Source organism: Dyadobacter sp. CY261 (assembly GCF_021440085.1).
Lineage (GTDB): Bacteria > Bacteroidota > Bacteroidia > Cytophagales > Spirosomataceae > Dyadobacter.
The window spans coordinates 519,045-576,715 of the sequence record NZ_JAKCPW010000004.1 but is presented as its reverse complement, the minus strand read 5'-3'; the positions used below and the strand labels follow the sequence as shown (position 1 = coordinate 576,715).

Annotated in this window: 51 protein-coding genes and 1 tRNA gene (2 of these 52 cut by a window edge); 24 read left to right on the top strand and 28 right to left on the bottom strand. The window is 48.0% G+C overall.

Annotated features, from left to right (window positions below):
- On the bottom strand, window positions 1-477 hold the beginning of the coding sequence (gene dacB, locus LZD49_RS15085; protein WP_234668396.1) for a D-alanyl-D-alanine carboxypeptidase/D-alanyl-D-alanine-endopeptidase. It extends 798 nt beyond the left edge of the window; the window shows 477 of its 1,275 coding nt (coding positions 1-477); it begins with the start codon at window positions 475-477; its stop codon lies off the left edge, out of view.
- A gap of 344 nt (window positions 478-821) precedes the next feature.
- On the opposite strand from dacB, the gene LZD49_RS15080 reads away from it, so the two are divergent.
- The 3 genes from LZD49_RS15080 to LZD49_RS15070 are packed head-to-tail and all read left to right on the top strand — an operon-like array spanning window position 822 to window position 6,527.
- A complete protein-coding gene (locus tag LZD49_RS15080) occupies window positions 822-2,753 on the top strand; it encodes an ATP-dependent DNA helicase RecQ (RefSeq protein ID WP_234668395.1) in 1,932 nt (643 codons plus the stop codon).
- Window positions 2,750-4,195 (top strand): DUF5723 family protein, encoded by a 1,446-nt coding sequence (locus LZD49_RS15075; RefSeq protein WP_234668394.1) that lies wholly within the window; start codon window positions 2,750-2,752, stop codon window positions 4,193-4,195. Before LZD49_RS15080 ends, LZD49_RS15075 begins: the two co-directional genes overlap by 4 nt.
- 1 nt (window position 4,196) lies before the next feature.
- Window positions 4,197-6,527, top strand: a complete 2,331-nt coding sequence (locus LZD49_RS15070; RefSeq protein ID WP_234668393.1) for a CehA/McbA family metallohydrolase — start codon at window positions 4,197-4,199, stop codon at window positions 6,525-6,527.
- Between the two features lies 1 nt (window position 6,528).
- Here the strand turns inward: LZD49_RS15070 and LZD49_RS15065 are convergent, their stop codons facing one another.
- The 8 genes from LZD49_RS15065 to LZD49_RS15030 all read right to left on the bottom strand — a co-directional run bounded on the left by LZD49_RS15065 (window position 6,529) and on the right by LZD49_RS15030 (window position 16,560).
- On the bottom strand, window positions 6,529-6,852 hold the full coding sequence (locus LZD49_RS15065) for a DUF6787 family protein (RefSeq protein WP_234668392.1): 324 nt from the start codon (window positions 6,850-6,852) through the stop codon (window positions 6,529-6,531).
- Window positions 6,853-6,857: 5 nt separating this feature from the next.
- Window positions 6,858-7,589, bottom strand: a complete 732-nt coding sequence (locus LZD49_RS15060; RefSeq protein WP_234668391.1) for an RluA family pseudouridine synthase — start codon at window positions 7,587-7,589, stop codon at window positions 6,858-6,860.
- A gap of 27 nt (window positions 7,590-7,616) precedes the next feature.
- On the bottom strand, window positions 7,617-8,435 hold the full coding sequence (gene panB / locus LZD49_RS15055) for a 3-methyl-2-oxobutanoate hydroxymethyltransferase (protein WP_234668390.1): 819 nt from the start codon (window positions 8,433-8,435) through the stop codon (window positions 7,617-7,619).
- Between the two features lie 123 nt (window positions 8,436-8,558).
- Window positions 8,559-9,899, bottom strand: coding sequence for a murein hydrolase activator EnvC (locus LZD49_RS15050; protein WP_234668389.1), 1,341 nt, complete (start codon window positions 9,897-9,899; stop codon window positions 8,559-8,561).
- Window positions 9,900-9,964: 65 nt separating this feature from the next.
- Window positions 9,965-10,810 (bottom strand): DUF4292 domain-containing protein, encoded by an 846-nt coding sequence (locus tag LZD49_RS15045; protein ID WP_234668388.1) that lies wholly within the window; start codon window positions 10,808-10,810, stop codon window positions 9,965-9,967.
- On the bottom strand, window positions 10,800-12,548 hold the full coding sequence (locus LZD49_RS15040; RefSeq protein WP_234668387.1) for a lipopolysaccharide assembly protein LapB: 1,749 nt from the start codon (window positions 12,546-12,548) through the stop codon (window positions 10,800-10,802). The genes LZD49_RS15045 and LZD49_RS15040 overlap by 11 nt, the downstream gene beginning before the upstream one ends.
- A gap of 181 nt (window positions 12,549-12,729) precedes the next feature.
- Window positions 12,730-15,165, bottom strand: coding sequence for a TonB-dependent receptor plug domain-containing protein (locus LZD49_RS15035; protein ID WP_234668386.1), 2,436 nt, complete (start codon window positions 15,163-15,165; stop codon window positions 12,730-12,732).
- 60 nt (window positions 15,166-15,225) lie between these two features.
- A complete protein-coding gene (locus LZD49_RS15030; RefSeq protein WP_234668385.1) occupies window positions 15,226-16,560 on the bottom strand; it encodes an APC family permease in 1,335 nt (444 codons plus the stop codon).
- Between the two features lie 102 nt (window positions 16,561-16,662).
- On the opposite strand from LZD49_RS15030, the gene LZD49_RS15025 reads away from it, so the two are divergent.
- From LZD49_RS15025 to LZD49_RS15010, 4 genes are all read left to right on the top strand, one after another.
- Window positions 16,663-17,784, top strand: coding sequence for a sensor histidine kinase (locus LZD49_RS15025; protein ID WP_234668384.1), 1,122 nt, complete (start codon window positions 16,663-16,665; stop codon window positions 17,782-17,784).
- The gene (locus LZD49_RS15020) at window positions 17,781-18,479 is read left to right on the top strand and encodes a LytTR family DNA-binding domain-containing protein (RefSeq protein ID WP_234668383.1); all 699 of its coding nucleotides are present in this window, start codon (window positions 17,781-17,783) and stop codon (window positions 18,477-18,479) included. The genes LZD49_RS15025 and LZD49_RS15020 overlap by 4 nt, the downstream gene beginning before the upstream one ends.
- A gap of 116 nt (window positions 18,480-18,595) precedes the next feature.
- Window positions 18,596-19,333, top strand: a complete 738-nt coding sequence (locus LZD49_RS15015) for an intradiol ring-cleavage dioxygenase (protein ID WP_234668382.1) — start codon at window positions 18,596-18,598, stop codon at window positions 19,331-19,333.
- A 79-nt stretch (window positions 19,334-19,412) separates the two neighbouring features.
- The gene (locus LZD49_RS15010; RefSeq protein WP_234668381.1) at window positions 19,413-20,168 is read left to right on the top strand and encodes a hypothetical protein; all 756 of its coding nucleotides are present in this window, start codon (window positions 19,413-19,415) and stop codon (window positions 20,166-20,168) included.
- 2 nt (window positions 20,169-20,170) lie between these two features.
- On the opposite strand, the gene LZD49_RS15005 is transcribed toward LZD49_RS15010, so the two are convergent.
- The 3 genes from LZD49_RS15005 to atpD all read right to left on the bottom strand — a co-directional run bounded on the left by LZD49_RS15005 (window position 20,171) and on the right by atpD (window position 22,722).
- A complete protein-coding gene (locus LZD49_RS15005) occupies window positions 20,171-20,542 on the bottom strand; it encodes a PIN domain-containing protein (RefSeq protein ID WP_234668380.1) in 372 nt (123 codons plus the stop codon).
- A gap of 334 nt (window positions 20,543-20,876) precedes the next feature.
- Window positions 20,877-21,119 (bottom strand): ATP synthase F1 subunit epsilon, encoded by a 243-nt coding sequence (gene atpC / locus LZD49_RS15000; protein ID WP_234668379.1) that lies wholly within the window; start codon window positions 21,117-21,119, stop codon window positions 20,877-20,879.
- A gap of 88 nt (window positions 21,120-21,207) precedes the next feature.
- Window positions 21,208-22,722, bottom strand: a complete 1,515-nt coding sequence (gene atpD / locus LZD49_RS14995; RefSeq protein WP_234668378.1) for a F0F1 ATP synthase subunit beta — start codon at window positions 22,720-22,722, stop codon at window positions 21,208-21,210.
- Window positions 22,723-22,989: 267 nt separating this feature from the next.
- On the opposite strand from atpD, the gene LZD49_RS14990 reads away from it, so the two are divergent.
- The 7 genes from LZD49_RS14990 (at window position 22,990) to LZD49_RS14960 (ending at window position 29,909) form a co-directional block, all read left to right on the top strand.
- Complete coding sequence (locus tag LZD49_RS14990) at window positions 22,990-23,223, top strand: DUF433 domain-containing protein (protein WP_310590487.1); 234 nt, start codon at window positions 22,990-22,992, stop codon at window positions 23,221-23,223.
- A gap of 267 nt (window positions 23,224-23,490) precedes the next feature.
- Window positions 23,491-26,151, top strand: a complete 2,661-nt coding sequence (locus tag LZD49_RS14985; RefSeq protein ID WP_234668376.1) for a hypothetical protein — start codon at window positions 23,491-23,493, stop codon at window positions 26,149-26,151.
- A 40-nt stretch (window positions 26,152-26,191) separates the two neighbouring features.
- A complete protein-coding gene (locus LZD49_RS14980; protein WP_234668375.1) occupies window positions 26,192-26,647 on the top strand; it encodes a hypothetical protein in 456 nt (151 codons plus the stop codon).
- A gap of 32 nt (window positions 26,648-26,679) precedes the next feature.
- Entirely contained in the window at window positions 26,680-27,390 is a 711-nt protein-coding gene (locus LZD49_RS14975) for an ABC transporter ATP-binding protein (protein ID WP_234668374.1), read from the top strand.
- 130 nt (window positions 27,391-27,520) lie between these two features.
- Window positions 27,521-28,243: an RluA family pseudouridine synthase gene (locus LZD49_RS14970; RefSeq protein WP_234668373.1), complete on the top strand. Its 723-nt coding sequence runs from the start codon at window positions 27,521-27,523 to the stop codon at window positions 28,241-28,243.
- A 151-nt stretch (window positions 28,244-28,394) separates the two neighbouring features.
- The gene (locus LZD49_RS14965) at window positions 28,395-29,054 is read left to right on the top strand and encodes a hypothetical protein (protein WP_234668372.1); all 660 of its coding nucleotides are present in this window, start codon (window positions 28,395-28,397) and stop codon (window positions 29,052-29,054) included.
- Between the two features lie 57 nt (window positions 29,055-29,111).
- Entirely contained in the window at window positions 29,112-29,909 is a 798-nt protein-coding gene (locus LZD49_RS14960) for a hypothetical protein (protein WP_234668371.1), read from the top strand.
- 69 nt (window positions 29,910-29,978) lie between these two features.
- Here the strand turns inward: LZD49_RS14960 and LZD49_RS14955 are convergent, their stop codons facing one another.
- Together LZD49_RS14955 and msrA are read right to left on the bottom strand one after the other, a co-directional pair.
- A complete protein-coding gene (locus LZD49_RS14955) occupies window positions 29,979-30,509 on the bottom strand; it encodes a hypothetical protein (protein ID WP_234668370.1) in 531 nt (176 codons plus the stop codon).
- Window positions 30,510-30,650: 141 nt separating this feature from the next.
- The gene (gene msrA / locus LZD49_RS14950; protein ID WP_234668369.1) at window positions 30,651-31,244 is read right to left on the bottom strand and encodes a peptide-methionine (S)-S-oxide reductase MsrA; all 594 of its coding nucleotides are present in this window, start codon (window positions 31,242-31,244) and stop codon (window positions 30,651-30,653) included.
- Between the two features lie 238 nt (window positions 31,245-31,482).
- Here msrA and LZD49_RS14945 point away from each other — a divergent pair, with 238 nt between their 5' ends.
- Window positions 31,483-32,028, top strand: a complete 546-nt coding sequence (locus tag LZD49_RS14945) for a CopD family protein (RefSeq protein WP_234668368.1) — start codon at window positions 31,483-31,485, stop codon at window positions 32,026-32,028.
- A 57-nt stretch (window positions 32,029-32,085) separates the two neighbouring features.
- Here the strand turns inward: LZD49_RS14945 and LZD49_RS14940 are convergent, their stop codons facing one another.
- The gene (locus tag LZD49_RS14940) at window positions 32,086-32,613 is read right to left on the bottom strand and encodes a hypothetical protein (RefSeq protein ID WP_234668367.1); all 528 of its coding nucleotides are present in this window, start codon (window positions 32,611-32,613) and stop codon (window positions 32,086-32,088) included.
- Window positions 32,610-33,131 (bottom strand): hypothetical protein, encoded by a 522-nt coding sequence (locus LZD49_RS14935; protein ID WP_234668366.1) that lies wholly within the window; start codon window positions 33,129-33,131, stop codon window positions 32,610-32,612. Before LZD49_RS14935 ends, LZD49_RS14940 begins: the two co-directional genes overlap by 4 nt.
- A 130-nt stretch (window positions 33,132-33,261) precedes the next feature.
- On the opposite strand from LZD49_RS14935, the gene LZD49_RS14930 reads away from it, so the two are divergent.
- Entirely contained in the window at window positions 33,262-33,588 is a 327-nt protein-coding gene (locus tag LZD49_RS14930) for a hypothetical protein (protein WP_234668365.1), read from the top strand.
- The gene (locus LZD49_RS14925) at window positions 33,585-34,244 is read left to right on the top strand and encodes an ATP-binding cassette domain-containing protein (protein ID WP_234668364.1); all 660 of its coding nucleotides are present in this window, start codon (window positions 33,585-33,587) and stop codon (window positions 34,242-34,244) included. Before LZD49_RS14930 ends, LZD49_RS14925 begins: the two co-directional genes overlap by 4 nt.
- A gap of 51 nt (window positions 34,245-34,295) precedes the next feature.
- Here LZD49_RS14925 and LZD49_RS14920 read toward each other — a convergent pair whose 3' ends face one another.
- Entirely contained in the window at window positions 34,296-34,901 is a 606-nt protein-coding gene (locus LZD49_RS14920) for a Crp/Fnr family transcriptional regulator (RefSeq protein ID WP_234668363.1), read from the bottom strand.
- A 147-nt stretch (window positions 34,902-35,048) separates the two neighbouring features.
- Between LZD49_RS14920 and LZD49_RS14915 the strand changes: the two genes are divergently transcribed.
- Window positions 35,049-35,630, top strand: coding sequence for a hypothetical protein (locus LZD49_RS14915; protein WP_234668362.1), 582 nt, complete (start codon window positions 35,049-35,051; stop codon window positions 35,628-35,630).
- A 24-nt stretch (window positions 35,631-35,654) separates the two neighbouring features.
- Here LZD49_RS14915 and LZD49_RS14910 read toward each other — a convergent pair whose 3' ends face one another.
- Complete coding sequence (locus tag LZD49_RS14910) at window positions 35,655-36,032, bottom strand: pentapeptide repeat-containing protein (RefSeq protein WP_234668361.1); 378 nt, start codon at window positions 36,030-36,032, stop codon at window positions 35,655-35,657.
- 97 nt (window positions 36,033-36,129) lie between these two features.
- A complete protein-coding gene (locus LZD49_RS14905) occupies window positions 36,130-37,050 on the bottom strand; it encodes a hypothetical protein (RefSeq protein WP_234668360.1) in 921 nt (306 codons plus the stop codon).
- Between the two features lie 744 nt (window positions 37,051-37,794).
- On the opposite strand from LZD49_RS14905, the gene LZD49_RS14900 reads away from it, so the two are divergent.
- The gene (locus LZD49_RS14900) at window positions 37,795-38,253 is read left to right on the top strand and encodes a hypothetical protein (protein ID WP_234668359.1); all 459 of its coding nucleotides are present in this window, start codon (window positions 37,795-37,797) and stop codon (window positions 38,251-38,253) included.
- Window positions 38,254-38,524: 271 nt separating this feature from the next.
- Window positions 38,525-40,429, top strand: coding sequence for a trypsin-like peptidase domain-containing protein (locus LZD49_RS14895; RefSeq protein WP_234668358.1), 1,905 nt, complete (start codon window positions 38,525-38,527; stop codon window positions 40,427-40,429).
- A 103-nt stretch (window positions 40,430-40,532) separates the two neighbouring features.
- Here the strand turns inward: LZD49_RS14895 and LZD49_RS14890 are convergent.
- The 3 genes from LZD49_RS14890 to hpt all read right to left on the bottom strand — a co-directional run bounded on the left by LZD49_RS14890 (window position 40,533) and on the right by hpt (window position 42,666).
- Window positions 40,533-40,616 (bottom strand) — tRNA-Leu (locus tag LZD49_RS14890).
- A gap of 85 nt (window positions 40,617-40,701) precedes the next feature.
- On the bottom strand, window positions 40,702-42,102 hold the full coding sequence (locus LZD49_RS14885; protein ID WP_234668357.1) for an MBL fold metallo-hydrolase RNA specificity domain-containing protein: 1,401 nt from the start codon (window positions 42,100-42,102) through the stop codon (window positions 40,702-40,704).
- Window positions 42,103-42,138: 36 nt separating this feature from the next.
- On the bottom strand, window positions 42,139-42,666 hold the full coding sequence (gene hpt, locus LZD49_RS14880; RefSeq protein WP_234668356.1) for a hypoxanthine phosphoribosyltransferase: 528 nt from the start codon (window positions 42,664-42,666) through the stop codon (window positions 42,139-42,141).
- Window positions 42,667-42,836: 170 nt separating this feature from the next.
- On the opposite strand from hpt, the gene LZD49_RS14875 reads away from it, so the two are divergent.
- Window positions 42,837-44,063: a lipopolysaccharide assembly protein LapB gene (locus LZD49_RS14875; protein ID WP_234668355.1), complete on the top strand. Its 1,227-nt coding sequence runs from the start codon at window positions 42,837-42,839 to the stop codon at window positions 44,061-44,063.
- Between the two features lie 172 nt (window positions 44,064-44,235).
- On the opposite strand, the gene LZD49_RS14870 is transcribed toward LZD49_RS14875, so the two are convergent.
- The 4 genes from LZD49_RS14870 to prmA form a co-directional block, all read right to left on the bottom strand.
- The gene (locus tag LZD49_RS14870) at window positions 44,236-45,606 is read right to left on the bottom strand and encodes a dipeptidase (RefSeq protein ID WP_310590490.1); all 1,371 of its coding nucleotides are present in this window, start codon (window positions 45,604-45,606) and stop codon (window positions 44,236-44,238) included.
- 94 nt (window positions 45,607-45,700) lie between these two features.
- Window positions 45,701-46,351: a glycerol-3-phosphate 1-O-acyltransferase PlsY gene (gene plsY, locus LZD49_RS14865; protein ID WP_234668353.1), complete on the bottom strand. Its 651-nt coding sequence runs from the start codon at window positions 46,349-46,351 to the stop codon at window positions 45,701-45,703.
- A 154-nt stretch (window positions 46,352-46,505) separates the two neighbouring features.
- Window positions 46,506-51,182, bottom strand: a complete 4,677-nt coding sequence (locus LZD49_RS14860) for a hypothetical protein (protein WP_234668352.1) — start codon at window positions 51,180-51,182, stop codon at window positions 46,506-46,508.
- A 36-nt stretch (window positions 51,183-51,218) separates the two neighbouring features.
- Window positions 51,219-52,055: a 50S ribosomal protein L11 methyltransferase gene (gene prmA / locus LZD49_RS14855; protein WP_234668351.1), complete on the bottom strand. Its 837-nt coding sequence runs from the start codon at window positions 52,053-52,055 to the stop codon at window positions 51,219-51,221.
- Between the two features lie 320 nt (window positions 52,056-52,375).
- Between prmA and LZD49_RS36070 the strand changes: the two genes are divergently transcribed.
- Window positions 52,376-52,627, top strand: coding sequence for a PIN domain-containing protein (locus LZD49_RS36070; RefSeq protein ID WP_409021323.1), 252 nt, complete (start codon window positions 52,376-52,378; stop codon window positions 52,625-52,627).
- Here LZD49_RS36070 and LZD49_RS14850 read toward each other — a convergent pair.
- A complete protein-coding gene (locus LZD49_RS14850) occupies window positions 52,582-54,396 on the bottom strand; it encodes a glycosyltransferase (RefSeq protein WP_234668350.1) in 1,815 nt (604 codons plus the stop codon). The genes LZD49_RS36070 and LZD49_RS14850 overlap by 46 nt on opposite strands.
- A 329-nt stretch (window positions 54,397-54,725) precedes the next feature.
- Between LZD49_RS14850 and LZD49_RS14845 the strand changes: the two genes are divergently transcribed.
- Window positions 54,726-56,294, top strand: coding sequence for a family 10 glycosylhydrolase (locus LZD49_RS14845; protein ID WP_234668349.1), 1,569 nt, complete (start codon window positions 54,726-54,728; stop codon window positions 56,292-56,294).
- A gap of 2 nt (window positions 56,295-56,296) precedes the next feature.
- Window positions 56,297-57,514, top strand: a complete 1,218-nt coding sequence (locus LZD49_RS14840) for an NADH-quinone oxidoreductase subunit D (protein WP_234668348.1) — start codon at window positions 56,297-56,299, stop codon at window positions 57,512-57,514.
- Between the two features lie 90 nt (window positions 57,515-57,604).
- Here the strand turns inward: LZD49_RS14840 and LZD49_RS14835 are convergent, their stop codons facing one another.
- A protein-coding gene (locus tag LZD49_RS14835; protein WP_234668347.1) for an aspartate-semialdehyde dehydrogenase crosses the window boundary here: on the bottom strand, window positions 57,605-57,671 show its 3' end. It continues 944 nt past the right edge of the window; the window shows 67 of its 1,011 coding nt (coding positions 945-1,011); its start codon lies beyond the right edge, outside the window; the stop codon is at window positions 57,605-57,607.

Here is a 57,671-nt window from a genome sequence, read left to right as displayed (position 1 = left end):
GTAAACAGGCATGGCAGTCACCTCGGGTTGATAATAGTCATTGTAATCGCTCCAAGCCCATCCGGGGCCGAAACGTTTGTTTTCAAAATGGTAGGGTGTGTAAAAAATTGGTTCTTTACGGCCTTTCAGAAAGTCTAGAACCCTGCTATTTGGGAGATCGGGATGAAGCAGCGAAGGATCGCCGGTACCGCGGATAATCAGTAATTCGCCCCATTCGAGATATTCAAGACCGGGAATGGAATCACCTAAAGCGGATAAACCTGCATAAAAGCTGAACAATTTGGTATTAGATGCCGGCACAAAGTATTTATCGTCCTGATAGGAAGCCAGTGAACTCTTCTCGTGCACGCGGGCAATGGAAACCCCGGTATGCTGCTGGCTGAGAACCGTCGAGCGGTCGATCTCACTTTTCAGATAATGGGAGGCCGAACAGCCCGACAATGTAATGATACTGGCAAGGAAAAACAGCGTGCGCATGGAAAGAGGTTGAAATTGAACTTCAAACAAAGATAATGTTTTCACTGTATCAATAAAGTTGAGGTAAAGGTTACCGTCGGGTAATTTACTTCGAATGCTGTTGAGCCCCAATGCCACGACACTCGCCAATGGGGCCGGGGGTGCCATATCGTGGTAATCAGAACGATATAGCCAATGAGCACGAGCAAATTGTAAATGTTTTCAACCGCCGTTGCATCGCTCATTGGGCTGGGCGAACAATTGTTGGCATTTCTTTTTATCAAACGAGTAACTCCGGCTTTCGATAACGGCGCTAATGCAATTACTTTGTAAATCTGATTTACCACACCGCAAAGCACGATCTGATGACTGATATCCGGTCTGTCCTGAAACAATACTGGGGTTACGACACATTCAGGCCATTTCAGGAAGACGCCATCAAGGCGGTCCTGAATGGCATGGACACGCTTGTGTTGCTTCCCACCGGCGGAGGAAAATCCATCTGTTTCCAGGTGCCGGTTATGGCTTCGGAAGGCGTTTGCATCGTGGTGACGCCGCTTATTGCGTTGATGAAAGACCAGGTGGAGCAACTGAAACGCAGGCAAATTTCCGCAGCGGCCATTCATTCGGGCATGAGTAAAACGGAGATTGATATTACCCTGGATAATTGCATTCACGGTAATACAAAATTTCTCTACGTTTCACCGGAGCGCCTGCGAACAGATATTATGATCGTGCGCGCAAAGCAAATGAACGTGTGCCTGCTCGCCATCGACGAGGCGCATTGCATTTCCGCATGGGGTTACGACTTCCGCCCCTCCTACCTGTTAATTGCAGAATTCAGAAAGCTTTTGCCCAAAGTACCTGTGATGGCGCTGACTGCCACGGCCACGGAAGAAGTACGCGCGGATATCCTTGACAAGCTAGAAATGCGGAATGCGAGGGTTTTTAAACAATCTTTCGCCAGGGCAAACCTCTCCTATTCCGCTTTCCCCGAAGAGAACAAAGAGCGAAAACTTTTACAGATTTTACGTAATGTCCAGGGAACGGCCATTGTATACGTTCGCACCAGAAAGCGTACAAAAGACCTTTCCGATTGGCTGAACAGACAGGGTATTCCGGCTACGAGCTACCATGCGGGCCTGCTTTTCAAAGATCGCTCGGAACGTCAGTCGGCATGGATTCAGAATCGTGTGCGCACGGTTGTTGCGACCAATGCATTCGGAATGGGCATCGACAAGCCGGATGTACGTGCGGTGATTCATTTTGATCTGCCGGATAACCTGGAAGCCTATTATCAGGAAGCGGGGCGCGCCGGACGTGACGAGAAAAAGGCGTATGCGGTGGCGCTTTTTAATAAAATAGATCTGGACGAACTGATCGATAGCATTGAGCGAAAATATCCGCCGGTGGAAATGCTGAGGCGGGTTTACCAGGCTTTGGCAAACTATTACAAAATTGCGGTTGGTGCGGGCGAGTTGTCCGGCTTTGGGTTTGATATACAGGAATTTGCAGGCGTTTTCGGGTTGCCTGTGAACGAGACGCATTACGCATTGAAACTGTTGGAAGAGGAAGGCTTTGTGCAGTTGAGCGAAAATTTCGGCGACGCTTCCAAGATCCATTTCCTGGTTGATAACCGGGAATTGTACGACTTTCAGATACGCTACCAGGAGTTGGATTCGTTTATCAAACTGATCCTGCGAATGTATGGAGGCGAGTTGTTTACAGAATATGTGCGCATTTCCGAGACTGAACTTGCACAAATCCATTTTGCAACCGTCCCTGAAATTCTGAGAAAGCTGAAATTCCTTGCCGAGCGAGACGTTATCGATTACGAACCCAGGAAAGACAAGCCGCAGCTCACATTCCTCACACCGCGCTATGATTCTTCTCTACTCCCGCTAAACGTTTTTGAAATACAAAAGAAAAAAGACCGCGACCTGCAAAAGGCACAGGCGGTGATCCGCTATGCGACACATACTAAACGGTGCCGGACTTTGCTCTTATTGGAATACTTTCACGAATTCGATGCGGAGGAATGCGGTGTATGCGACATCTGCATTAGGAACCGGAAAAATGAAGCGATTAGTGACTCCGTCGTGGACGCCAAATTCGCAGAGCAGATTATCGATTTTTTAAGTCGTGAAGGCCCGATGTTGCCTTTGGAACTCGGCCGTGCATTCGACAGTATGCCCGGCGACGATTTCCTGAAAACATTGCAAGCATTAATCCAGGAGGAGGCGATCCATTACGACGAACAGGGAATGCTGTCCTCAACTAACAAAACTCAACTTTGAAAACCTCATTACTTACCACATCACTATTACTTCTGACGACCCTTCAATGCGTTGTCGCTCAACAGATTCCTGGCCTGCAATTCAGCAATTACGGGGGATTGTACCGTGCCACCTATAATCCGTCAGTGCTTGGGGGACCACGTCAAAAGTTTCAGGTCAATATTCTGACGCTCGGTGGTAGCATCAAATACCGCTATTTCCGGTTTATCGGTGAAAATTCATTTCTATACCCTATCCTTTCGGCGCATTCAACCAAAGAATTATATGGCCGCTCGCGCACAATGGGCTCGCTTACGTACAAAGACCCCATTTTTCTGACTGGGGAAATCCGCTGGCCATCGGCGTCTTTTGCGTTGGGTAAATACCATGCTGTGGCCATTCAGTTGCGGACGAGAGGATTTGTGCAAGGACGGAATATTCCCGAAGCGATCGATAACCTGTACATGAAGCGGCTCGATACGGGCAGTACGCCGCCGCTTTCGAACGAGGCCTGGGGTGATTTCAGTCTGGTACAGCAAAGCTTTTCGGATATCAGTTTTTCGTGGGGCGGGCAATTGTTGGACATCGAAGGCCATAAGGTCCGCGTCGGTGCGACGGTAAAACGCGTTTTCGGTGCGCGAGTGGCTTATTTGAAAGGCAATGCCGATCGTTACAGCATTAACACGGCAGGCAGCGATCCGGATATTAGTCAGTTGGAGATCGATAACCTTACCTATGAAAGCGGATACAGCACCCCAAACCGTAAAATGGGCATTGGAAATCTGTTTGGTTCCGGGAAGTATGGCTCAGGTTGGGCATATGATTTGGGCTTTACTTATGAGCTGGGCTCTGTCTGGAAGGATCGCAAAGAGGAATACAACTATAGCCCGGATTACCTGGTGCGTCTTGCGGGTTCTTTGACGGATATCGGTTCTGTGAAATACAAGACAACGGATTCGAAAGTAGTCAGAGGGTCTCATAGTGATGTAGTAATTGGCCAAACGCAGCTTGAAACGATCAGTGACCGGGGTCCCGAGGGTTTTATGAGTCTTTTCCCGGGAGATACCAGCACCGCATTTTCGCAGACCGTGAAACTGCCACAGGCTATCCATCTCGAAGCGGATGTCCAGGTCTTCCACGGATTCTTTTTGAATTTGGCCCAGACAAGCCGTTTCAAAAGCCGTACCGGGCAGTCCGGCCGGGGGCAGTCATTAGATATGTACGTGCCGAATACTTTTATGGTTACGCCACGCTTTGAAGACGAGGATTCGGGCCTTTCTCTGCCGATTTCTTTCATTCAGGGTAATAACCGACCGTCCATAGGGCTTGCAGGGCATTTCGGGCCTGTTTTTCTAGGATTCAGTAATGTCAACGGCCTCATGAAAAGCGGCGGCGCACGCGGTAGCATGATGTATATCGGTTTTACCGCATGGAAAGCATATCGGAAAAAGGACAAGAATTGATATGAGAACAACGTCTGCCCTACTTATTTTTGCAGTATTCCTACCGTTGATGCTGCTTGGGCAGCACGATCAACACGCGGGTCACACCATCGCGACCGACGTGGAACCGCAACCATTGCTGGCACAGGCCATGCGCTTGCAGGAAGCATTGTCATTTTCTGGCAATGCCTTGCAGCCTGCAGATGCTGAGAAGCTGAAAGCGCTGGGTCGAGGGCCTTTGTCAGCGGAAACAGTGAAGGGCATTCAGGCGATATTTGATCCGTATTGTTTAAATATAGTCCATATTAATCCCGAAGGAAGGGTAAAAGTGGATCGTGGGGCAGCGAAGGCCGCATTAATACAAAGCGGCTGGACGGCATTTCTGGTCAAGATTTACAATGAGGCGGGTGTTACGGCCAAATTCGAAGCCACCAGCCCTAACGCATTGAAGCCCTACCATTCCCCTTCATCCGACCATAAAGTCAAAAAGGAGCACGAACTGACGCAGGGACAAGTCGCTAATCGTTTTCTGGACATCCAGATTTATGCCGGAAGACCATTGCAGGCCAATTTATCAGGTTTGAAGCTGGAATATGCGGTGGTTCAGATTTATTCCAAAGACGCCGGGAAACGGGAGGCGGAAATTGCGTATAATGTTGGTCAAGGCTCGCAGGACATTGGGTTCCGAAACTCCACAAACATTCTGTTCGATATAAAACAGGCGGTTAAGGTACAACTGGAAGTGAAGGACGATGATGGATCGCCCGCTATGGCTTCCTTTCTCATTACCGACAGCCAGGAACACGCATCGGGCAAGTTCAAAGGTATTTACCCATTGCCATCAAGGCGAGTGGCCGCCTCCGACGAATATCCAGATTTATTCTTTCAACCTCAGATTTACCGCAAGACCGGGGAACATGTTCTGCTTCCGCCTGGTAAATACAAGGTCGCATTTACACGCGGACCGGAATATATCCCTCAAATGAAGGAGATAACGGTTCCCGAAGGCGAGAGCTCGGTTGGGGTCTCGTTCCAACTGAAACGATGGATACAGCTGGCCAAGCTGGGCTGGTTTAGCGCCGACCATCACATTCATGCTGCCGGTTGCAGCCATTATGATAGCCCTACGGAGGGCGTCGATCCCAAGGACATGTTCAGACAGGTGTTGGGAGAAGACCTCAATATGGCGGCGAACCTGGCCTGGGGGCCAAGTTGGTACCATCAAAAGACTTTTTTTACAGGAAAAGACCATCCGTTGTCTGGCAATAAAAACGTAATGCGTAACGATGTGGAGGTTTCCGGCTTTCCTTCTTCGCATGCAGGGCATATTGTTTTACTACGAATTAAAGAAGACGATTATCCCGGCACCACGACCATCGAACAATGGCCTACCTGGACAGCGCCGGTGCTATCCTGGGCCAAGTCACAGGGTGGCGTCGTAGGTTACGCGCATTCCGGCTGGGGCCTGGAACCCATGGAACCTACAACAAAGATCCCGAATTATGCAACACCGAAAATGGATGGTATCGGTGCCAATGAATATGTGGTGACAGTGACCGACGGTTTGATCGACTTTTTTAGCGCGGGCGATACGCCCGCACCCTGGGAGCTTAATATGTATTACCACACGCTGAACTGCGGTTTTAAAACACGACTAAGCGGCGAAACCGATTTTCCCTGCATTACCGATGCACGCGTAGGACAGGCGCGTAGCTATTTCAAACCCAAAAATGCGATGGATTATGACGGCTACGTCGAGGCTATCAGATTGGGCAGAAGTTATGTTTCCGACGGGAAATCGCATATTATGGATTTCAAGGTAGAGGGAACCGAGGCGGGAGCCGGTGAAAGCGAAGTGGGTTTGAAGTCGGCGGGCAATGTGAAAGTGACGGCGAAAGTTGCTGCGTATTTATCAGAGAAGCAAGATAGTATTGGCGAGAGGATTGCAAGCACGGCAATTATCGAGAAGCCTTATTGGGATATCGAACGGTCGCGGTTAGGCAAGTCAAGAACTGTCCGGGCCGAGTTGATATTCAACGGCGTGCCTGTGGATACGGTGGAAATACAGGCAGATGGAAAGCTCAATGACATTAGTTTTTCTCCCAAAATCGCAAAGTCGGGCTGGCTGGCATTGCGGGTTTTCCCAAGCTCGCATTCCAATCCGGTTTTTGTAAAAGTTGATAATCAGCCGATTTTGGAGAAACAGAGCGCAGAATGGTGCCTCGCCGCCTTGAACCAGTGTTGGAAAATGAAGGAGCCGAATATCCGTGCGGAAGAAAAGAGTGCTGCTGCGGCGGCGTACGAAAAAGCGCGTAATGTTTACCGAAAATTGATCGAAGCAGGAAGTAAGTAGGCTACTCCGCCTTCGTTTCAGCCTTTTTGGAACGGAATAATCCTCCTATCCGACTAAACATACGTTTCTCAAATTCCCAAAAGAATGAAAATCTACCAAAAATCAAGCCCCAGGCAAGCAAAATGACCTGATATAACGGTAGGATGATGAGGATATTCACTCCCCAGCGAAGCCAGCCGGAAGATTCTTTTGTAAGCCCGATCAGCTCAAAAAGCCATTTTTTTACATAGAGGACCGAAAAACCGGTGCAGGCAAAAACGACCAGAATGATGAGGACATCCCATCCATTCCTGACGTTCCAGCGCTGTTTCAGTTTTTCGATCATGGAGATTACTCGTGAAAGAAGTCGAGGTGCTCGGGTTTGATCACCTCTTTATCCAAAGTTAGGAATTCTTCCCAGAACGGATCGTTTGGAAGGCCCGCACGGCAGATAACCGGCTCTTTTTTAATGGGATGCTCGAAATACAATCGGCGGGCATGGAGATTAATGCTGCCATCGGGGTTTCCTTTGGGATAGCCGTATTTCACATCCCCGCGAATCGGGCAGTTCATCGATGCCAATTGCACACGGATCTGGTGCGGACGACCTGTTATAGGCATAACTTCCAGCAAATGGAATTTGTTGATTTCCCCCATCCAGCGGTACGATAACTCGGCGCGTTGCGAGCCCGGCACTTCCTCATCGTGTGCCGTAGTGATGTTACGGGCCTCGTTTTTAGTAAGCCAATGCACAAGTTTGCCTTTCTTCTCCGCTGGTTTGTTCCTGACAACGGCCCAGTAAGTTTTCTGAACGTCGCGCTTGCGGAAAATTTCGTTCATGCGCTCTAGCGCCTTAGACGTACGTGCAAAGACTACCAGACCGCTGACAGGGCGGTCCAGGCGGTGAACGGTGCCGAGAAATACTGCGCCAGGTTTATGATAGGTATCCTTGATGTAGTCTTTAACCAGGTCAAGAAGACATTTATCGCCGGTAACATCGGCCTGAACCAGGATTCCAGGCTCTTTATTGACGATGATCAGGTGATTATCCTCGTAAACGACCCGAAATGGTTTGTTAGCCATATTATTAATTTAATACTTTTTAAAAGGTCAATATGATTCCTGTTCGTTCGGGAATGACTTTCCCTTTACATCCTTAATGTAATTGGAGATGGCATCGGTCATGATGCCGTTCAAATCGGCATAGTGACGTAGGAAGCGTGGTTTGAAGGCCTTGTTAATGCCTAGCAGATCATGGATTACAAGCACCTGGCCATCGGCATGTGGCCCCGCACCAATTCCGATCGTAGGTATTTGAATGCTTTCGGAAACCTGTTTGGTCAATGTAGCAGGGATTTTTTCAAGAACCACTGAAAAGCAACCTACTTCTTCGAGCATTTTGGCATCTTCCAGCAGCTTTTGTGCCTCGGCTTCCTGCTTTGCACGGACTGTATAAGTCCCGAATTTGTAAATAGATTGCGGCGTAAGCCCCAAATGCCCCATAACGGGCACGCCGGCGCTGAGGATACGTGTCACCGACTCCTTGATTTCAAGTCCGCCTTCCAGTTTTACAGCATGTGCGCCAGATTCTTTCATAATGCGGATCGCGGAGTTCAATGCCTCGCGTGAATTGCCCTGGTAGGAACCAAACGGCAGATCCACTACCACCAGCGCGCGCTTTACGGCCCTTACTACCGATGATGCATGGTAAATCATCTGGTCGATCGTAATGGGCAAGGTTGTTTCGTGTCCGGCCATTACATTGGAGGCCGAGTCACCTACAAGAATAAGTTCCACACCCGCGGCATCTACGATTCCCGCCATGGAATAATCGTAGGCAGTAAGACATGATATTTTCTCTCCCCGGTTTTTCATCGCCTGAATCACGTGGGTCGTAATGCGCTTAATATCAGCAGTATGTACAGACATGGTGGTTATCGGTATTGGTCATCAAAATTCAAAAAATCTAACCGGCTTGAAATGGTCAGGTGTTATTGTGTGTGATCAGGTATGGCCATTGGGTCAGACGTGTTGCAGGTGTGGCGATACGCATTACCTGTGTAGCAGCCAGTTTTCCGGATTCAAGCGGGAGGTGTTTTTCCAGATCTGGAATTGCAATTCCGAAGTCCCGTCGCTGTCGGTGGCTACCCGCCCGATATTTTCCCGCGCCTTCACTTTTTGCCCTGCGCGAACAGCCACGCCGGACATTTTAGCATAAATTGTCATATAGTTACCGTGCTGTATCGCCACCACGCTGCCCATTCCAGGAAGCTCGGTTACGTCGAGGACGGTTCCATCGTATACCGACCGTACCGGCTCGCCAGCGGCCGTTTGAATGTCTATCCCCAGGTTATCCACCATCACTCCTTTCAATACCGCGTGTGGGCGCTGACCGAAATGGCTGGAAACAAAGCCCTTCACTGGCCAGGGAAGGCGGTTTTGCGAAGCCGTGAACGACGAAGCCAATGTGGTTTCCTCCTCGTTCATGCCGCTTGAAGTAACCGGCGCTTCCTCCACTTCCTTCGGAGCTTCTACGGCCGCCTCGCCTTTTTTCTCGCGCTCGGCATTCTCGCGGGCAATGCGTTCACGTTCAGCTTTGCGGCGGGCTTCCCTTTCCTCGCGCTCGCGCCGTTCCCTTTCGATACGTTCGCGACGCTCACGCTCGGCAATCCGCCGGATACTGGATTCTAAAAGGTCGGTAGCGCGCTTATTTTCTGCAATTTGCTTCCTCAGTTCGACTTCCTTCTGCGATAGCTCCTGGATTACTTCGTTCTGCTTCGTTTTCAGGCCTTCCAGCTTGTTATTTTCTGTGAGCCGAGTGTCGAGCACATTTTTTTGCTGATTCTTTTTGGAGGTAATGCGTTGTCGTTCAGCTATTACCTGCTTTTGCAATACATCAATTTCCTTAGCCCTTCCTTGCCGCGCTTCGGTATATTGTTTCAGATACTTGTACCGAAGCACAAGCTGGTTGAAAGTCCCCGCCGAAAAAAGAAAAACAAGCTGGTTGAAATAGGCGTTCCGTTTGGAAGCCTCATAAATCATATGTCCGTACTCCTCTTTCAATACCGCGAGGCTACTATCGAGCGACTGGCGCCGTTTTTCGAGGACTTTTAGCTCACGATCAAGGATTTCGAGGTCGTCGGTAAGGAGGTCTATTTGCCTTTTGTAGGTATTAATTTGCTGGTTAAGGGCTTTCAGCTGGCCGAGGTTAACGTTCTTTTGGGAAGAAGTCTGCTTCAAAATGTTCTGAATTTCCTTGATCTTGCCCTGGTTTTCTGCTTTTTCGCGTTCAAGTTGCTCGCGGGTCTTTTGCGCAAATGCACCTGCGCACACACAAAGCATGAATGTAAGCATTAACCAAAAACGACGGCTACCAGGGGTAAGAAAGGGCATAAAGTTGATTCTTGCGGCCAAAAATACATTTCACAGCCAGCAAAGTTAAGCAGACTTTCTGTATTTTACCTTTTACGCTTGTAGCTCGAAGGAACATTGAAGGGAAAACCGGGGCTCTTGTTCACCAATTCGACCTTGCTGTGTTTGAGGCGCATGGTCGTTTCCTTCATTTGTTGGTCTTTGGAAAGAACATTTAGATTGATGAGGCTCGTAAAAGGAAATAGAAAACTGCTGACTTCCCTGAAATCCTCATAATCCAGCGTAAACGTATTCTGAGTAGGCAGCTCGGTTGCCTTCAGTCGGGAGAGTTTCTGATTCTTTTCGGCAATATAATTGTCCACCTCCAGTCGGTTAACGAGCTGTTTGAGGATATAAAAATCATTCTCCTTCACAAAACGGCCGTCACCCTGCATCTCAAAAGGCATATTACCGATAACGACCGATTGAAGAAGGTCGAAATTGAGGTCGAAATTGTATTGTTTGCTCAGTTGCTCGTAGTTGAACACGAAGTAATCGCGGTGGATTTTGTCCATAAACACAATGGAATCCCGCGTGATAACACCCCGCGCTACCTCGAGACCGACGCCAGTCACGGAAAGCCAGATAATGCTGTCCTTTTTCATGCGGATGTTGACGTTCGTGTTGTCGAAATCCTGTTTTGCACTTTTAAACGAAAACTTGGATTTGGCCGTCAGATAATCAAAATCAACCTCACTAACCTTTACCTCTGGCATTGATTCGCCCGCGTTGGGCGCGGCTGTGACAGAATCTGTCGGTTCCGTACCTTTGGTGATCAGTGTTGTGTCGCCGGACGAGCTCTGGGAAGTATTTTTGGAAGAACGTGGTTTATGACAAGCTGCGAACCATGTAAGACACATGGCCAACAGCCCGATCGTAATTTTATTGCTCATGTAATGCACCTGTCGCTATTTTTTTGTCAAGAAGTTCGGTGGTCTCTCCCATTCTTTTGGCTTTTTTCCATTGGGCCACCGCATTGTCCCGTTCTCCTAATTTGAACAGCACATCTCCATAATGCTCAACAATTGTGCCACTAACCGCGCTGCTGTCGAGCATTGCCTTTTCGAGGAATTCCTTGGCTTTTTTGTAGTCTTTGCGAATATACAACACCCATGCATAGGTGTCGAGGTAAGTAGGGTTGCTTTGATGCTGTTGCACGAGCCTTTCCGACATTTTAAGTGCGAGGTCGAGTTTTTCCTTTCGCAGGGAAAGAAAATAGCTGTAATTGTTCAGAACATGATCATTATCGGGATTGGCTTTCAGCGCGAGGTCGTACGCTGCGTCGGATTTGTCGTGGTCCCCCGTGCCATTAAATGCATCGCCAAGCTGGCCGTGGATAATAGGCACCAGTTGTGGATTGTCGCCCATCAGTTTAAGGCTCTCTTCCAGCGATGAGATAGCTTCCTTAAAGTTTTTTTTCATCAAATGCGCCGTTCCGTTGTAGTACCAGAACATCCCCTGATTCGGAAACAGCTCCAATGCTTTCTCGGTATGGACGAGCATACTATCGACCTGACTGAGGTCGCCGTCGAGCTGCACGATCGCACCCCAGACCTGAAATACATTGGGATCATTACGTACGGCTTTAAGATACAACTCCCGCGCCTCCGCCTTTTTCCCCTGCCGTGTCAGCAAATCTGCGTAGATCACCATCGCTTTGGATTCGTTGGGATGCGTTTCGGAAAGCTGCTTAGCCAAAGAAACGGCCTCATTGACCTCACTTTCGGTTTTGAGCATTGTCAGATAGCCCGAAAGTACCCGGATTTTGGGATCTGCATCGAGATTGGGATTGGCAAAAACCAATTTGAGCTCCTGATTACATTTCTGCACATCGCCATTGCGACGGTAGATGTCCGCCAGCAGCACATGCGCCTGCGCTTCGTCGGGGTTGATTTTCAATGCTTCTTCCAAAGGCGCTACCGCTTCTACGATCCTGTCATTCGCGATCAGCATTTCGGCTAGTTCTACCCGGTATGCTACTTCGCCGGGCTCTGCTTCAATGAGTTTTTTGGCCTCTGCCAACGCTTTCTCGAGATTATTCTGGCGGAGATAAAGTTGCTGTTTTTGATGGGTGATTTCTTCGGTCACACCCATTGACTTTTCGAGCTTATTGTAAGTCTCAATGGCCTTGTCGAACTGGTCGTTGAAAACATATACGGCTGCCAGCTCAATGCCGTATTCGATGTTTTCGGGACTTTTGGCAACCAGCGTTTCGTAGATTTGCGCTGCTTCAGCATATTTCCGGCGCTTGGCATATAGATCGCCGAGCTGCTGGGCGTAAAAGATATTGTCTTTGTCGAGGTCAAAAGCTTTCTTAGAAGCATTGATCGCGTCGTCATATTTTTCAAGCTTGATCAGCGCCGTGGCAAGGAGATAATGAGAGGCAGGGTCCTGTGGCTTTATGCCGACGAGTTTTTCAAATACCGGCAATGCACGGTCGGCCTCGTCTTTCATCATGAATTTCATCCCATCCGCTGCAATCGTCTCCACAGCCAGCCTGGCGGAAACAGCGTCCTCCTTTTCATCCTGCTTATCACGATCCTTACGGCGTTGCGCGTCCGCCGGTACCGCCAGCCAGGAGGCCGAAACCAGGCAAATAAGAAGGGTTAGTTTCAAATATTCGGTCCTCATATATAATCGCGCGCCATCAGATCGTGGGACATGACCGGCTATTTCAGTGTAAATAACAAAGTTACCAAATTTTGTGTGTATGCTCAGCCCAAATGTCTATGCAAATAAGTATACTAACGTGGAAATGTTCATAATCTTATGCCAAAATAGCGGCTATCGCATAGCGGCTATCGCATAGCGGCTATCGCACGGAATAGGCCGATTTCCCAAAACCCGGCTGACCTGTCGGGCTCAGAACCTCAACCTGGATTTCCGCAGGACTTGTCGCATCCGAGTGATAGTAGCTCACACGAGCCTTTCCATCGCGACCGGTATGGAGCATAGGTGCCCAGAAAATCGTCGAGCGAAAATCAGGCGTGGGATCTGGGGCATTGGCGGGGCCATATTTCGGGGAATAAAATTCGCGTGGGACGTGAAAACCGGCGATTTTGGTCACCAATACACCCGGAACAATGTCCTGCGAATAGTCGTAATTGTCATTTCCACGCTTGGTAAGCACCGCGATAACTCCATTGCCTCCCCTGCTGCCAAATATCGCCGCCGACGGGCCTTTCAAAACGTCAATCGACTCTACATCGTAAACGTTTAGCGAAGCAATCAGCGATTTGTCCACAGGCATACCGTCCAGTACGAAAAGCGGCTCTCCTCTGTTGCCCCGGATAGACACAACCGCATTCATGCCCGAGCCTGTTACCGACACGCCCGCGACACGGCCTTGCAGCATATCGAGGACACTCATATTACCCGATGCCATTTGCTGCGTTACTTTCAGCGTTGCGTCAGCCGAGCTGTACAATTTTCGCGCATCACGCGGGCTTTCTTTTTTGGCTTTGATCGTCACTTCCCGAAGAAGCCGTTCTCGGCTTTCACGAATTTTTCGGGCAATATCCTGGTCTTGCGCAGCATTTTTGAGAAAATCGGCGAGCCGTTGCGCATCGACGGTGACTGGCTTAAAGGGAATCCTAACGACCGAAGCCCGTGGCGGATCAAATGGGTTGATTGCAAACGATAAATTCTGGTTACCCTTTTTGTTCATGCCTTGTAAGCGGAGTTGCAGGGAGTCGGAAAATACCAGGTTGTAAATCGTAAAATGGCCATTTTCGGCCGTTTCGGATGTCATGAATGTGCTCAGGCTGTCGTTGCTGAGGTAAAGCGACAGCGCCGTCTTTTCGGTGAGTTTTCTGTTGTTGCGCTTTGCATCGCCTTCCAGGGTAATGCCTTGCTCGACGTATCTCTTTACGGGCGGAATGCTGTCGCTCAACACATCTTCCCAACGAAAACGTGTCCAACCGTGCGTCATCATCACATAGTCGAGATGAATTTTCCGCTCAGAATTCTCCGGATCGAAATAGTAGGCAGACTGTTCGATACTACCTTTTAAATCAGACGAGAGCAATAAATAAGAGACAATATTCTGCGCGAAAGCTGGTTGCAATAGCTGGCCTGCGTCTGTTACAGCCAACGAGAGATTAGCTTCAACAGGCTTTCCGGCCGAGTCCGTGACCATCACCTCGAGATTGACCTTCTCACGCGGTTTGTATTCCGGCTTCGACGGCTTGACAGCCACCCGCAAACTTCTGGCGTGGTTGACGAAAACCAGCCGTTCGCAAACCGGCTTGTTGGTGTCATCGAAAAGGGTCAGATGCGTAATGCCGTCGGGGAGTTCAGTGGTAGGCAGTTGCATTAGGAGCCCGCGGCTGCCGATTTTTCCCTTCGCTACAAATGCCACAATGCCACGGGCGTGGCCAACGATGTGAACGGGAATCTCGCTTTTTCCTGGCATTTTGGCATAGGCGATAACCCTCATTTTGAGGGGGTTAGAAAGATTGTCGATCACCATTGTGTAGCCGGTATCTTCGACTTTCGGAAATGGAATGGCGGTTATTTTTCCGCCTTCGCCCCGCACAAATGCCTGGTAGGTCTCCCCTGCCTTGGCCGCGAATTGAAACCGCCCCATTCCTAGATGTTCGCTTTTAAACGAAGCGACGGTATCGCCGCCTTGTGAGAGCACAAAGCCCGCGACATCCTGTCCGGATCCGGTTGCATTAACTGCTTTAAAGGCTATGCGTGTATTGACGTCAGCGACGAGGTGCCCGCCTTCCGGAAAAAATTGCAGATCAACCGGCCCGGGCACATTAGGTTGAACTTTATTTTCCTGATAATTAAATACATATATACTTTTCTGGAAGAAAAACTCCTCGGGTGAATTACGCATCCAATTGGTGTACGCCCGGATGGTATAAGCCCCGGATGCAATGGAATCAGACAGTACGAACTCGCCGTGCCCGGCTCCGCCACTCATTTGAACACGCCTTAATGCCGCGTTGTTGCCGGAGCGCTGCTCAATCAGATCCACGTAGAGCAGGTTACTTGCGCTGTCAGCCAGATGCAGCGATCCTTCGGCAAGGTATGCCTTGAACCATAACGTGTCGCCCGTAACATAATACGGTTTGTCGAGGTGGAGATAAGCTTTTTCAACGGGCCATGTGCCGCGGTATTTATTTAATTTATCGGAAATAAATTGAATAAAGTCTTCTTCCGACCATTGATATGCCGAAGCGAATATTGTAAAGACGGAAATTAGCGTCAGGTTGATGAGGTTTTTTTTCCACGGCATATCGCTAAGTAGTTTTGTTATATATGCAATTTATTTAAAAAAAAATTGCAAAAACACTTGCTAGCTGTTCAGTTTTCTGACGAGCAAGTAAACCGGATAACTGATTACTAAAAACAACAGTGCATACTGGCTACTCGGCAAATCTTGTACAATTGCGCCTACAAGAAACGCGATGGATAAAATCAACATTAAAATGGGCAGAAAAGGGTAGGCCGGGACCTTCCAGGGGCGTGGCAAATCCGGTTCATTTTTTCTCAGGGCCAGCAACGATGCAAAGCCGGATGTATAACCCAATACAAAAAAGAATGTAGCGATATCCGAAAGCTTTTCTGTTGCATCTTTCCCAATGAGAATGAGTGTGATAGCAACCGCCGAGGTGATGAGCATTGCTACCGCTGGCGTTCCGCCCTGGTTGACGGTCACGCCCGATTTAAGGAATAAGCCGTCGCGGCTCATCGAGTAAAGCACACGGGGATTAAATAGCAACTGAGCATTGACAATTCCTAAAATAGAAATCATGAGGAATAGCGTAACGATCTTGCCCGAGCCTTCTCCGAAGATCAATGTAATGGCATCTGCAGCAGCGAGTTTGGATTGCGCGAGCTGGTCCATGGGCAACACGTGGAGGATCGCAAGGTTGCAGAGCAGGTAAATGGCAATGATCACCAAAACCCCACCTATCATCGATTTTGGCAGATTCTTGGAAGGGTCGCGGTCTTCTTCCGAGAAATAAGCCGCCGTATGCCAGCCGTCATAAGTGTAAAATATGGCTTGTAAAGAGAAAATCACCGGTGCTATCCAGGAGCCGGTTTCAATGATTTTGCTGGTTGTAGCTTGCGCATCTTCCACTGCAACCTCATTTCCGTACAGATAGCAAACCGCAACGAATGCAAACAGGCCAATACCTTTCAGCAGGCTCATAATGTTCTGAAAACTGCTAGCTAACGCCAAACCGATCCAATGTATAACGGTGAGCCCGAGCAGAATAGCCGCCGCGACATAAGGTTCGTAACCGACCAACGAGGGAATGAGCAGCGCCAGATATTCACTCATCGTGTAAACGCCGAAACCCAAAGCCGAGCAGGTTCCAAGCCAGCTATTGATGCCGACCACGAAGCCGGCATAATTTCCGAACGCCCGCTGCGCATACACGTACCAGGCTCCTGCCCGCGGAACGGACGTCCCGAGCTCGATCGTGCACAATGTGCCCAGGAATGCGTACAGGCTCACGGCGACCCATAGTACCATGATCAACCCGGAATCGCCAAGTTGGGCGGCAATAGGACCGGGTTTCCGGAGAATGCCGGTTCCAATGGTGCCGCCGACGGTCACGGCGACGCCAAATCCGACGCCCAGGATCTTGAAAAGTTCGTTTCGGGTAGAGGGTTGTTGCATGGATGGAGTGAAATGTGCTTTTCGAAAATAGGAAACTTTTTCTGAATGTAACTCCTATCTTGGATATCAAATACAGGCATCTTGCTATCGTTGGCATTATTTATGTTTAAGACTAAGCACCTTTGGATCATTCATTTATTGGGCTGGGTGTTGTTCATGAGCCTGCCGCTCACTATTGTGTCGCATCAGCCTGGAATGGACCTGCCTTTGCTTGTCATACGCTCGTGGTGGTTCTGGCTGTTTTTTCTGATTTATGCGTCAGTGTTTTATGGCAATTTGCTGGTGCTGACCCCGCAATTATTTCTGAAACAGCGATACGTAGCCTATACCACGGTGTTTGTTGGCTTGCTGCTGGTGATGTTCATTGCGCAACCATTTGAAAAGCTGATATTCAGGAAGTTTCAACAGCAGCAGGGTGGGGGAGTGAGGCCGGAACCGCCCCGTGACGAGTTCCGTATTGGTCATCCGCCCGGCCCGCCTCCGGGAGGTGGGCCCGACAGGATGCCGCAGCGCCAGCCAACCCCGGCAAGGGCGGTGGATTTTGTGAGCCTTACGCTCTTTATCGTGGCCTGGGTGGTGGCCATGGCGATCCGCATTTCACGCGAATGGCGGCAGAGTGAACGACGTGCGATTCTTTCCGAGGCAGAAAAGGCGCATGCCGAGCTTTCTTTTTTTAAGGCGCAGATCAACCCACATTTTCTTTTTAATACGCTCAATAATATATATGCGCTGGCCATTAGCAGCAGTGCCCACACTGCGCCAAGCATTCTCAAACTGTCACAAATGATGCGGTACATTACTGAGGAGGCGGCGGAGAATTATGTACCACTGGCAGACGAACTGACTTGTCTAGAAAACTACGTGGAATTGCAGAAATTGAGGTTGAATGCCAAAACCAGTCTGAACTTCGAGATTAGGGGCAATTTGGATGATGTGAAAATTGCCCCACTGGTGTTGATGACATTTGTGGAGAATGCATTCAAATATGGCGTGAGTAATCACCGGGAATCGATTATTCAGATTGCGGTGGAGGTTGCCGGACAGAATATTCTGTTTTTTTGCCAAAATCGCATTGTCGAGCGCAGATACGATATGGAAAGGACCGGCGTCGGAATTTTTAATACCCAAAAGAGACTGGATTTGCTCTATGCCGGTCTGTACGATCTCGATATTCGTGACGATGGTGATTTTTTTACGGTCAACTTAAAGCTGGCGGGCCAATGAAATGCGTGATCATAGACGACGAACCACTCGCGCTGAGTATTCTTGAAAAATACATAACCGCATTCCCGCTGCTGAAACTTGTCGGGAAGTTCGATGACGCCGTCGAAGGCCGACGTTTTTTGAAATCCAATCCGATAGATTTGCTTTTCATCGACATCAATATGCCCGATCTGACAGGCCTGGAACTGGTAGCCAGACTGGAAACCAGGCCGATGATCATCTTTACGACCGCCTATAAGAAATTCGCCTATGAAGGTTTCGAGTTGGAAGCTGTGGATTACCTTTTAAAACCCATTACCATCGAGCGATTTGAGAAGGCTGTACAAAAAGCTGCCGAACGGTTTGAGCAGAAAAAGCCGAGGCAAACGGAAGAGTCGATCGTCGTTCGTTCGGAATACAAGGCGATCAAGATTTTCCTGAGTGATATTGCATTTATCGAGGGAATGGAGGATTATATCAAAATCCATTTGTTGGGTTCGCGGCACCCGGTCACGACGCTGATGTCGTTGAAAGGGATATTGGAAATTTTACCTGAAAATGGATTTAGTCGCATTCATAGAAGTTATATCGTACCCGATCTTCAAGTAAAATCTATTCAGAGCAAGAAAGTTACGCTTTTGTCGGGCTTTGAGCTACCGGTAAGTGACAGTTATCTCGATTTTATTGACAAATGGAAAAATCAACAAACCTCATGAAGTGGTCTACCGATTCACCGGTAAAATCGGGTTGTTGACCGACACATCCGTCTTTTCCGCAACAAAAGGTGATGCGAATACGATAATGTATTCAAACTTACAGAACTGTTGCATATATGGAACGCAAGGAATTTTTAAAAAGGGGGTTTTCGGCGCTTGGACTGGCGACGATCATTCCCATCATCAGTTGCTCAAATGACTCTGTCGATCCCGTTGAAACCACCACTGAAACCGGGTCTGCATCCGGTAGCACCTCGGGTTCGACATCAGGAAGCTGCACGCTCACAGCCTCAGAGACAGCAGGGCCATTTCCCACCAAATCGCCTTCAAGCCTTGTTTCCAACGACATTACTTCCGACAGGCAAGGGAACAAACTGACGGTCAAGATCACCATTCAAAATAAAAACAACAGCTGCGAAGGCTTGGAAAGCGCTTTAGTTGACATCTGGCATTGCGATGCGGCCGGTAGTTACTCGGAGTATGGCGGCTCGGGGATGCAATCGACCAATTATACCAGTGTGCACTTCCTGCGCGGGCGGCAGACGTCCGATGCCAATGGGCTGGTGACATTCACCAGCATTTACCCGGGCTGGTACTCGGGCCGCGCGCCGCACATTCACGTGCATATATATAATGCGAGCGGGAAATCGCTCCTCGTTACGCAGATCGCGTTTCCGGAAGAGATCAGCAAAGTTGTGTATGCGCAGGGCGTGTACGCGAGCCACGGGCAAGCGGATACTACCAATGCGAAGGACAATGTTTTCGGCGACGGAGTAAGCACCGAAATGCCGACCGTTACCGGCAGTGTTTCGGCAGGTTATGAATTGACGCATGCGATTGTGGTAAGCGCCTGATGCGGGGCTTGCCAACTTTTTTTGAACTAATGCAAGATTGTGGACCGCCGACTATGGATAACCCCTAAAATCTATCATTATGCTGATACAAAACGACGCTCAGATATACCTGGAAAGCCTGCGTGGGTATTTCCAGATGGATGGCTTCCGCAGTTTCAAAACATTCAATTTTGAAGAATACCGGGCTGACGGGCGCGAGGCATTTGGAACGTTGGAAGTCCTGAACGATGAAACGCTCATGGCCGAATGCAGTTACGAGCTGCGGGTAGAAAAATTTTGCCAGGTTATTTTGCTGCCGGTGGCCGGAGCGATCGAAGTGGAAGAAAAGGGTAGGGAGCTCCAATTTGTGAATTCGGGACAGGCGCTGTTTTTTCTGGCGTCCCCCGACAAGGTTTATACCATTACCAACCCGTACCCTGACGAGGTGATCAATTATTTGCAGATTAGGGTCCATGACGATCAATCTTTAAACATCCCGCCGTCATTATCCGACATCACCACTCACTTTGATTTAAGTCAAGCGAATGAGCTTCTCCCGGTACGTGGCTACAACAGAAGCTCCGCCGATCTGTTCATCGGGCAATACGACGGCCGGGTGGAAGGCATTTTTACGAATCAGAGTGCCCGTCACAGCGTATTTGCGTTTGTGATCGAAGGGGCGTTCGAAGTGCAGGACCGTTTGTTAGAAAGGCGGGATGGATTGGCGCTGCGGAACGTGGAGGAGATTGAGTTTGAGGCGCTTTCGAATGGGGCGATTTTGCTGGTTATAGCTGGGCTTGCATGGGAAGGCAATAAGCTGGATCATTTCCAACTTGAAAGGAGCGGCCGTGTTTAAGTTCAGGATTGATATAACACGAAGATCAATTCTTTGACCTTTTCAAACTGATGCTCTGCGGAGAGCAATGGTATGCCGAGGGTCATGGCAGTGGATGCGATGAGGGCATATGGAAGTTTTAATCCATACTCCCATTGGACATATCTAGTCATCTCTTTGATGCCATCATTGAGATCAATTATATGACAATTTGCAAGGAACATCTCGACGCATTCCTGATGGTCCCGTGAAATATATTTGTTGCTAAGCAATTCAAGTTCACATACAAAGGACAAATATGGCTCTACACCCTGCAATACTATTCCGAGATCGGAATCTCCCTCAAATAAGCTGAGGATAATATTGGTGTCCAGAAGTATTTTAGTCCCATTCATTGCGCATCTGCCTTTGAATTTCCAGGGGATTACAGTCTCGTTTCAGAACACCGACAAACTTTCGAGCATCGAGTCTTTTTCCGATAGTTGCTGATTGGGAGGCCGGAAATAGTAACGCCCATTTTTTGGCAGGGAAGATATCTTCCAGTGTTTGTCCCTTTCTCAAAGTAAATGTCATGATGATGATGTCGGTGTTTCACTTTCCAACATAATCAATCAGACAACTACAAAGCTCTAACGATGGATTAGTGAGCGTTTTGATTTATTTGCCGGGAAACAAAAAAATACGGATGCCGTTTTCACAGCACCCGTATTTTGCAATAAATGTGTTTTCCTAAAGGACAGCTTCGGCGAGAACTAATACTTTATTGTTCAACACCTCCACAACACCACCGTCGATGACGTAGTTCTGTTTCGCACTGCCGGTATCGATTACCACATCACCTTTGCCCAGCGTGCTGACCAGCGGCGCGTGACGGTTAAGAACCTGAAACTGTCCTTCGGTACCCGGCAACGTAACGGAAGTCGCCTCACCGGCAAATACCTTTTTATCTGGGGTAATGATTTCTAAATGCATAAATCTGATGTTTATGAGTTTATGGGTTTAGAGTTCAAAGTCTAACAGCGTACTTCACTCTGGACTCGTAAACTTTGAACTCATGAACCTATCGGGTTGCTTCCGCCAGCATTTTTTCTCCTTTAGCCTGCGCATCTTCTATGGTTCCAACGAGGTTGAAAGCCATTTCAGGAAGGTGGTCGTAAGCACCGTCCATGATCAGGTTGAAGCCTTTGATGGTATCGTTGATATCAACCAATGTTCCTTTCAAACCTGTAAACTGCTCAGCAACAAAGAATGGCTGTGACAGGAAGCGTTCTACGCGACGTGCACGGCTTACAACCAACTTGTCGTCGTCGGAAAGTTCTTCCATACCCAGGATCGCAATGATATCCTGCAATTCTTTGTAACGCTGAAGAATGTTTTTCACACGCTGTGCGCAATCGTAGTGCGCTGCACCCAATGTTTCTGCATTCAAAATACGGGACGCAGAGTCAAGCGGATCCACAGCAGGGTAGATGCCTTTTTCAGAAACTTTACGGCTCAATACCGTCGTAGCATCCAAGTGGGCAAATGTGGTTGCAGGCGCAGGGTCAGTCAAGTCATCCGCAGGTACGTAAACGGCCTGAACGGAGGTAATAGAACCACGTTTTGTAGATGTGATGCGCTCCTGCATCTGACCCATTTCAGTTGCAAGCGTAGGCTGGTAACCTACCGCAGATGGCATACGTCCCAAAAGAGCGGATACCTCTGAACCTGCCTGGGTAAAACGGAAAATGTTATCGATAAAGAAAAGAATATCGCGGCCTTGTCCTTCGCCTTCTCCGTCACGGAAATATTCAGCCATTGTAAGACCTGACAAAGCAACACGTGCACGTGCGCCAGGAGGTTCGTTCATCTGACCGAACACGAACGTCGCCTGCGAGTCTTTGAGTGTATTGTAATCTACTTTCGAAATATCCCAGCCGCCTTCTTCCATGCTGTGCTTGAATTCCTCGCCGTATCTGATAATACCAGCTTCGATCATCTCACGCATCAGGTCATTACCTTCACGTGTACGCTCACCTACACCGGCAAATACCGAAAGACCGGCATAAGCTTTCGCGATGTTGTTGATCAGCTCCTGGATCAATACGGTTTTACCTACACCCGCACCACCGAACAAACCGATCTTGCCACCTTTTACATAAGGAGCCAGAAGGTCGATAACCTTGATACCTGTGAAAAGTACCTCGGTAGCAGTGGCCAGCTCTTCAAATTTCGGAGCTGAGCGGTGAATGGAAATACCATTAGAATTATCAAGCGGAGTAAGACCGTCGATCGCTTCACCGATTACGTTGAAGAGACGTCCTTTAATACCTTCGCCGATTGGCATTTTGATAGGTGCGCCAAGTGGAGTAACCTTCATGCCGCGTTGCATACCTTCTGTACTATCCATCGCGATAGTACGGATACGGTCTTCACCAAGGTGCTGCTGGCACTCAAGAACAACTTTCTGACCGTTTGGTTTGATGACTTCCAACGCATCCAGGATAGATGGGATAAGTCCGCTGTCCTCGAATGATACGTCTACAACTGGGCCAATTACCTGCGTAATTTTTCCTACGTTTGCTGCGTTTGCCATTATATAATTTTGATTATCTCGGATGAGGTTTTTTTCAGACCGCAAAAGTAGGAGATAATTTGGTCAGTACCAATAGCTGAGAAAGTGAATTATTGGATATTTTTTAGAAAATCGCCCGTTTTTCCCTAAAACTGTGCTTAATATTTCCGGAAAATGGAGGTGGGGGGAGAGGGGGACGGGAACTTTCTAAGCGTCGGCAGAACCGGCTTATCGTTTGAGATACTTGTTAAAATCCCTAAATTTGATTTAAACACCGACAAAATGCAGATGAATACGCAGTTATTGGATCGTATTACCTTTAATCCAAAGCAATGCGGTGGCAAGCCTTGCATCCGGAATATGCGTATCCGGGTCACCGATGTAGTTGAATTACTGGCGGCAGGACTAACACCGGAACAGATCGTCACGGATGAACTGCCTGATCTGGAACCTGAGGATATTACCGCTTGTCTGCTTTATGCCGCAGTTAAGCTCAACCACCCCGTTTTGCAAGCGGCCTGATGATCATACTGAACCCCACCTGCCGCCGGCACTGGCCGTCTGGATCACAGAACATTTTGAAACCCCATCTTTCTCGCGTCATTTTTTTAACCTCCATAATGCAGAGGACGAAGTGATATTGCGTTTTCAAGAGAGCAAAATGCGATTGTAATCTCTAAGGATGAGGACTTTGTATCACTTCTGAAAAGGTTGGCAGCCCCCGAAAGTTATGGCTCATCTCGTAGAAATAACCGGACAGTAATCCGGAAGAAGATTTAAAAAATTTATATGAACGATTTACTTTTCTGGAAGGTATGGTCGCCATCCGAACAGCGGATGACGGTTGCGGCTTTCCTGGTGTTGGTTTTGGGGCTGATATTTTTGGTCGTGCAATGCATTGATCCCCTGGGGAATGTGGTGCGGTGGAATGTGGTGAGTGAACTATCGGAAACGAGCGCCGTCGTGGATGTGCTGCAACTCGGGCAATGGCAATATGGAATTTCGACGCCGACGCATTTGGTGACCGAAAGTTTTATGTCCTCGGTGATGGAAATCAATACGGTGACGGCCTATTTGTTTTGGATTGGCGCGTTGGTTGGTTTGTCATTGATACTGGCCGCGCTAACAACTATGCCGCGCTTCTGGTACCTGGCCGGGATGATCCTTTTCATCCTGTTCCTTGCATTTGCCCGACTGGAAACCTTACGCGTGTTCGGCGCCGAAAATCGCTTTCTGTTCATCACGGCCACCATTTTGTACGGCGGTGTCACCTATTACCTTCACGCATTCCGCCCTGATCTGGGCATTGCCATACGCATTTCGGGCATCATTGGCATTTCAATTTTGCTGGCTGCGCTTGTGGCATTTGGTTCAACTTCTCCTGTTCCTGCATTAACGGCCGCCGTTTATTCATTTCCGCTTTGGTTGGTCGCAACAAGCCTTTTCCTGCTCGTTTCAGCCACTGAAATCATGGCCGGGCTCGTCTGGCTAAGCACAAGCGGGCAGGCGGGTAAGGGGCGTTCGGGGCTGGTGCAGTTCATCGTTATCAGCGTGTTGTATTTAGTGCTTTTGCTGCTCATTTACCTCCAAAATACCCGCCGGATCGATTGGAATGTCACATTGATCAACCCTTTCTACCTCGCACTGGCGTCGGGTATATTAGGTATTTGGGGATTCAAAAAACGTGCGGATTCGACGGAGGGTGTGATTCCTTTTCGTAGCGCCGGATTTTGGCTTTATATCGGTTTGTTTATTATTGCAGCATCCTTCGGCGGGTTTATGGCGGGAACGGCCAACGACCCCGTGCTGGAAACGCTGGAAGACGTGACGGTGCAAGGTCAGCTGGCGATGGGTGTGCTTTTTCTATTCTATGTGCTGGTCAACTTTTATGAGGTGTTTCAGCAAAAACTGGCCGTGCACAAAGTATTGTACAAACCCCTCCGCTTCGGCCTGACCCAGACGCGGCTTTTTGGATTTGCGGGCGTAGTGGTGCTGTTTTCCGTTCAACGGCTACTTCCTGTGAATCAGGCCATAGCCGGATATTTTAATGGATTGGGTGATTTGCATTCTCAAACAGAGGAATATACCCTAGCTGAGCAGTACTATAAACTCGCATTGCAACAGGAGTTTCAAAATCACAAATCTAACTACGCGCTGGCATCACTGGCATTGAAACAAGGCGATCGGAATGCTGCCGCCTTCTATTTCAGACAGGCGCTGCTGAAAAATCCATCACCCCAGGCGTATGCAGGGCTAAGCGGTATCCTGGTGCAGGAAAACCTCTTTTTTGACGCCGTTTACAGTTTGCAGGAAGGTATCCGCCGGTTTCCGGCCAACGGCGAATTACTGAACAACCTCGGAATGCTGTATTCCAAAACCAATGTTGCCGATTCGGCTTACTACTATCTCGATTTAGCCAAAACGAACGCGATCCGCCCGGAAATACCAGCTACTAACCTGCTCGCTATCCTTGCAAAAAGTACGGATTCAGGCTTGTTGGACTCGCTCGCCACTGATTCCGAAAAGCAGAATTACCTTTCGTGGCAAGCCAACTGGCTGGCGGTTCAAAACTTGCGGCAGCATTTTGCCAAAGAAGCATTTAATGGTGAGGCTGTACCGAAGGATTCGCTTTTGAGCGTTTCGTCCCTGGTCTATTTGCTCAACTATGCCACTAACCAGGCCAGATTCGATACATTGCCTGCTTCGCTTTTGCCAAAACTCGCTGCGAAAAATCCGATGTTATCGCAGGATCTGTCCCTCGCAGCGCTTTACCCCGATTTTTATAGTGGAAATAAATTGAAAGCATTGGAAATTCTTACCAGCTGGACCGCTGAGGAGGGCGAACAATCGAATTTATACCGCAAAATATTGGGGCATTGGCTGTTGCAGTTGGGACTGTACGACCGAGCGATTGAAACATTGTCCGGAGTTGAGGGAGTTGAAGGAACGATCGGGATGGCGGTAGCGAACGCATTGTCGGGCAAGAAGGAAGTAGCCGTGGTGTTATTGGATAAAATGCAGGGGCAGGAGCAAAATGCGGCGGTGGAACAATTGAAACAAACACTGTTTTCAGGCGCAAAACCGAAGTCAGCAGCCGATTCCCTATTTGCTTTGATATCCAAATCTCCTTCCGTTCCCAATTTAGAAAAAGCAGTAAGCGCTAATCCATTCGATGCACGGATTGTATCGGCGGCATCGGATTTTTACAGAAGCAAAAAGCAGGTGAAGCGGGCCTACCAACTGGTGCTTGACGCACTTCGTTACAACGAATATGCGCCGGAACTTTGGGAGCAATATGCCTTGCTGAACCTCGACCAGGGGTTACTGGGCCAAGCCGCAGAGGGTGAAGAAAAGGTAAAACAATATGGATTGCCTGCCGGTTATCAGCGTTTTCTGACGCGCTATCAGCCGATGCGGGCACTTATCGAAAAACAACGGGCTGAGTTTTGATCATTTGATATTTTAGCCAACTCAAAATTACACTTCATCAATGGCGGCTTTGTCCTGGAAATCCAATTTCAATGAAACGGAATGCCGGATTTTTCGGGGCAAAGTCATTGCCGGTATTTTGAAAACATCTCTTTGGAAAAATGACGCCCGCGGTGAGCTCGACGGCCATATGCTCACATTCAGGACCACCGGTTTTTTTCAACGACATACAGAAATTCGCGATATCGACGGCGCCAGGATCCTGGGCAGCATTGAATACAACCTTTTCGCAAGCTCAGCCTGGATTACCTACGAGGAAACGCGGTACAAATGGCAGTTTGAGTCGTGGATGCGCCGGAAATGGCGGGTAAGCACGGAGCAAGAAGAGGCCAGCTTTGAGCCTACCGGTTTCTGGAAGCGGCAGGGGCAAGTGTTTAATGAAGACATTCCGGCACCGGTAATCCTTGCTTCGTTTTTTGTACAAGCCTATTTTCGTAAAGTTTCCGCCGCATCGTAACAGTCCATATTCCCAACTGAAAAATTGTTTACATGAAAATCATTGAAACCACTGAGATCGCCAAGCGCTATGTGATGGGTAGCGAGGTCATTCAGGCGCTCAAATCCGTTACGATTTCGGTTAATAAAGGGGAATATGTGGCGTTTATGGGACCTTCCGGCTCCGGTAAATCGACGTTGATGAACATTATCGGCTGCCTGGATACGCCGACCACCGGAAAATATATCCTGAACAACAAGGACGTCAGCGATATGTCGGAAGGCGAGCTGGCCGAGATCCGTAACAAGGAAATCGGGTTTGTGTTTCAGACATTTAACCTTTTGCCTAGAATGTCATCGCTTGATAATGTGGCATTACCGCTGATTTATGCCGGGCTCAGCAAGTCGGACCGGACCGAGCGGGCGATGCTGTCACTCAAAAATGTCGGCCTCGAAAACCGTGCTGGACATAAGCCAAACGAACTTTCAGGCGGTCAGCGCCAGCGCGTCGCCATTGCCCGTGCGCTCGTAAACGACCCGAGTATCCTGCTCGCCGATGAGCCGACCGGTAACCTCGACAGTAAAACTTCCTACGAGATCATGGACCTTTTCGACCAGCTTTACAGCAAAGGCAACACGATTGTGATGGTAACCCACGAGGAAGACATTGCGCACTACGCCCACCGCATCGTCCGCCTCCGCGACGGGCTCGTTGAGTCAGATACCATCAACCCGAATCCGACGAAGGTAGGTGCATTGGTTTGAGTGACCTACAAAGAAGTTTACAGAAACAAATAACATAGTTATCTTTGCAACGGATAAAGGCCTTTGGCCGAGACGATCCGGATGAATGGCCGATAGGGCGCATCATCCGGATTATTTTTATAGAACGATTATGAAAATCAATTTCAAAGACATCATATTATTTGAGGACGAGGATTTTTTGGTGGTTAACAAACCGCCGCATCTGGCAACGCTCGATGAGCGTACGGCCGACCGTGGTGGAAGCGTGCTGAGGCTGGCCAAAGAATATAATCCCGAACTGCAAGCCGCTCACCGTCTCGACAAGGAAACTTCCGGGGCATTGGCATTCGCTAAAAATCCTGCTGCTTACCGGCATTTGGCCATGCAGTTCGAGCATCGGGAAGTCACCAAACGTTACCATGCCGTCGCGAATGGCATTCATAACCTGGAAAGCATTTCGGTGTACCTGCCGATTTTACCACTTAAAAATGGAACAGCCGTCAAGATTGACCGCGCGGCTGGGAAGGAAGCGGAGACGATTTTTAACACCTTGCAGGTTTACCGTGGCTACTCTTTAGTGGAATGTATCCCCATTACAGGGCGTATGCACCAGATTCGGGTACATTTATCGTGCCTGAAAGCACCTATCGTTTGTGACCCTCAGTACGGAGGGGAGCCAATTTTCCTTTCAAGTCTGAAACGGAAGTTCAATCTCAAAAAAGACACAGAGGAACAGCCTCTTATTCAGCGCGTTGCATTGCATGCGCATTCGCTGTCATTTGCAGTGATGAACGGAGATCCTATACGTGTCGAGGCACCGTACCCCAAAGATTTCGATGTGCTGGTGAAGCAGTTGAACAAATTCGGGGTCTGATAGCATGGTTTTTGTTGAATGTGAAAAAGTTGTGTACGTTTAACCCATCTTCTTCCATTCAAAACACCTTAAACCTATGCGGGCACACACGTTACGAAACGTCTCTCTACTAACCCGGGTTTTGCTGTTTGTAATATTAGGCCAAGCGGCCATGGCACAGACAGGCCGCAAAAATGATGTGATTGTCAAACGTGACAGTTCACGCATTCAGGCGCTCATTACACAGATGAGCTACGAAAAAATCAACTACCGCGATCTCGGCAAAGCAGACAGCGCAGCCACCTACATCTACCTCGACCAGGTTGCTCGCGTTTTGTTGAAAAACGGTAAGGTTATCAATGTAAAAGATTCCATCCCGCCAACCCGCATTCCGCCCGATAGTGTTGGCCAGTATGCGGATCTGAACAACCTGCCCACCGACCCGTTTGAGAAAAGCGTGGTAATGGCCAACTCAGACCAGCTTCGGGATAAATACGAATACCATCACAATCGCGCTATCGACGGCAAAACCGGCGCAATCGTCTTTACATCTGTGGCGGTAGCGACGCTGGTGTCGGGCATTATCGTGGCCAGCACAGGCGACAGTCCTGACAACAAGACTATCGGTACTTCGCTTGCCATCGCAGGGCCTGCGGTAGGGGTTGTTTTTGGTTTGATTGGTTTTAAAAACTATAAGATACATAGCCGCAAGGCCGGCAAAATCAAGACCGAACTGGAACGAAGGAACCAGCCGTTGACGACGCTGAGGATCACTCCGTACGTCGACCCGTTCAATAAGTCGGCACGGTTGGGGCTGAGGTTGTCGTTCTGATAACCGAAAATTGGTTACTTTCATAGGGCTAAATCAATCGATACAACTCCTTCCCAAATGAAAGTAACTCTACAAAAGCTGAAATTTCAGCTCATGGCCATGTTAATGATATTATTGGTTACACAAGCGCACGCGCAGACGCCCCGCAAGGCTGACGTGATTATCATGCGAGATGAGACCAAACTGGAAGTTTTGATCCAGGAGGTCGACGAACAGATTGTTAAATACAAGAAAATGAGCGATCCGGATGGGCCGCTTTTTTCAGTGAAGAAAAGCGAGATCGCGTCGATCCGCTATGGGAACGGTGAAGTAGAAACGTTTGAGGCGACTCTGGAAGTCCAGAATTACTATTCGCCTAACAAACCGGCCGAAGCAAGTCGTCCGCAGGAGCCTAAGCCATCCCGGAAAGTGGCGGGCGGACCGGTGAAACCATCCGTTCAATTCGCCGAAGACGTGCGGAAATCGTCGCCTGACCATTTGCGCAGCATGTACAAATTCTACAAAACACGCTCGAAAACGGGAATGATCATGGGCATTGTGGGGACTTCTGTGGGCGTAATCGTGGCGGGAATCGGGACAGGCATTGTGGCCAGTGCCATTGATGATAACGGTTATTACAAAAGCTACCAGGACGAACTGCGGGCGCGCAAAGGAGCGTATATGATGCTGGGCGGCTTCGCCGGAGCAGCCACATTCGGTACCGTTGGTTTTGTGAAAGCTGGTAAGAACGGCTCCAAAGCGAGCCGCATTCGCCGGGAACTGATCCGCCGCGGGGAGCCGCTGACATTCAGCATCAGGCCGACGTTCAATCCCATGCAACGAAGCGGCAACCTGACTTTCGCCGTGCAGTTTTAAAAAACCCGTATACAAAAAGAGCGGGCCTCGAATATTCCGGAGCCCGCCCTTTTTGTATCTTTTTAATGCTTAGAATTTGAACGCGATACCGGCTTTCAAAGGAGATGCGTTGTAACCAACTTCTGCGAATACGCCCATGTTTGGCTTGAAGTAGTAGCGTGCTCCGGCAAATACGCCGAAGAAAACACCGCTACCATAGCCGTCATCGTAGATGCCTGACCAACCGTCGGGATCGTTGAACGAAGAGACACGGTAGCCAAGTGAAGGACCTGCGTACAAATCAAGGTTGTCTAGTTTCAAAAAGTGTTTACCGTAGTGATAAGAACCTCTTGCGGCTATTGTAAAGAAGTTATATCTCCATTTGTAACCAACATAGCCGTAGTTCCAGGTTGTAAAGTCAGCCTGGCCACCAACACTGATAAAGTCGTGCACGCCACCTTCGAAGGAAGCACCCACGCCGACACCACCGCCGCCATATGTTCCGCCCAGGTTGATACCTGCATTCAATAATTTATCTCCTTTTTCGAATTGGGCGAAAGCCTTCTCCGAAGCTGCGCTAAAAAGAGCGGCAACAACAAGCATGAATAGAGTCTTTTTCATCGTAATAGATTAGTTATTGTTAAAAAATAATGGCACAAATTAAAGCGTTTATTTCAATGCTTCAAAACTTGTGCCATTTATAGTTATTAACCGGAGATTCCAACTTTATAAGCGGTTCCGGCTTCTTTATTTAATCCAAAATCAGATGTGCTTGCGGAGCTTATCCTTAAACACCTTTTTAAATTTGTCCAGTTTTGGTGCAATCACGAAGGCGCAATATCCCTGCTCGGGATTGTTGGCGAAATAATTCTGGTGGTAATCCTCGGCAGGGTAAAATTTCTGGAATTTGGTGATTTCGGTTACAATTGGATTGGCATATGCACCCGATTTGTCCAGTTCCGTCTTAGCAGTTTCAGCAAGCTGTTTCTGTTCGTCATTATGGTAAAAAACTACTGAACGGTATTGTGTACCCACATCATTTCCCTGACGGTTCAGTGAAGTTGGGTCGTGGCTGCGGAAAAATGCTTCCAGCAGTTCTGCATAGCTGATCACTTTAGGGTCGTAGGTCACTTCCACACATTCGGCGTGACCAGTATTGCCCGTGCAAACTGCTTTGTAGGTAGGGTTGGGGTCGTGCCCGCCCGAGTAGCCCGAGATCACCTTCTTGACACCGTCAAGTGATTCTAATACGGCCTCGGTGCACCAGAAACATCCCGTACCAAAAGTTGCGATCTCTGTATTCGCGGTATCGACATTGGTCTCATCCAATGCAGTTGAGGCTGTTTCTTTGTCCATTTTGCTCTTGTGTTTTTTGTCCGACTGCGCGCATGAAACTAACGCCATGCAGCACAAAAATATAAACGTGAAAATCGGGATCGTGGTTCTCATCATAACAATAGGGTTATCACTGTTTCGGTAACGATTACGGGCGCAAGAAAGTTTTATCGCCGTAATCCTATAATATTTACGAAATTTAAAGGCCGAAAGATCGGGCTGGCATAACATTCCGGCCGAACCAAACCTCGGGTAGTTTATGACCTATCTCCATTTCAAAGCGCTCCATATTATATTCGTAGTCAGCTGGTTTGCGGGGCTTTTTTATATGCCCCGGCTGTTTGTATACCACACCGAAGCCAACGACAAGCCAAGTCCGGAGCGCGAGATCCTTTTTGCACAATTTACCAAAATGGAAAAACTGCTCTTCAATGCGATCATGACGCCGGCTTGCTGGCTTGCGTTACTTTGTGGTACTGCGATGCTGTACATTACACCTGCGTGGCTGGATCAGGGCTGGATGAGGCTGAAACTCGTTTTTGTGCTCGGCTTGCTGGCTTATCATTCCATTACGCGCAAAATCCTACTTGAAATAAGGAACGGTAAATTCCGGTACTCCTCATTCCAATTACGGCTTTTTAATGAAGTGGCGACGGTATTCCTTTTCTCGATCGTCTTTTTGGTGGTGCTCAAAAATACGGTGGACTGGCTGTGGGGCGTACTCGGTTTAATTGCTTTCGCCATCGTAATCATGACCGCCGTGCGGATCGTCAAGAGAATGCGGGAGAAGAAGGCAGGAGCTTAGGATGATCAAAAGGTGAATCCGAGCGCGAGCTTCGCAGAGTATCTCCGGTGTAGGGCGTCATAAGGGTAGGGCATCTGCCGGTAACACATGATAACCGACATTCGTGTCTACATAAATATGTTTAAACAGTCGTTGCTGAAAACCAATCGATGGTGAAATGGACCAGTACCTTTCATTTATATGAGGGGAGTAGCTGGTGTTTCCGTATTTGGTATGAAGCACTGCGATTTCGAACGCGGTATAAAAGCCGGAAAGATTATTGCCCGCTTTGCCCCGTCGGATCGGCATGCGCTGCAAAAAGTAATATCGTCCTTGCAGGCCCACTTTAATCGAAGATCCGCGCACCAGATCCCATTTCCTATCGTAAAATTCAGCATTAGCACTAATGTCGAGCGAAAAGGGGCTTTTGCCTAGTTTAGTTTCGCGCGCAATGCCTGTGCGCAGCGACTGCTGGTCCAGGCCTAGGCTGAATTCCGGAAAGCGTAGTTTCCATTGATTGTGAATTTCCTCATCGCATAGCAGTACCTCGCATAACTGAAAAGGCAGGGAGCGCTTCCAGTCTCCCAACGCAATTCCGACGGTCATTTGAGTGAAAAAATAACATTTCGTTTGAAGTCGGAGGGGCTTTTGTTTGGATAAAGAGGATGCCACGATGCTTCCATCGGTCTTGGCTCCGTGTAGTACGCACCGAACGAAATATCGATATGTCCCCAATTCAGGAAACGGCTCTGAAAGCCGGGTGCAACTCCTACGATCCGCTTGTACGGGCTGCTATTGTACCTGTCTATCGATTTTAATGGGAGTTTGTAAAACATTGCCAGGTAAGCCCCACTGAAATTGTTTGCATTCAGCCCTTTTCGAATCCTCCCGGGCATGGCATAGTACCAACGTGCCTTCGCGCCCAGCCAAGTGTTACCGCGCCAGGGTTTGACAAATGTGCGGCTATAAATGGCATCGTTTGCTGTGTTCGTCTGGCCACGCAAAGTTGCTTCCAACGACAGGAAAGGTAACAACTTATACTCGTAGCTGATATCTATTCCAATTCCGATCCCCCTGAGGTCGGAGGTCCGATATCCGGCCTTGACAATATGTTTCGTAGGCACACGCGTCATGATGTAAATGCCGATGATATCAAAAATCGCCCGGTTGGCAAGTTGTTAAAAATTCTTAAACGCGAATTAATTGGAGGGTTGATCGCTATTTTAGCAAATATCAATAGTTAAGGTGCTCTGAATGAAGACAAAACTGCATCTATTAGCCATCTTTTACCGCTCTTTCGGGTTTTATTTATGGGCTATTCCAATCATAAGCTGGTTCGCGCTAGGCCGCCCGACGGACCGGAATCTTTATGTGCTGATACCCGCGTTGGTCCTTTACAAATTCTTTTTACAAGGCATCACCATTTACATTTTCCGCCGCAGGTATGCACATCTGTTTTTCTTTTATGCCAATGCTAACCTTTCTCAACGCCAGCTTTTTGCCACTGCATTCGCCGCAGATTTCACCCTGTTCTTTTTATCAATGGGTATTATTCAGCTAGCAAGGGAATGGATCCGATGAAAAGTCACATCCTCGAAGCGGACAGCATGTGGCTGGAATATGAGGGACGGAAAATTCTCCAAAGCATTTATTTTAAAATGCAGACCGGCCATGTGACGGGGCTGCTCGGACGTAATGGGACCGGGAAATCAAGCCTGATGCAAATGATTTTTGGAACGCTCCGCGGGCAGAACCAGTCGGTGAGGATTAATGGCGACTATATTTCGCACCCATATCACCATCCCGGGCTGATCAGCTATTTGCCTCAGCACCCTTTTATACCGGCGAACCTGCGTGTGAGCGACGTATGCAGGTTGTATGAGGTCGATTTTGCGGACCTGTGCCGCCATTTTGAAGGTTTGGAACAGTACAGAAGGACCCGTGTCAAAGATTTGTCGACAGGCAACAGACGGTTGCTCGGGACGTTGATTGTGTTGCTGATGCCCGTTGCATTCACTTTGCTGGACGAGCCATTTGCCGCTCTTTCGCCCCTTAGTATCGAACAAATGGGAAAGGTCATCGCCGAGCAAAAGGCCCGAAAAGGCATTCTGATTTCAGATCACGCTTATGAAGATGTTCTGGGCCTGGCGGATGAAACGTACCTGATCGTACCCATTGGACGTAGCGTGCTGCTTAAAGATATCCATTCCGAGCTTGAAGAGTTCGGATACATATGAATAACGAAATGCGCCCGGAAATCTACGGATTAGACATTGACAAGGCCGAAGTCAGGGACGGTTCTTGTCGAATGGCATTGTTTTCAGGCAGCGACTGAAAGTAGCAGGTGTCGTGCCCAGGTAGGTGGCAATGTAATGATCTGGGATGCGGCGGAAAAGCGACGATGGCTGACCGATATAATGTGCAATGCGCTCTTCTACCGATAAATATTTGAAAACCTTTACCTTATCCGTAAAGTTGATGAGGTGTTGTTCCAAAAGCCTTACCGCCAGCTTGCCCATGTAGGAATCTTCTTCAACGAGTTTTCGATACGAGTCGTAAGAAATTGCATAAACCGTCGTGTCTTCCAAAGTTTCCAAAACTTCGTTCGATAGTTTTTGCAATAAAAAGCTTTCCGCAATGCAAACGATATCGCCTTCCGAAACCAGCAGCGAAGTAATATCCTCGGACCCGCGCAGGTAATAAGTACGCATGACCCCTTTTTCAATAAAATATAGCGATGGACTCACCTGTCCCAAATCAACCAGCACTCTTCCTTTCGGGATCATAAATCTTTTCAGGTTCTGCTTGAACTTCTCCCTGATTTCTTCCGAAACCATGAATTTGGAGGCTTCCAGCAAATGGTGCAATGGTTTTATATCTTCGGAGAGTTGCATTGTCCAATTGGAATGATAAAGGGTAGGGGGGAACTTGTCGTGCGACAATGTGAAATCTTGTCGTACGACAAGCTAAACTGATGTCTTCTGACAAGGTATAAAATAATAGTCGTGAAGTTAATTTGAAAGAACAAAAAACTACTCGCGATGAACTTCCCACTACTTAAAACGATCATTTTATCCAACCTCATTTGGTGCGCATTTTCGCCGGTTCATGCACAGGATAAAGGTAAGGAAGAACTGAATTTTAGCGCCGGGCTGATGGCTACCGAGAATGCCTTTGCCGATGCGATTATACTTTCACTCAGCGCGTTGATCAACGAGCCGGAAGATGTTAGGATTACCGGCGCGGCGTGGTCGCTAACGTACAAATACTATGTCTCAGAAAAGCTTGCGATAGGCGGTAGCTCGGTATATAACCCGTCGCCCGACAGGTGGATACCCAACTTTTTTCGCGACGACCGCTGGAAACGCCGTTCGCTCACCACGGCTGGGGAAGTCACATTATTTTGGGTAAAACAGCGCGGATTCCAATTTTATGGAACCGTTGGGCTGGGATTTTTCGCCAAACATAAAACCCTTTACGAGATGCAGACGGAGACCGATTTTGGCTACACATTTCAAGCGAGCCCCGTCGGATTACGGATGGGCGATAAAGTAGGTGTATTTGTGGAGCTGGGTTACGGGTATAAAGGGGTTTTCAATGGCGGACTGAGCATGCGGTTTTAAGATACTTTGCTCTGATTTCAGATCTCATATGCCGTTTTTCAGCAAATCTGAAATCAGTTTTCCATTGATGGTCAACCCTTCGATATTGCAATCCGATATTTCCACGCCGCTCAGATCGCACGCGACGAACCGGCTTTTGTGTAAATCACAATGCTCGAAAAACAGTGGTCGTTGTTCGGCATTCGGGTCGTACATCGGATGATCGGGCGGGCACATGCCGATGTTCTGAAACACCGCCCCGCCCAGCTGTGCACCTTCGATTTTGAGGTCGCTCAGATTGGCATCTACGATCGAGATGTTGCTCATGTTCACATCGTTGAACGTCGAGTCGGACAGCATTACGCAATGAGCGGTGATGACAGCGCATTCGCTGTCGAGCGTGATTTGCTTGATGGTTTCCATGATGGTTGGTTGGTTTTAACTGATGTAAAGTTAGCTCTCCAACGGCCTGTGTAAAAGGGCCAAATACGACTAAATGGCGGTGTGATTGCGCCAAAGTTCAGGCATCCCCGACTGGTTGAGTTTCTAATCGCGGCCGGATGAGCATGAGCATAAACAGCCCTATTCCAAATGCAAATGCCGCGAAAATCCCGGCCAATTTGCCGGAAATACGGTTGTCGACGGGCCGGGTGACCGCTTGCAGGATCATGAAATCATTATTCACCGGCTTTCTTATTGCATTCTGAACGGCTATCCTGAAATTCTCCCGGTCTGTTGAGGCAGGTTTGTGTTCGAAATGGTCCAGCCTGTAAAAATCATAATGCTCCATTTTTTGCACACAATCATCAAAAAATTCCCTGAAACGCCGTTGCTTCGTCTCGTCACCACTGAGGTTACTAATCTGCTTGTGAAATTTGACGCCGTACCAATACAATGGCGTCATGGAAATAATCTGTTTTTTGTGAGTCAGGATCGGATTGGTGAAGTAAATGTCGATGTCCAGATTCTGATTATACCGACCATTTTTTTTGACGGTATATTGCACACCGCCAATAAACTTGTGCACCGCAAATTCCCTGATCCGGTAATAACGCACACGCTCATGTTTCCGGATTTCCTTGACGTTCTTGATTTCGAGTGTTTCGCCAGTTGAATACGTCAGAAGCATCTGCGAAATCATCAGCATAATCATCATGGGAATCCATGAAATTCCCTGCATTTGCCAGCTCCCTTTGTCTTTTCCCTTCTTAAATTCAAGCCTGTCGAACCGGGGTTTGAGCCAAATAAGAATTGGCGCCCAAGGAAATAAAGCCGGAATCCAAAACTGCCAGGTATCCTCGCTCACTTCGAGTATCGGGATCTTGTCCAGAAAAAGCCACCACCGCAAAAAGCCAAGTAACAGCACCGAGCCCCACGCAACGATGGTAAACGGAATCAGAATGTGTTTGAGTTTTATGAGATAGTTTGGATTCAGTTTCATCGGGAGAAAAGCTGGAAGAATCGTGCGTTTACTCTGGTGACAAGCCCGGAAACTGCACAATGCATTAGGTCAAAAAAGAAATGAGGCAACCGGCATTTATGCTAATTCCTCATGTTCGCACATTAAGCGCTCATTTTCTCAGCCTTCTCAAAGAAGAAAACCAATTCCCTGAAGTTTCGAAAATCTCCGTACATCGCGGGTTGTATCCCGCCTCTTTCTCGAAAACCATACCCGCTTTAAATCGACCAAAGATCGCCAATCCACTCTTCCGGGCTAGTTTGAGAAAGTAAATCCTGAACTAACTGGCCATAATGCACCAGCCGGGACGAATCCGGGAATTCGTCGGTGATAGGGTGTGTACATCGCAATTAAAGGGATTGAGGTGAAGCCCTCTAAGGTGTCCTTACGCTCACGATGTGTGCGTCCGGGGGACTTTCGTCACACCCGCACCATAACAGGGCAAATCTTCCAAGCTTTTTCATACTTACATCGAGATTAAAAGGAATATGAATATTCCTAAGAAAATCGGGTAAAGCAAATTTAATAAAGAATGGAAATGCAAAGAGCGCCGCTAATGGTTTGCTGAACGGGCCTGTTTCATGCTCTAAAATGCATCGATTTTGAAGGAAAATTTACTCTTGATAATTCAACGGTGCCGTTCGGACATTCAACGGTTGACTACTACAAATAGCTGATTTTTTGTTTTATACATTTCCGAATGTTTCAAGTTATTATAAAAATGTCATGAAAAATAGAACGCCTTATTGTTTAATTATTGTGTGGGTCTTACTCTTCGCTTTTGCTGTGACGGGTTGCATAGAGAGTGTTGATACTGATCCAAAGAATTTGATTGGACGTTGGCAAATGGTAAAAGTGGTCCATCAGGGGAATACATTCTCCAAGCCGGATCTTTCTGGCAACGATCGGGAGGTGGAAATTGAGTTCTTGAAGAATGAAAGGGTCGAAGGGACAATACCTTGGGAAAGTTTTTCGGGAGATTATAAAATTAGTGCTGAGGATTCTATATCGATTAAATGTTGGAAAAGTTCAAAAATGGGAATGCCTGATTGGGGTGATTATTTTTTTCATAACATTAATCAGGTGACGACATTTTCGTTAAAAAAGAGAAAAATAAGCATTAAATATGAAGAATTACATCTGAATTATGAAGATGGACAGTTAATTTTTAATAAAGTTAAATGATACCATTTAATCCACATCTAATTGATTTAAATTATGAAAAATATTCTATTGTTTTTTGCAATTCTAGTTTTTACTATAAATACTGGTAGGGGTCAGGTAAAGATTGAAAATAGAAATGATTTATCATACGGATTAAAAAAATGGATTTTATAACAACGATCATTTAGCGCAAATTTATAAGTCAGATGTACCAACCAAACAGGAAATCGATCAGCTTATTAGAGAAGATTCACTTGATATGGGGTCTAAGACGTATCGTTTTGCAACTGCGATGAGAATTGATATCGATTTCCTTCAACGGGCTAATTGGGTAACAAGAGGTGGAATGTCCTATGGCAGGCTATTGATAGTGGCTAGCGAAGCAAAATCTCTAAGCCTGAACTTCAATTCATTTTTTATTCCAGAGCTGGGTGAATTTGTAATTTACAATTCTAAGGGTACGATAGCTGGGCCAATTATGTCCGAGGAGAATAATGGCGGTCAGACTTGGGCGAGCCCAATTTTTAGCGGCGATTCGCTTTGGATAGAAGCAAAACTTCCTACGCGAACAAAGGGAGCTCTTAAATTTAAAGTGTCTGGTCTGGCGTTCGGTTACAGAGATTTAGATATTGGGAAATCAGGGGGATTTGGTACTTCTGGTGGTTGCATGGCGACTAACAATGTGATGTGCTTTGGTAACGGGTGGGAATTTGAGCGGAATGCAGTTTGCATGCTTGTCAACCAAAGTGGGACGCGATTTTGTACTGGCTCGATGATCAATAATTCCTGTAATAATAATGTCCCCTATGTTTTGTCGGCGAATCACTGTCTACCAAATGCTGGGAACGTTGGCCAACTGCGTTTTATTTTTCAGTATTGGAGCCCTGTCTGTGATCCGTCACAGGATGATTCCAATTACATACAATTCTATGGATCGACTCTCCGTGCAAATGCCGACCCATCTGATTTTTTGTTACTGCAATTGAGCCAACTGCCAGATCCAACATCCGGAATTACTTATTTAGGGTGGGACAGAACGATAAATGCAGCCACAAGTGGTGTAAGCATTCATCATCCTATGGGAGATGTAATGAAGATATCTACATTTAATAGTGTAGCACTAAGGGCCGACAATTATTCATTTGTCAATTTAACCAAAGCACCTGGCTCACAGCACTGGATAGTCAATTGGGCTAGTGGTGTAACCGAAGACGGTTCATCGGGGGGGCCACTTCTTAACCAATCCAAGAAATTGGTTGGGCAATTGTCAGGCGGACCCTCGTACTGTAATGCTCCCTCCGGTTTTCTCAAAGACGCTTACGGCCGCTTTGATAATTCCTGGACCGGACTGGGGAGCGACGCGACAAGGCTGAGTAATTGGCTTGATCCATCCGGGTTTGGCAATACAACAACTTCGAGTATCGGCCTTTCACATATTGCTGGGAACAATTTTGTTTGTACAACATCTTCCTACTCAGTAGCCAATTTGCAACCAGGCACGTCGGTTGTTTCGTGGAGTTCCAGTAATGCTTCTGTAATGACGATCAATGCTGCGGGCTCCGCCAGCCGTGTCGGAAATGCGAATGGTCAGGTGACAATTACCGCGACGCTGAACAATGGATGTGGCAACTTTACCCGGACAAAGATCGTGCACGTGGGCAAACCGATTGTAAATGGTATTAGTGTGGATTCGGACGTTTGTACGGGGCAAGGCCAGGATGTGATAGCGAATCTTATTGGAGCAACAACTTCAAGCTGGGCTGTCACAAGTGGCAACGGCTTCAATGCAACGCTAATGGACAATGGGAATGGGATAGCTTATTTCAATAGTTATGTACAGGATTGTTACGGCTTGCAAATTGCGGTTTCCAATGTTTGCGGATCAATTAGTGATGGTACTACTATATGTGTTAATAGCTGTTTCGGAGGATTGGTTGCCTATCCCAATCCCGCAAAGGATATCGTTACTTTCGATTTTTCAAGTTTTCCCGAAAATAATTTGCCGGATCAAATTCAAATATTTGATGAAAAGTCAATAGTTGCCCAAAAATCAATTGATATCAATCGGGATTCGATTCATGACAAGAAGATTCAGATAGCCACGCATGATTTGCCACGGGGAACCTATTATTTCCATGTTATTAAAAACGACACTTCTCAAATGAAGGTGGAAAAAATCAGAATAGTGCTGGAATAGGAAACTTTAAGCATTTGGAGATCAAAGGCTTCGCGGCACGATTGCAGGAGTTTTTGTCCCGAAAAGCAAAAACGCCGTTCCTGATATCAGAAACAGCGTTTTGTGCCGAAGGCGGGACTCGAACCCGCACAGGATTGCTCCCTCACGCCCCTGAAACGTGCGTGTCTACCAGTTTCACCACTTCGGCTTGAAATTCGGGTGGGCAAAGATAGCAATCTTGTTTTGGACTTTACAAGCGTTTAAGGTTCCAGGAAGCGAAAAAATCCGAAAAATTAGATTTTTATACCTTCATACAGGGCCGGAATGTGGATTTTACGAAATCCGGCCTTTTCTAGTTTCAACTTGAATGCGACTTGTGTTTCGTATTCGCCGTGGACGAGGAATACTTCTTTCACACGTTCGGGCGTCTGGCAGGAGAGGAATTGCAGCATTTCATTGTAATCACCATGGCCGGAGAATGAGTCCATCGTTTCGACGCGGCATTTGACTTCGAAGTGCTCGCCGAAAATGTTGACTTGCTTGTCGCCGCGCTTTAATGCGCCGGCCAGCGTGTTCGCGGAGGCGTAACCCACTAGCAGGATGGTCGAGTTCGGGTCGCCGATGTTGTTCTTGATATGGTGCTTGATCCGCCCCGCTTCTGCCATGCCGGATGCCGAAATGATGATGCACGGCTCTTTGCGATCGTTCAGCGCGATGGATTGCTGCACGTCGGAAATGTAATGCAAGTATGGAAATGCAAATGCGTCGCCGTCCTTTTCGATGTAATCGAGGATTTCGGGGTTGAAGCATTCGTCGTGCTCCTTCATGATGGCCGTGGCGCGTATAGCGAGCGGGCTGTCGATGTAAACGGGGATTTGCGGGAGCTGACCAGAGCTGGAAAGCTGGTCGAGGGCGTAAATAAGCTCCTGCGTACGGTCGATCGCAAAGGCCGGGATAATGAGCTTCCCACGTCGACGGACGCACGTTTCTTGCACCACACGCAGCAAATGCGCGTGCATATCGGTCTCTTTTTCATGCAGTCGATCGCCGTAAGTCGATTCGCAAATGATGTAATCGGCCTGCGGGAATACCTCGGGCTTGCGGAGAATGCGGTCGTCGGGACGGCCGATGTCGCCGGTGAAAGTTACTTGTTTGAATGTCCCACCGTCGGGAATGCTCAAATGAACGGCGGCGCTGCCGAGGAGATGTGCTGCGTCGGTGAGGATTACGGATACTTCATTGTTTTCGCCGAGGAAAAATGTTTGTCCATAACGCACAGTTTTTAAAAGGCTCAATGCATGCGCGGCGTCTTCGGCATTATAAAGCTCTTCGAGCAATGGACGTCCTTGCTTTTGTCGGCGTTTGTTGATCCGTCCCAAATCCTTTTCCTGAATATGGGCACTGTCGAGCAGCATGACGCGGCAGAGGTCTGCGGTAGCGGCAGTGCAATAGATTGGTCCCTTGAAGCCCTTCCGCACGAGACGTGGGAGCAGGCCGGAGTGGTCGATGTGAGCGTGGGAGAGGACTACATAATCGATTTCCGCAGGTTTGAAACCGAATTCCTGGTTGAATTCATCAGTTTGGATGCCCTGGAAAAGCCCGCAATCAAGCAGTATTTTGGTTCCTTTTTCGGTGGTAATGAGGTGCTTGCTTCCGGTTACGGTGCGTGCGGCGCCAAAAAATTGGATAAGCATAAAGATTTGAATTTAGGACGTTGGTGAAAAGGGTGTTCAGGCGAGGACGTAGATTGCATCCAGATTACGCCCTATGCCGTCGTAATCGAGGCCGTAGCCAACCACAAATTTGTTCTCGATTTCGAAGCCGACATAACGCATATGCACCGGCGTTTTCAGCGCCTCCGGTTTGTACAGTAAAGTAGCGATTTCAACGGATTTCGGCGACATCGACTTCACTTTAGTGAGCAGTTGCGACATCGTCAGCCCCGTATCCACAATGTCCTCGATGATGATTACGTCGCGTCCTGCAATGCGGACGTCCATCCCGATAATCTCGCGGACAGCACCCGTCGAGGTCGTCTGGGAATATGATGAAAGTCTTATGAAATTGATTTCGCACGCCAGCGAAATGCTTTTGACCAGCTCGCCAGCGAACAGAAATGCCCCATTCAGCACGATAATAAACAGGGGGCAGGAGCCCGCATAGTCGTTATTAATGCCGGCAGCTAACTCTGCAATACGTTTTTCGATCGTTTCGCGCGAAATAAAAGGGACAAATGTTTTATCCAGAATGTTAATCATAATTTTGAAGTGCAAATCAGGTTCTACAGGACGGTAGCAGGTCTTCTGGAAGTGGGCCGCCGGGACGGTCAAATACTCTGAGGATCAATATTAACTCTTTTTTTAAAAACCGGGTTGCCGACAAACGCAAAATATAAATCACACGTTAATAGGAGAGATTTACCCCTGCTATGAAAAGTTCAGTTGTTAATACAATCATTTTCTGCTGCTTAACTGTAATTACCGGTCAATTTGCTGTTGCCCAATTGTATTCTTCGTCCGATCTCGACAAGAATTACGCCATGGTCCTACAAAACCCAGGCGTTCAAATTGAATCAACGGAGGCAATCAACAAGTTGTACAATTACCAGTTCTATGAAGCAGATGCGGAGTTTCGGTGGCTCAAATACCGTTACCCTAAGCACCCTATGCCCCACTTTTTGATGGGTTTGGCAGAATGGTGGAAAATTGTACCGAACACAGAGAACGAAGCCTACGATAAGACCTTCCTCGCACACATGGATTCGACCATTACACTTGCGGAGGAATTGTATGACGATCAGGAAAGTAAAATAGAACCCGCTTTTTTCCTTGCGGCTGCCTATGCATTCAAAGGCAGGCTTTATGCCGAGCGTGAGAGTTGGGCGAAAGCTGCATTTGCGGGTAAAAAATCATTAAAATACTTCGAACAATGCAAAGGCAATGGTGACCTCTCACCGGAATTGCTCTTTGGCGACGGTCTTTACAATTATTATGCTGAATGGGTCCCCAAAGAATATCCAATCCTGAAACCGATCCTGGCTCTTTTCCCGAAAGGAAATAGAAAGCTGGGAGAGCAGCAGTTGGAAAAAGTTGGGAATAATGCATTTTACACCCGTGTAGAGGCTCGCTATTTCCTGCTGCAAATTTACAGCATGGAAAACGAGTACAGTAAGGCGTATGAAATGGCTAAGTACATGTGGCAGACGTATCCCAACAATCCCTATTTCGAGCGTTATTTTTGTCGCACAGCTTTTGTTACCGGCAAAATGGCCGAGGCGGAGCAGGCAGCGCAGAACATTATCAAGAAAATCAGCCAGGGAATGCCTGGCTACGAAGGTGTGAGCGGTCGGAATGCGGCTTATGTGCTAGCCTACTACAATATGAATTACCACCGCAACTACGACGCGGCAAGCGAATATTATCACAAAGCGATCGATTTCTCGACGCAGACTAAATCCATGAATGCCGGTTATTATGTATCCTCGCTGTTAGGTTTGGGCAAAATTTCGGAGCAGAAAAAAGATTACGATGAGGCATTACGGTATTACAAACTTGCCGACGATCATGCGGAAAAGAAGTCAAGCCAGGATAAAGAGGCTAAGGCCGCGATCGCGAATTTGAAAAAGATGAAAAGAGAGCAACGCAGGCGGCGCTAGAATTCAGAAAGGCAACCATGGATGATCAGGTCACCTGAGCGCCCAGTACGTGTCACCCTGAGCGCTCCGTTACGGTGTCACCCTAAGCGCTCCGTTACGGTGTCACCCTGAGCGCCCAGTTACGTGTCATCCTGAGCGCAGCCGAAGGATGATCATCGTGCATCTACTTCCTTTATTTCTTCAACTCCGCATAATGCTTGAAAAACAGCGGAATCGTTTCAATCCCCTTATAATAGTTAAACAGCCCATAGCTCTCATTCGGTGAATGCAGGGCGTCGATATCCAGCCCGAAGCCCATCAGAATGCTCTTACAGCCCAATTCCTGCTCAAATAGCGCTACAATGGGAATGCTGCCACCGCCACGTGTAGGGATCGGTTTTTTACCAAATGACTCTTCCATAGCTAGCTCTGCGGCACGGTATTCAACGGAATCTGTTGGTGTAACATAGGGCAGGCCACCGTGGTGGGGGACTACTTTCACTTTCACCGAAGCCGGAGCGATGGATTCAAAATGCCTTGTAAATAGGTCGCATATCTCGTCATCGTTCTGATCTGGCACCAGGCGCATGGATATTTTCGCGTGGGCTTTGGAAGGAAGCACCGTTTTAGCGCCTTCGCCAATGTAACCGCCCCAGATTCCGTTCACGTCCAGTGTCGGGCGCACGGAAGTTCTTTCAATCGTCGTGTAGCCCCTTTCGCCGGTTACGTCGTCGATTTCCAGATCTTTTTTATATTCTTCCAGATCAAACGGCGCTGCGTTCAATGCAACGCGCTCGGAGGTGCTCAAATCCTGAACCTTATCGTAAAAGCCCGGAATAGTAATATGGCCGTTTTCGTCTTTCAGCGAAGCGATCATTTCGCAGAGAATGTTGATCGGGTTCGCAACGCCGCCGCCATAAACGCCTGAATGCAAATCACGGTTGGCACCTACCACTTCCACTTCTACATAGGTCAACCCGCGTAAACCGGTTTCAATCGATGGGACATCATTTGCAATAATGCTGGTGTCGGAAATCAGGATCGTGTCGCATTGCAGCATTTCCTTATGTTCCCTGACGAATGCGCCCAGGTTCGACGACCCTATTTCTTCTTCTCCCTCAATCATCACTTTCACGTTACATGAGAGCGTGCCGGTTGCGAGCATAATCTCGAGGGCTTTGATATGCATATAAAACTGCCCCTTGTCATCGCAGGCCCCGCGTGCGTAAATGCGGTCATTTTTGATGACCGGCTCGAATGGGGGAGAGTTCCAGAGTTCGTAAGGATCGGCCGGCTGGACATCATAATGCCCATAAATCAGCACGGTGGGCAATGTGGGGTCAATGATTTTTTCGCCGTAAACAACCGGGTGGCCTGCTGTTTCATAAATCTTAGCCTTGTCCGCACCTGCTTCGGCAATTCGGTCACGCACGTATTCCGCGGCTTTGAGCATGTCGGGTTTGAACTTCGAATCGGCACTTACGGATGGAATGCGCAGTAGATCGAGCAATTCGTTCAGAAACCGGTCGCGGTTTTGATCAATATATTCTTGCATTGGTTGAATGTTTTTAGTCTTTAGTAAATCGGCAGTCAAGTTAAAAAATAACCCCTAAGGTTGTGCCTCAGGGGTTCGATTAACAGGGTTAGATTAGTCTTGTTTAGCTTCTCACTTTCGATTTTGAGAAAATTTTCACGCGGCTCTCGTTACCGTTGAGCAGGCGGATGATGTTTTTCTGGTGTGTAAATACAACCAAAACAAACATCACGAAACCAAAAACAACCAGCAGCGGCTCAGGGTGCCCGAAAGCGCCCGTCCATGAGAGTACCGGGAATGCCAATGTCGCCAGGATCGAGCTCAGCGATACATATTGGGATGCAAGTAGTGTCAGAATAAATATAGTAATGCAAACGGAAGCTAGCTCGGGGTGAATGGCTAGCACCATTCCGAGCAGCGTGGCAATGCCTTTACCGCCTTTAAAATTCACGAAAACTGGGAAGATGTGGCCGATAATGGCGATAATCCCGAAAATAATCTTGTACATCAGGAGCTCGGTTTCGCCGATCTCGTTCATGTAAAAAAGCATGGAGGCCAGGCAAGTGGCAGTCCAGCCTTTAAGGACGTCGATGAGCATAACAACCGTTCCGGCGCGTTTGCCTAAAACCCTGAATGTATTAGTGGCACCCGCGTTTCCGCTACCGTGTTTCCTGACGTCTATTCCAAAATATCCAATGCCGTACCAAACCGAACTTGGGATAGAACCCAGCAAATATGCAGCAACAATCGCAACTATCAATAAGACAACACTCATTTTGTACTATTCGAAGATTAATTTAAATTACAAACCGTTTTTCTCAAAAATACGATAGTTGGAGGATTTTACAAGCAATAGTTCCGTAAAACTACGATTCAGTATACTATTTTTCAAAATTTAGCATAAACTATTGTAAATGCTCCTAATCGCATCAGAATCCTTCGGTAGGCTCTGCTTTTTTCTTTTTTTCTTCGGCTTGGGAGGGTGCCGCCTTTTTCTTCGCAGTTTTCACGAGCTTCGCTTTCTTCAAGGCAGGCTGATAGAAATCATCAAAGCGGTTAACAAACATATCCTTCTCTTCAGTTCCAATGTTGACCAAAGTCATGTCCTTGGATTTCACGTTTTTAGACTTCGCGGTGATCTCGTCATTGAAATCGAGTTGAGAGGAAACGACGCCCAGTTCGCCTGCTTTCAGGTCAAAATAGTACCAAATATCGGGCGAGGCTTCCAGGTATAAACTGAACTCATCGCCTTCCACGCCGCGACGGAGTTCGAGCACGCCGGTCATTTGCGCATTGATATTGTTGCGGCCGAAATGCGAGACGCCGATAGGGCCCTGCGAGTAGTAAGCATTGTGTACGGCCGACCAATGCAAATTGACATTTGACAGCACCATAGGCACATCCAGCAGAGGCGACGCTTCAATAATAGGTTTGTAACCTGCGGCTGTCAACTTAATGTATGCGTCAATCGCTTTCGGTCCAATCAATGCGGAGAGTTTTCGGTTCAATTGATCGGCATCGTCGTCAGCCGCTGTGCTATTTGATTCTGCGAGGTTCGTTTCGACGATCTTGGCGGCGAGAGTCGGCGCAATTGGCTCCAATGCAGGGGCTTTGAAAAGTAACATCGTATTGAATCGGAATTTCGAAGTATCGACCTGCACCTCGGCGCTGCCTACGGTTTGTAACCAGTCGGCTTGCATGAGTTTGAACTGGCCTGCGAAAGTCGCTAGACCGGTTTTATCGTCGAATGTCAATGCGCTGCCTTCGTCGATCAGGCCATCGGCCCCTGGCGGCGGGTTTACACGGAATGCTTTGGCGTCTTCGTCGTAGCTAAGGTTACCCTGGGCCTGATAAATGTCTTCATCCCCGTCCGAATCCTTCGGCGAGAGGAAGCTCATGTACATCCCTTTGGCCTCATTGTAATGCAAACCCACGGAAAGTGGTATTTCATGTTCGTTTTTGAGGTCCTTATTGATCTTAATAGAAACCGATTCGCCCGGAGAATCCTGGTACAGGATCCAGGAGCTCTGAAAATCCTTCCTGAATTTGATCACCGGCTTTACAAAGCCGTCCAGTTTTAGCGACGGCTCGTAAGCAACTAGGTTAATGGCGCCTTTGTATTGAATGCGGGGAGATAGGAAGAGGTTCTCAGTTTCCTTAATGTCCGCACGGGCAGTTGTATAATATTTGATCCCTGCCGCTGGTTTGTCTTTGGCTTTCCGCTTAGCCTCCTCACCTGCACCCACTTCCACAAGCTCGAAATTCTGCATTTTGATATTGAATGTATCTTTCCGGGCAGTAATGTATTGGTAAGTAGCGGAGCCTTCGAAGTGGTTGCGGGAATCGATGCGGATATCGGCATCGCGCAAGTGGTGTGACACATTCAGCGTATCGATTTCAATGCGGGCCTTTTTCAAAGGTACAATCTTGCCTTTGCTATCTACGGCCACCATACCGCCATTCGGGATGATTTTCACATCGGCTGTCTGAATAAAAGGTACGCCTTTAATGTTTAGCGTAACTTTTTCAATGTCATAGGTGGCTTCGGAGCCATTGAATGTCAGCCCTTCCTGATCCGGATCTGTTGATGTATAGGATGAGGTTTCGCCCAATCCTTTCATCAGGATCGTTTTTTTGGTCATATCCCATTTGGCACTGCCGATGAGCGTCTGGTAGGAAGCGGTCGGAATTTGCATACCGGATGAATCGCTTCCGAAGCCGGATTCGTCGGTAACAAAATTGGCAATACCCGTTTTAAAGTTAAAATCGATGTTGACATTGTTGCCGGTCAGCAACTTTTTGGTGGACTTTACGTCAGCGCTATTGATCGCAAATTCGGATTTGTTGGCCAGGAAGCCGTCTTTATTAAACTTAATATCCGGCGAAGAGAGCTCGGAGTCGGCGCGTTTCAGTTTTCCATTCCCGTAAAGGCCCGTAGAGCGAAGCAGCAGGCTTCCTTCCAAATTAGTAGTGCCCTGGTGGAATGAAAACGACTTGCCCGTAGTGCTGATGAACATGCTGTCGGCATTGGGATACCATTTCAATGCATAGTCTTTCAGGGCAACGGCAGGGAAGTAGCCTTTGCCAATAGTTGCTTCCTTGATGCTGGCCAACTCTCCTGTTGCCATCAATGAATCGGAGGTAAGGAGAATGTTCTTGGCCGTCATCGAGGCCGAAAGATATTTCAAAACAGCTTTGGAATGCAGGCCGGTGTTATCCATTGTCAGCGTATCTGTAAACTTCGCCAGCGCCTTGCCTTCATACAGTTTCATGTCTGTAACCGGCGGCTTGTACTCGAAACCAAGCGAATTGTCGGGCATACTTCTCAGAATGGTTTGAATAGGCGGGATAATGCCATTGGAATTAAATGTTCCTTCAAAAATCACGTCACGCTGGTCGAGGCCGTCCATATCGATCTTAGGAATCTTGAAAAACACCTCACGCGGATAAAGCACCGTCCCGCGCTCGGGCTGATCGAAATACACGATCATTCCATCCGGTACCACGAGCCGTGGCGACTTTTTAATGCCTTTTTGAATACCCGATTTGTTTTTTGGGTCGCTCAAATAGAACGTACCGCCTTTTTCATACTTCACATGCCCACCCACTTCGCCTTTCTGGCCTTTCGCAAATTTTTCGCGTGGCGTAAATGTGATCGAATCCGACGGCGCCACATTCACGAAGAACTGATTGTAGTCGAATTTGACATTTTGGCCTCGAAATTGATAGTTAGAGGCCACCATCTGGCCATTCAGCGTAAAATTCCTGTTTTTACCAATGATCAGTTTCTTGTCGGAAGGAACAGCGTAGATTTTAAGTGAATCGCTGACAACAAATCTTGAAACTCCTAGAACTGTCAGCAACGTATCGGGCATGTAAATGGTGGCGTTGGCCACTTCGTCGTTGGCCGCGAACTGGCCGCTTACTTGAAAGTTGTCGTAATCGGCCTTGTCCATATTCGCGAGTACGTACATAGCGCCCTTTTTACTCAATGCGTATTCATCGGTGTCTTTATTGTAGATGAAATAATCGTCGAGTGCGAGCCTTTGCAGTGCATTGCGAATGATCACCGGCTTCTGATTGAATTTGGCGGCTAGTTCTTCTGGAAGGAAAGAGGTCTTTTTGGTGGTTTGTGTATAACTGGCAGCCATGATCAGCGGCTGAAAGCCATATTCCTTGGCAATTTCCCGGAACCGTTCTTTTTTGAAATAATCGAAAGATTCCAGTCGAACGGGCACTTCCATTTTACCATTAATGCGGAGAAATTCCACTTTATCCGTCGGAAAGCGCCACCGCATGGCCTGCGACCAGATGTTCATTTTGTGGTAAGAATCCTTGTAAGGCAGCGGCCCATAATCGGTTTTATCCATCCGGCCCAGTCTCACCAGACCTTCATCATCATTGTATTTAAAGGTGACCCCGGGATGCACGAGCGAATCTGCTCCCAGCGGCATCGAATACAATGCAAAATTGGCAGCAAACACGGAATCTTTCAGTGCGAAACGCTTGCTACGGACGGTAAATGCTGGTTTTTCCTGGTATTTGACCTTGATGGTTGAATACTTGTCATTTAGCGCGGAACTGTACCGGTCGAGTCCGATCAGTGAATAGCCGCCTTTGTAATCGATATTTTTCCTAACTTCTTTAAGTCTGGCATCGATATCATTCGATACGAAACGCGGGTATTGCGCCGGTTGCCCCTTGATACGCTTGACGCCTCGGTATTCTACCGTTCCTTTAACGGGTGCCGCCAGGTAATTATCGGAATGGAGCGTGCTGTTTTCCGCGAGAAGTTTGGGATGATTAATATTGAAGGAGTAAGCATCGAGATCCGCATAAATGCTCGAATCACCTGCGGTTTGCCAGGTAAACTTGCCGTTCTTACCCACAAATATACCATCCCGCAAGGAAACGCTACCATTGGCTGGCCCGAAAACCACCGAATCGCCGCCGGCTACCATGGCAAATGTCGCATTCTCGAGATCCATTAGCGGCCCGGCAATAACAGGCAACGGGTTGGATTTCGGCGCAATCACGAAATTGGAATCGACGGGCGTATCCCAACCGTCATTGGTTGCAGCGGTCTCTTTGGCGACCGTCGTATCAGCTTTTGTATCGAACCGGTATTTGTAGTCCCCGCTTAGCAAATAAAGCGTATTATAATTACTTCCATATAGCTTGTTGCTTTCCGTAATAGGCAAGGCGGTTTGCAGTACTTTCTGGAAGACCTTGGCGTCGTATTTTTCGCCTGCGTTGGTTGCCACGTCAAGAAACCCGTCCAGTTTTTCAGGCGACTTTTTGGCGAGAGCCTGTGTATTCCGGATGAGCAATGCGAGCAGCGGCCCGCCTTTCTGTCCTTTTGCAACCTGCGTTTTTACAATGCCGATGAATTTCGCCTGCTGTGATGCATTGATGCCGGACATCCAAACGCTATCGAGCTGGACCGTCGAGCGGATGAATTGCGGGTTCCGGCTGCCTTCCATCAGCTTCCGGAGCTGCGTCATAAATTGCGCGGGGTCGTCGGCCAGTTTGAGGTTTTGGGCGGCAACGTTTTTTCCGATAAATGTCAGCAGGCAAAGCAGTATGGCAAGGCGAAATATCTTCATGTTTTTAGCTGTCAGCTGTCAGCAATTCGCTATGTTCTATTTGTTTTTTTCAAAAACAACGGTTGCCCATTGGTTCCGGGTATTGGACCTGAGTTTTTTCAGGCCATTTTCCGTGGCACATTTTTCAATATCGGCCTGGTCGGTTTCATAAAAGCCGCTGGTGACCAGCCAGCCGCCGGGTTCAAGATGTTTCACATACGTTTGAATCTCCGCCAGCAGGATATTCCGGTTAATATTGGCGAGGACGCCTCCGAAGACTTTTCCTTTGGGCACGTTCTGGATCGTTCCCTGAAACACTTCCGAATCTGCCGGAAGCGCATTCATCGCGAAATTCTCCCGGGTATTTTCCACGGCCCATTCGTCAATATCGAATCCCAGTAGGTGCGAAGCTCCTAGTTTATGCGCCAGAATTGCCAAAATTCCCGTTCCGCAACCCACATCCATGATCGAAAGATGTTCATGTGGCAGGCTAAGTTGCTCGTTCATGACCAGCCAGGTCGTTTCGTGGTGCCCGGTGCCGAACGACATTTTCGGCTGGATCAGCAAATCATATGTAAAAGAGGGATCGGGCTCATGAAACGTTGCCCTCACGCGCACCTGGTCACCCACCTCGATTGGCTCATAGCTTTTTTCCCACTCCTCATTCCAGTTTCTTCTTTCTAACGATTTCCATGTTGCCGCTATTGTCGTTAAATCCAGGTATTTGGCCGTTAAATCATGAATAGCGCTCTCATGAAAATCGTCCTCCTGAATGTAGGCGAGCAAACCCTCGTCCGTTTCGACAAACGACTCATATCCCGCCTCACCCAGCTCCGCCATCAATATCTCCGAAAATTCGGGATCCACTTTCAAATCCAGTTCGATGTAATTCATTGTAAAAGTTATTGGTAAAAATTGGAAGTGAAGGTGTTGAAAATTTTCAGGAATTAAACACCGTCGCAGGATAATCGATCAACTATTTTAAATTTTAAGTACTCAAATATTGTTTATTTTGAATAAATCGTCACGCAAGGAACAATGTACATTGCGGTTAAAGGAACTTACGAGAATGGCGTTCTGACTTTGGATGAAATGCCTCCGACTGTCGAGAAATCGGAAGTGGTTGTTTTGTTCATGAATGATCAAAAGCTACTAGCGCCGGAAAAGGGAGCAAGGGGTGTCAGAATTGGTAGCTTGGGCTATCCATAGCAACGGTGCATATCGATACCTACAATGCGATCCCGCTTTATGAACAACATCGGGATCCCTTCGACAGGCTTATTCTGGCAACAGCGTACGCCGAAAAGATGCCGGTTGTGTCAGCCGACGAAAATTTCAAGTACTATAAAGAATTGATTTCACTGGTTGAAATAAACAAAGCCCGGCAACTTCACATTACCGGGCTTTGTTTATTGTCTCTTTACGGCTTCCGCCTTTTCGCAGCCAGATCATGCGCCGTGTCATAGTACGAGCGCAAATTCATCCAGTCAAAAACATCGGAGATGTTCTCGACGCGGTTGCGTTGCATAATGCGGTCGCGGCGTTGCATTCGTACGAATTTGAAGAGAATATCTGCAAGCTGGTCGGCGGCTTGGGAGAAGGTTTGGGACTTGCGGTTGATCACATAAATGCCCCGGTTTTCATAATCACGCATAATTTGCATAATGTAATCGCCAAAGCCCGAGAGGTCGCTGGTGACGGTCGGGACGCCGCGGACAACGCATTCGAGTGGGGTGTAGCCCCAAGGCTCGTAGTAGCTCGGAAAGACGCCCAAATGGCACCCGCGTACAAACTGGCCATAATCCAGACCAAATAACGGGTTCGTTGAGGCAATAAAGTCCGGATGATAAACGATTTTGACGCGGTCGCGCTCGTTATTGACCAGGTTCGCGCGTTTGCAGAAATCGGTAATGCCGTCTTCCTGTTTCAAATCGTGGGTCACGAATGCGGGAAGTTTGTCGGTTTTCCAGCTCTGGATGGTCCTTCTCAAACGTAGCCGCCAATATTCGTCTACAAAATTGTTGAGGTCCGGCATTTTGTGATCCGTACCCGACGCTGTTGCGAGGAAAAGCTTTTCACCCACCTCTTTCTCGATGGCGGTACAGGTTTCCTGCAATTCATTCAGCACCGCACGCGATTGCAGTACATCCGGGTTGACGGACGTGTAGGGCTGCTTTGTTACAATGAACATCACCACCGTCATGTCCATATTCGCCTGCACCATCTTCCAGTTCAGGCGGGCAAGGGCTTCGAGCGTAAGGTCGTAGCCCTTGTTGCTATACTCATAGCGGCCAGACGTGAAAAAGTAGAGCGTTTTATCCAGATCGAACGAATAGCTGGGAAAGAAATGCCCCATCACGAACTCGTGAATACGCTCTTTATGCTTCAAATGAAGATTCTGGAACTCATGCACGGCCTGAAAGCGTACGACGTTCAAGCCATTGGGTGTGACAAGGTCGGGCATGCGGCCGAGGAAAACCTCGCATTCACGGGCCGTCACATCACTCACCGTCGTCAGTACATGCGCACTCAATGCAGCTTGTCTTTCGATAGAGCATTGTGCCAGGATGCCGTAGTTTTTGGCTTCCAGTTCCCAATCGAAGAAAGGAAGTTTGTTATAAAAGCCTGATACATTCTGTGCCAGATAGCGTCCCAGCATAGTAGCATGGGTGGTGAATGTCATGGCAACTTTTACATTCTCGCGTTTCAGTTCAGGCAGGCCGCTACTGGCCATCCATTCGTGGAATTGCGCGAAGATTTCCTCGCGTTTGGCATTTTCCTCTGCATACTCTTTCAAGAATATACGCACGAGCTCGCCGAAGCCAAGCGTCTGATTAACAAGATGCTCGACATTGATCGTCGGAATGCGGTTTCTTTCCCAAAGGTTGAATTTGATCGCATCGAGCTGGCCGATGACGCTGTCGATATCGAACAGCACAACCCGTGGCTTGCCAGTTACAAGCCAATAGCCGTAATGTACTACAAACCCCATTTCCCGCATTCTTTTGACAATCCGCCCGGCCGGGGAGTCGTCCAGGTCGTGGATTTGCTCAAATTCGGAAGACGCTTTCTTTTCGAAATAAGGGCCTAATAAGAAGTAGTTTTCCTCCCATTTTTCAACCATGGCAGGCACTTTGGTCCTTATTACAGTATATATCCCTCCAACTTGATTACAAACCTCCCATGCAACTTCGAACAGGACGTTTTTCTTAGTGGTTTTGACAAATGGTTCCAATTAGGATACAGTTTAAGCGTTACTAGGGTATTTTCATTTGGGATCCTGCTTCCGGTTATGTCACAAAAATCCTTGTTATTACACAATAAATATGCAGAAAAATAATTCACAATTTACAATATTCGACGATTGTTACCGTGGCCTGGAACCCCGATTAAAACATCATTCCAGTGCTAAAATATAACTAAGTCAAGAAAAGGGTAGTTCTGCCCATTTTCAGAAGCGCATCCAAATCGAACCGTTATTGCTCGAAATTAAGATGGTTGTCGGCTAACTTTGTTCCAAAATACGTTACTTTGGTCGGATTAACATTTTGCATTGGTCAGATAGTGAAAAAAATTAAAATTGTTGCGCTTTCCTTCGTCTTGATGATGTTTTTGCTGGAAAGTTGCATGGCACAGAGCGTGGAAACGGAGAATGATCTGCCCCCGAAAAGAGAGTTCAGAGCGGTCTGGATTGCCACTGTCGACAATATTGATTGGCCAAGCAGCAAAAATCTACTGCCCGAAGAGCAGCAGGAAGAATTCTCAAACCTGCTCGATTTTCACAAGCGGGTGGGTATGAATGCGGTGTTCGTGCAAGTACGCGCGGCGGGGGATGCATTCTATGCCAAGAGCCCGGAGCCGTGGTCAGAATGGCTCACGGGTGTACAAGGCCGCAAACCGGACCCGATGTGGGACCCCCTGGATTTTATGATTGCCGAGTCGCACAAGCGCGGGCTCGAATTCCACGCCTGGCTGAACCTGAACCGACTTGTTCATAAATCTTCTAAAAGCGTTTCTTCCGAAAATATCAGCCGACTGCATCCCGAATGGATTTTGAGCTACGACGGATATAAATTGTTCGATTTCGGCATTCCCGAAGTGCGAAAGTTCATCACCGATATGACCGTCAATGTCGCCAAAAATTATGACGTCGACGGCATCCATTTTGATGACTATTTTTATCCCTACGCCGCACCCGGGCAAGTAATACAGGATGATGCAACATTCAAAAAGTACCCCGACGGCTTCACAAATAAGGCCGACTGGCGTCGTCATAATGTGGATTTATTGGTCAAACAAATTCATGATGCGCTTGAAGCATTAAACCCCAAACTCAAATTCGGCATCAGTCCATTCGGAGTGTGGCGCAATAAAGACCGTGACGCCGAGGGTTCAAAGACATTCGGTGCGCTAGCATCTTATGACGACCTTTTTGCCGATAGCCGCCGGTGGGTAAAAGAAGGCTGGATAGATTATATTGCCCCGCAAGTTTATTTTTCTTCCGGTTTCAATAGAGTACCTTACAAAAACCTGGTCGATTGGTGGAATGAGAACCGGTTCGAGCGCCATTTATATATAGGTATGGGCGCGTACCGGGTCGGCTACAAAGACAAGGACACGCATTGGTCGAACCCCACGGAGATACCTAATCAGATCCGTTATTTCCGGGACGCGGAGGCCGACGGGTCGATTTTTTTCAGCTCGCGTTCATTACGCGCCAACAGCCTGGGATTCGTGGATTCGCTGCGCAGGGACCTTTTCAAATATCCCGCATTAGTCCCGACGATGCCCTGGAAGGACCGCATCCCGCCATTAGTTCCAAGAAGCCTGAAAGCTACTTTGCTTTCCCGAGGGATCGAGCTCACCTGGGACCAGCCTGATGCTGCTGCGGACGGAGACAAGGCCTGGTACTATGTCATTTACCGCTTTCCGCCGGAAGAAAAAGCAACGGCCCATGACCCGCGCCGCATTCTGGGAATGTGTTATGAAGGTGAAAAATTTGTGGATATGACTGCCGAATCGGGCAAAAGATATGTTTATTATGTTACGGCTGTGGATCGCCTGCACAACGAAAGTCGCCCCATCGGGCCATTACGCGTAGAGGTACATGATCAGAAGCTAGTCAGGTTTTAGGTATGAGCAATTCTATCCAATACGAATATAAACCCGAGCATTTTGTTGCATCGGTACCCACTAAATACAACTCCGAAAACCTTCGTACCGAGGAGATGGTGCTCAATATAGGCCCACAACATCCATCTACGCACGGGGTATTGCGGCTAGAAGTCGTGACCGACGGAGAAGTGGTGATCGATGTGGTACCGCATTTGGGATACCTGCACCGCTGCTTTGAAAAGCATGCCGAATCGTTACCCTTCAACCAGATTATTCCTTACGTTGATCGGATGGATTACGTGGCGGCAATGAACTCCGAGCACGCGTATGTGATGGGCGTTGAAAGAATGCTTGGCATTCAAAATGATATCCCAAAACGCATTGAGTATATCCGCGTAGTGGTGGCTGAGTTGAACAGGTTGGCGTCACATTTTGTAGCATTGGGGACATACGCAATGGACATAGGCGCTTACACGCCCTTCCTATGGATGATGCGCGACCGCGAACAGATCCTGCGCCTGCTCGAATGGACCTGCGGTGCGCGGATGCTATACAATTATATATGGATAGGCGGCCTGTTCTACGATCTGCCGGTGGGCTTTGAAGAGCGTTGCGGAGAATTCATCAAATATTTGAAACCAAAGCTGCTCGAATTGCAGCAACTCGTGGTGGATAATAAAATATTCATCCAAAGAACGGCGAACGTCGGCGTGTTGCCATTGAATGTGGCCATTAATTATGGTTGCACCGGTCCAATGCTGCGCGGCTCGGGATTGCGATATGATTTAAGAAAAGTCGATGGCTACTCCGTTTACCCGGAACTGGATTTCGAAGTGCCCATTGGTGAAGGAAAGCTGGGAACCGTTGGCGACTGCTGGGACCGCACGTGGGTTAGGGTGGTGGAATGCCAGGAATCGTTGAAAATGATCGAGCAATGCCTGGTGCAATTGCAAGGAGATTATAAAAGAACCCGCGATTTCGACCCGCAGGCGATGGTACCGAAAAAAATCCGCCCGAAAGCCATGGATTTCTACGCCCGTGGGGAAAGTTCAAAAGGGGAATTAGGCTTCTATTTCCGGACTGATGGGCGTTCCGACGTTCCCGTTCGCTGCAAGGCCCGGGCCTGTTCGTTCAATAACCTTTCTGTCATAGGAGAAATTTCGAAAGGTGCATTACTTGCCGATTTAGTCGCAGTGATAGGATCTATCGATATTGTCATGGGCGAAGTCGATAGATAGCAATGGAGAATTAATTGTTTGCCTAATAATACAAAAAACCGCTCCGAGCTCCCCGGGACGGTTTTTTGTATTATTAAATATGCTAGAAAATTACGCTTCTGCGGCAACTCCAACCAGCTCATGCTTCGCCAAAAACTCGGCGATCTGAACCGCATTG

Bases quoted from the DNA above. Each gene is read 5' to 3' on its own strand.
- LZD49_RS14985 (WP_234668376.1), top strand. From the start codon at position 23,491: ATGAACGATTTACTTTTCTGGAAGGTATGGTCGCCATCCGAACAGCGG.
- LZD49_RS14960 (WP_234668371.1), top strand. From the start codon at position 29,112: ATGAAAGTAACTCTACAAAAGCTGAAATTTCAGCTCATGGCCATGTTA.
- LZD49_RS15040 (WP_234668387.1), bottom strand. From the start codon at position 12,548: ATGAGGACCGAATATTTGAAACTAACCCTTCTTATTTGCCTGGTTTCG.
- LZD49_RS15045 (WP_234668388.1), bottom strand. From the start codon at position 10,810: ATGAGCAATAAAATTACGATCGGGCTGTTGGCCATGTGTCTTACATGG.
- LZD49_RS14975 (WP_234668374.1), top strand. From the start codon at position 26,680: ATGAAAATCATTGAAACCACTGAGATCGCCAAGCGCTATGTGATGGGT.
- LZD49_RS15005 (WP_234668380.1), bottom strand. From the start codon at position 20,542: ATGAATGGGACTAAAATACTTCTGGACACCAATATTATCCTCAGCTTA.
- LZD49_RS14955 (WP_234668370.1), bottom strand. From the start codon at position 30,509: ATGAAAAAGACTCTATTCATGCTTGTTGTTGCCGCTCTTTTTAGCGCA.
- LZD49_RS14910 (WP_234668361.1), bottom strand. From the start codon at position 36,032: ATGGAAACCATCAAGCAAATCACGCTCGACAGCGAATGCGCTGTCATC.
- LZD49_RS15015 (WP_234668382.1), top strand. From the start codon at position 18,596: ATGGAACGCAAGGAATTTTTAAAAAGGGGGTTTTCGGCGCTTGGACTG.
- atpD (WP_234668378.1), bottom strand. From the start codon at position 22,722: ATGGCAAACGCAGCAAACGTAGGAAAAATTACGCAGGTAATTGGCCCA.
- LZD49_RS14915 (WP_234668362.1), top strand. From the start codon at position 35,049: ATGAACTTCCCACTACTTAAAACGATCATTTTATCCAACCTCATTTGG.
- LZD49_RS14860 (WP_234668352.1), bottom strand. From the start codon at position 51,182: ATGAAGATATTTCGCCTTGCCATACTGCTTTGCCTGCTGACATTTATC.
- LZD49_RS14925 (WP_234668364.1), top strand. From the start codon at position 33,585: ATGAAAAGTCACATCCTCGAAGCGGACAGCATGTGGCTGGAATATGAG.
- LZD49_RS14895 (WP_234668358.1), top strand. From the start codon at position 38,525: ATGAGAATTGATATCGATTTCCTTCAACGGGCTAATTGGGTAACAAGA.
- hpt (WP_234668356.1), bottom strand. From the start codon at position 42,666: ATGATTAACATTCTGGATAAAACATTTGTCCCTTTTATTTCGCGCGAA.
- atpC (WP_234668379.1), bottom strand. From the start codon at position 21,119: ATGCATTTAGAAATCATTACCCCAGATAAAAAGGTATTTGCCGGTGAG.
- LZD49_RS15020 (WP_234668383.1), top strand. From the start codon at position 17,781: ATGAAATGCGTGATCATAGACGACGAACCACTCGCGCTGAGTATTCTT.
- LZD49_RS14875 (WP_234668355.1), top strand. From the start codon at position 42,837: ATGAAAAGTTCAGTTGTTAATACAATCATTTTCTGCTGCTTAACTGTA.
- msrA (WP_234668369.1), bottom strand. From the start codon at position 31,244: ATGGACAAAGAAACAGCCTCAACTGCATTGGATGAGACCAATGTCGAT.
- LZD49_RS14990 (WP_310590487.1), top strand. From the start codon at position 22,990: ATGAATACGCAGTTATTGGATCGTATTACCTTTAATCCAAAGCAATGC.
- LZD49_RS14905 (WP_234668360.1), bottom strand. From the start codon at position 37,050: ATGAAACTGAATCCAAACTATCTCATAAAACTCAAACACATTCTGATT.
- LZD49_RS15070 (WP_234668393.1), top strand. From the start codon at position 4,197: ATGAGAACAACGTCTGCCCTACTTATTTTTGCAGTATTCCTACCGTTG.
- LZD49_RS14965 (WP_234668372.1), top strand. From the start codon at position 28,395: ATGGCACAGACAGGCCGCAAAAATGATGTGATTGTCAAACGTGACAGT.
- LZD49_RS14940 (WP_234668367.1), bottom strand. From the start codon at position 32,613: ATGACCGTCGGAATTGCGTTGGGAGACTGGAAGCGCTCCCTGCCTTTT.
- LZD49_RS15010 (WP_234668381.1), top strand. From the start codon at position 19,413: ATGCTGATACAAAACGACGCTCAGATATACCTGGAAAGCCTGCGTGGG.
- LZD49_RS14900 (WP_234668359.1), top strand. From the start codon at position 37,795: ATGAAAAATAGAACGCCTTATTGTTTAATTATTGTGTGGGTCTTACTC.
- LZD49_RS14930 (WP_234668365.1), top strand. From the start codon at position 33,262: ATGAAGACAAAACTGCATCTATTAGCCATCTTTTACCGCTCTTTCGGG.
- LZD49_RS14980 (WP_234668375.1), top strand. From the start codon at position 26,192: ATGGCGGCTTTGTCCTGGAAATCCAATTTCAATGAAACGGAATGCCGG.
- plsY (WP_234668353.1), bottom strand. From the start codon at position 46,351: ATGAGTGTTGTCTTATTGATAGTTGCGATTGTTGCTGCATATTTGCTG.
- panB (WP_234668390.1), bottom strand. From the start codon at position 8,435: ATGTCTGTACATACTGCTGATATTAAGCGCATTACGACCCACGTGATT.
- LZD49_RS15080 (WP_234668395.1), top strand. From the start codon at position 822: ATGACTGATATCCGGTCTGTCCTGAAACAATACTGGGGTTACGACACA.
- LZD49_RS14920 (WP_234668363.1), bottom strand. From the start codon at position 34,901: ATGCAACTCTCCGAAGATATAAAACCATTGCACCATTTGCTGGAAGCC.
- LZD49_RS14945 (WP_234668368.1), top strand. From the start codon at position 31,483: ATGACCTATCTCCATTTCAAAGCGCTCCATATTATATTCGTAGTCAGC.
- prmA (WP_234668351.1), bottom strand. From the start codon at position 52,055: ATGAATTACATCGAACTGGATTTGAAAGTGGATCCCGAATTTTCGGAG.
- LZD49_RS14840 (WP_234668348.1), top strand. From the start codon at position 56,297: ATGAGCAATTCTATCCAATACGAATATAAACCCGAGCATTTTGTTGCA.
- LZD49_RS15030 (WP_234668385.1), bottom strand. From the start codon at position 16,560: ATGCAACAACCCTCTACCCGAAACGAACTTTTCAAGATCCTGGGCGTC.
- LZD49_RS15065 (WP_234668392.1), bottom strand. From the start codon at position 6,852: ATGATCGAAAAACTGAAACAGCGCTGGAACGTCAGGAATGGATGGGAT.
- LZD49_RS14885 (WP_234668357.1), bottom strand. From the start codon at position 42,102: ATGCTTATCCAATTTTTTGGCGCCGCACGCACCGTAACCGGAAGCAAG.
- LZD49_RS14970 (WP_234668373.1), top strand. From the start codon at position 27,521: ATGAAAATCAATTTCAAAGACATCATATTATTTGAGGACGAGGATTTT.
- LZD49_RS15050 (WP_234668389.1), bottom strand. From the start codon at position 9,899: ATGCCCTTTCTTACCCCTGGTAGCCGTCGTTTTTGGTTAATGCTTACA.
- LZD49_RS15035 (WP_234668386.1), bottom strand. From the start codon at position 15,165: ATGCCGTGGAAAAAAAACCTCATCAACCTGACGCTAATTTCCGTCTTT.
- LZD49_RS15060 (WP_234668391.1), bottom strand. From the start codon at position 7,589: ATGGCTAACAAACCATTTCGGGTCGTTTACGAGGATAATCACCTGATC.
- LZD49_RS15025 (WP_234668384.1), top strand. From the start codon at position 16,663: ATGTTTAAGACTAAGCACCTTTGGATCATTCATTTATTGGGCTGGGTG.